The sequence below is a fragment of the Streptomyces sp. NPDC055254 genome, assembly GCF_053606025.1.
Genome location: NZ_JBSGQV010000006.1, coordinates 7024 through 64694 on the forward strand (window position 1 = coordinate 7024; position 57671 = coordinate 64694).

The 57671-nt window shown below is 73.1% G+C and carries 45 protein-coding genes, 10 tRNA genes, 1 other RNA gene and 1 pseudogene (1 of these 57 running past the window's edge); 25 read left to right on the plus strand and 32 right to left on the minus strand.

The genetic code is table 11. The features are described 5' to 3' along the window. The first annotated feature begins 255 nt into the window (after positions 1-255). Positions 256-2220, plus strand: coding sequence for a sigma-70 family RNA polymerase sigma factor (locus tag ACWFQ8_RS08370; protein WP_453785423.1), 1965 nt, complete (start codon positions 256-258; stop codon positions 2218-2220). Between the two features lie 201 nt (positions 2221-2421). On the opposite strand, the gene ACWFQ8_RS08375 is transcribed toward ACWFQ8_RS08370, so the two are convergent. Further along, entirely contained in the window at positions 2422-4668 is a 2247-nt protein-coding gene (locus ACWFQ8_RS08375) for an asparagine synthase-related protein (RefSeq protein ID WP_453785424.1), read from the minus strand. A gap of 631 nt (positions 4669-5299) precedes the next feature. Here ACWFQ8_RS08375 and ACWFQ8_RS08380 point away from each other — a divergent pair. From ACWFQ8_RS08380 to ACWFQ8_RS08395, 4 genes are all read left to right on the plus strand, one after another. Next, a complete protein-coding gene (locus tag ACWFQ8_RS08380; RefSeq protein WP_453785425.1) occupies positions 5300-6991 on the plus strand; it encodes a sporulation protein in 1692 nt (563 codons plus the stop codon). 27 nt (positions 6992-7018) lie between these two features. Continuing rightward, positions 7019-8251, plus strand: coding sequence for an L-2-hydroxyglutarate oxidase (gene lhgO / locus ACWFQ8_RS08385; RefSeq protein ID WP_453785426.1), 1233 nt, complete (start codon positions 7019-7021; stop codon positions 8249-8251). 160 nt (positions 8252-8411) lie between these two features. After that, on the plus strand, positions 8412-9158 hold the full coding sequence (gene trmB / locus ACWFQ8_RS08390; RefSeq protein WP_453785660.1) for a tRNA (guanosine(46)-N7)-methyltransferase TrmB: 747 nt from the start codon (positions 8412-8414) through the stop codon (positions 9156-9158). Between the two features lie 43 nt (positions 9159-9201). After that, positions 9202-10584, plus strand: a complete 1383-nt coding sequence (locus tag ACWFQ8_RS08395) for a PrsW family intramembrane metalloprotease (protein ID WP_453785427.1) — start codon at positions 9202-9204, stop codon at positions 10582-10584. A gap of 14 nt (positions 10585-10598) precedes the next feature. Here ACWFQ8_RS08395 and ACWFQ8_RS08400 read toward each other — a convergent pair whose 3' ends face one another. From ACWFQ8_RS08400 to ACWFQ8_RS08410, 3 genes are all read right to left on the minus strand, one after another. After that, positions 10599-11648: a M23 family metallopeptidase gene (locus tag ACWFQ8_RS08400; protein ID WP_453785428.1), complete on the minus strand. Its 1050-nt coding sequence runs from the start codon at positions 11646-11648 to the stop codon at positions 10599-10601. A 291-nt stretch (positions 11649-11939) separates the two neighbouring features. Then, a complete protein-coding gene (locus ACWFQ8_RS08405; protein WP_453785661.1) occupies positions 11940-13226 on the minus strand; it encodes a PP2C family protein-serine/threonine phosphatase in 1287 nt (428 codons plus the stop codon). 223 nt (positions 13227-13449) lie between these two features. Next, a tRNA-Met gene (locus ACWFQ8_RS08410) sits at positions 13450-13523 on the minus strand. 312 nt (positions 13524-13835) lie between these two features. Here ACWFQ8_RS08410 and ACWFQ8_RS08415 point away from each other — a divergent pair. Beyond that, positions 13836-15128: a hypothetical protein gene (locus ACWFQ8_RS08415; protein ID WP_453785429.1), complete on the plus strand. Its 1293-nt coding sequence runs from the start codon at positions 13836-13838 to the stop codon at positions 15126-15128. Positions 15129-15221: 93 nt separating this feature from the next. Here ACWFQ8_RS08415 and ACWFQ8_RS08420 read toward each other — a convergent pair. The 5 genes from ACWFQ8_RS08420 to ACWFQ8_RS08440 form a co-directional block, all read right to left on the minus strand. Next, positions 15222-15294, minus strand: a tRNA-Lys gene (locus ACWFQ8_RS08420). Between the two features lie 260 nt (positions 15295-15554). After that, positions 15555-17951, minus strand: coding sequence for a DEAD/DEAH box helicase (locus ACWFQ8_RS08425; protein ID WP_453785430.1), 2397 nt, complete (start codon positions 17949-17951; stop codon positions 15555-15557). A gap of 955 nt (positions 17952-18906) precedes the next feature. Further along, entirely contained in the window at positions 18907-19281 is a 375-nt protein-coding gene (gene crcB / locus ACWFQ8_RS08430) for a fluoride efflux transporter CrcB (protein ID WP_453785431.1), read from the minus strand. Further along, positions 19278-19766, minus strand: coding sequence for a FluC/FEX family fluoride channel (locus tag ACWFQ8_RS08435; RefSeq protein ID WP_453785432.1), 489 nt, complete (start codon positions 19764-19766; stop codon positions 19278-19280). Before ACWFQ8_RS08435 ends, crcB begins: the two co-directional genes overlap by 4 nt. After that, the gene (locus ACWFQ8_RS08440; RefSeq protein WP_030012899.1) at positions 19763-20113 is read right to left on the minus strand and encodes a metallopeptidase family protein; all 351 of its coding nucleotides are present in this window, start codon (positions 20111-20113) and stop codon (positions 19763-19765) included. Before ACWFQ8_RS08440 ends, ACWFQ8_RS08435 begins: the two co-directional genes overlap by 4 nt. A 104-nt stretch (positions 20114-20217) precedes the next feature. Between ACWFQ8_RS08440 and ACWFQ8_RS08445 the strand changes: the two genes are divergently transcribed. The 3 genes from ACWFQ8_RS08445 (at position 20218) to ACWFQ8_RS08455 (ending at position 20502) form a co-directional block, all read left to right on the plus strand. Then, positions 20218-20290, plus strand: a tRNA-Glu gene (locus ACWFQ8_RS08445). Positions 20291-20329: 39 nt separating this feature from the next. Beyond that, positions 20330-20403, plus strand: a tRNA-Asp gene (locus tag ACWFQ8_RS08450). Between the two features lie 22 nt (positions 20404-20425). Beyond that, positions 20426-20502 (plus strand) — tRNA-Phe (locus tag ACWFQ8_RS08455). A 36-nt stretch (positions 20503-20538) separates the two neighbouring features. Here the strand turns inward: ACWFQ8_RS08455 and ACWFQ8_RS08460 are convergent. From ACWFQ8_RS08460 to ACWFQ8_RS08470, 3 genes are all read right to left on the minus strand, one after another. Then, positions 20539-21447, minus strand: a complete 909-nt coding sequence (locus ACWFQ8_RS08460) for a cytochrome c biogenesis CcdA family protein (RefSeq protein WP_453785433.1) — start codon at positions 21445-21447, stop codon at positions 20539-20541. Beyond that, positions 21444-22193, minus strand: coding sequence for a DsbA family protein (locus ACWFQ8_RS08465; protein ID WP_453785434.1), 750 nt, complete (start codon positions 22191-22193; stop codon positions 21444-21446). The genes ACWFQ8_RS08460 and ACWFQ8_RS08465 overlap by 4 nt, the downstream gene beginning before the upstream one ends. A gap of 111 nt (positions 22194-22304) precedes the next feature. After that, entirely contained in the window at positions 22305-22787 is a 483-nt protein-coding gene (locus ACWFQ8_RS08470; RefSeq protein ID WP_453785435.1) for a hypothetical protein, read from the minus strand. A gap of 111 nt (positions 22788-22898) precedes the next feature. Here ACWFQ8_RS08470 and hrpA point away from each other — a divergent pair, with 111 nt between their 5' ends. Together hrpA and ACWFQ8_RS08480 are read left to right on the plus strand one after the other, a co-directional pair. Beyond that, positions 22899-26831: an ATP-dependent RNA helicase HrpA gene (gene hrpA / locus ACWFQ8_RS08475; RefSeq protein ID WP_453785436.1), complete on the plus strand. Its 3933-nt coding sequence runs from the start codon at positions 22899-22901 to the stop codon at positions 26829-26831. 68 nt (positions 26832-26899) lie between these two features. After that, positions 26900-26973, plus strand: a tRNA-Asp gene (locus tag ACWFQ8_RS08480). Between the two features lie 679 nt (positions 26974-27652). Here ACWFQ8_RS08480 and bldC read toward each other — a convergent pair. Both bldC and ACWFQ8_RS08490 read right to left on the minus strand, forming a co-directional pair. Then, complete coding sequence (gene bldC, locus ACWFQ8_RS08485; RefSeq protein ID WP_003949541.1) at positions 27653-27859, minus strand: developmental transcriptional regulator BldC; 207 nt, start codon at positions 27857-27859, stop codon at positions 27653-27655. Positions 27860-28416: 557 nt separating this feature from the next. Next, positions 28417-29271, minus strand: a complete 855-nt coding sequence (locus tag ACWFQ8_RS08490) for a hypothetical protein (protein ID WP_453785437.1) — start codon at positions 29269-29271, stop codon at positions 28417-28419. Between the two features lie 241 nt (positions 29272-29512). Here ACWFQ8_RS08490 and ACWFQ8_RS08495 point away from each other — a divergent pair, with 241 nt between their 5' ends. Together ACWFQ8_RS08495 and ACWFQ8_RS08500 are read left to right on the plus strand one after the other, a co-directional pair. Continuing rightward, complete coding sequence (locus ACWFQ8_RS08495; RefSeq protein ID WP_453785438.1) at positions 29513-30607, plus strand: Leu/Phe/Val dehydrogenase; 1095 nt, start codon at positions 29513-29515, stop codon at positions 30605-30607. A 290-nt stretch (positions 30608-30897) separates the two neighbouring features. Then, complete coding sequence (locus tag ACWFQ8_RS08500) at positions 30898-31161, plus strand: DUF3073 domain-containing protein (protein WP_453785439.1); 264 nt, start codon at positions 30898-30900, stop codon at positions 31159-31161. A gap of 83 nt (positions 31162-31244) precedes the next feature. On the opposite strand, the gene purM is transcribed toward ACWFQ8_RS08500, so the two are convergent. Both purM and purF read right to left on the minus strand, forming a co-directional pair. Further along, positions 31245-32315 carry a phosphoribosylformylglycinamidine cyclo-ligase gene (gene purM, locus ACWFQ8_RS08505; RefSeq protein ID WP_453785440.1) on the minus strand — a complete coding sequence of 357 codons (1071 nt, stop codon included), beginning with the start codon at positions 32313-32315 and terminating at the stop codon, positions 31245-31247. Between the two features lie 110 nt (positions 32316-32425). Continuing rightward, positions 32426-33943 (minus strand): amidophosphoribosyltransferase, encoded by a 1518-nt coding sequence (gene purF, locus ACWFQ8_RS08510; RefSeq protein ID WP_384540577.1) that lies wholly within the window; start codon positions 33941-33943, stop codon positions 32426-32428. 159 nt (positions 33944-34102) lie between these two features. Here purF and ACWFQ8_RS08515 point away from each other — a divergent pair, with 159 nt between their 5' ends. Beyond that, positions 34103-34198: a putative leader peptide gene (locus tag ACWFQ8_RS08515; RefSeq protein WP_351823933.1), complete on the plus strand. Its 96-nt coding sequence runs from the start codon at positions 34103-34105 to the stop codon at positions 34196-34198. A 177-nt stretch (positions 34199-34375) separates the two neighbouring features. Here the strand turns inward: ACWFQ8_RS08515 and ACWFQ8_RS08520 are convergent, their stop codons facing one another. The 7 genes from ACWFQ8_RS08520 to purS all read right to left on the minus strand — a co-directional run bounded on the left by ACWFQ8_RS08520 (position 34376) and on the right by purS (position 40782). Further along, positions 34376-35188, minus strand: coding sequence for an META domain-containing protein (locus tag ACWFQ8_RS08520; RefSeq protein WP_453785441.1), 813 nt, complete (start codon positions 35186-35188; stop codon positions 34376-34378). Positions 35189-35240: 52 nt separating this feature from the next. Next, positions 35241-36032: a sterol carrier family protein gene (locus ACWFQ8_RS08525; RefSeq protein ID WP_453785442.1), complete on the minus strand. Its 792-nt coding sequence runs from the start codon at positions 36030-36032 to the stop codon at positions 35241-35243. 106 nt (positions 36033-36138) lie between these two features. Continuing rightward, positions 36139-36957: a M23 family metallopeptidase gene (locus tag ACWFQ8_RS08530; protein WP_453785443.1), complete on the minus strand. Its 819-nt coding sequence runs from the start codon at positions 36955-36957 to the stop codon at positions 36139-36141. An 8-nt stretch (positions 36958-36965) separates the two neighbouring features. After that, on the minus strand, positions 36966-37490 hold the full coding sequence (locus tag ACWFQ8_RS08535) for an ArsR/SmtB family transcription factor (RefSeq protein ID WP_453785444.1): 525 nt from the start codon (positions 37488-37490) through the stop codon (positions 36966-36968). A gap of 111 nt (positions 37491-37601) precedes the next feature. Continuing rightward, a complete protein-coding gene (gene purL / locus ACWFQ8_RS08540; RefSeq protein WP_453785445.1) occupies positions 37602-39851 on the minus strand; it encodes a phosphoribosylformylglycinamidine synthase subunit PurL in 2250 nt (749 codons plus the stop codon). Continuing rightward, positions 39848-40528 (minus strand): phosphoribosylformylglycinamidine synthase subunit PurQ, encoded by a 681-nt coding sequence (purQ, locus tag ACWFQ8_RS08545; RefSeq protein ID WP_384540565.1) that lies wholly within the window; start codon positions 40526-40528, stop codon positions 39848-39850. The genes purL and purQ overlap by 4 nt, the downstream gene beginning before the upstream one ends. 2 nt (positions 40529-40530) lie before the next feature. After that, positions 40531-40782 (minus strand): phosphoribosylformylglycinamidine synthase subunit PurS, encoded by a 252-nt coding sequence (gene purS, locus ACWFQ8_RS08550; RefSeq protein ID WP_384540562.1) that lies wholly within the window; start codon positions 40780-40782, stop codon positions 40531-40533. 344 nt (positions 40783-41126) lie between these two features. On the opposite strand from purS, the gene ACWFQ8_RS08555 reads away from it, so the two are divergent. The 7 genes from ACWFQ8_RS08555 (at position 41127) to ACWFQ8_RS08585 (ending at position 43993) form a co-directional block, all read left to right on the plus strand. Beyond that, the gene (locus ACWFQ8_RS08555) at positions 41127-41444 is read left to right on the plus strand and encodes a histone-like nucleoid-structuring protein Lsr2 (protein ID WP_453785446.1); all 318 of its coding nucleotides are present in this window, start codon (positions 41127-41129) and stop codon (positions 41442-41444) included. Between the two features lie 87 nt (positions 41445-41531). Beyond that, positions 41532-41603, plus strand: a tRNA-Gly gene (locus ACWFQ8_RS08560). A gap of 69 nt (positions 41604-41672) precedes the next feature. Beyond that, positions 41673-41745, plus strand: a tRNA-Gly gene (locus ACWFQ8_RS08565). A 109-nt stretch (positions 41746-41854) separates the two neighbouring features. Then, positions 41855-42034, plus strand: a complete 180-nt coding sequence (locus ACWFQ8_RS08570; protein WP_453785447.1) for a hypothetical protein — start codon at positions 41855-41857, stop codon at positions 42032-42034. A 23-nt stretch (positions 42035-42057) separates the two neighbouring features. Further along, on the plus strand, positions 42058-43290 hold the full coding sequence (locus tag ACWFQ8_RS08575) for a sensor histidine kinase (protein ID WP_453785448.1): 1233 nt from the start codon (positions 42058-42060) through the stop codon (positions 43288-43290). Then, positions 43287-43898: a response regulator gene (locus ACWFQ8_RS08580; protein ID WP_453785449.1), complete on the plus strand. Its 612-nt coding sequence runs from the start codon at positions 43287-43289 to the stop codon at positions 43896-43898. Before ACWFQ8_RS08575 ends, ACWFQ8_RS08580 begins: the two co-directional genes overlap by 4 nt. Positions 43899-43920: 22 nt before the next feature. Beyond that, positions 43921-43993, plus strand: a tRNA-Gly gene (locus tag ACWFQ8_RS08585). A gap of 123 nt (positions 43994-44116) precedes the next feature. Here the strand turns inward: ACWFQ8_RS08585 and ACWFQ8_RS08590 are convergent. From ACWFQ8_RS08590 to ffs, 6 genes and pseudogenes are all read right to left on the minus strand, one after another. Further along, positions 44117-45019: pseudogene (locus ACWFQ8_RS08590) on the minus strand (phosphoribosylaminoimidazolesuccinocarboxamide synthase); the annotation flags it as partial. A gap of 76 nt (positions 45020-45095) precedes the next feature. Beyond that, positions 45096-46592, minus strand: coding sequence for a N,N-dimethylformamidase beta subunit family domain-containing protein (locus ACWFQ8_RS08595; protein WP_453785450.1), 1497 nt, complete (start codon positions 46590-46592; stop codon positions 45096-45098). 387 nt (positions 46593-46979) lie between these two features. Further along, positions 46980-49067 (minus strand): hypothetical protein, encoded by a 2088-nt coding sequence (locus ACWFQ8_RS08600; protein WP_453785662.1) that lies wholly within the window; start codon positions 49065-49067, stop codon positions 46980-46982. A 318-nt stretch (positions 49068-49385) separates the two neighbouring features. Next, positions 49386-50639, minus strand: a complete 1254-nt coding sequence (gene purD / locus ACWFQ8_RS08605) for a phosphoribosylamine--glycine ligase (RefSeq protein ID WP_453785451.1) — start codon at positions 50637-50639, stop codon at positions 49386-49388. Between the two features lie 60 nt (positions 50640-50699). After that, positions 50700-52934, minus strand: a complete 2235-nt coding sequence (locus tag ACWFQ8_RS08610; RefSeq protein ID WP_453785452.1) for a DNA polymerase III subunit gamma and tau — start codon at positions 52932-52934, stop codon at positions 50700-50702. A 66-nt stretch (positions 52935-53000) separates the two neighbouring features. Continuing rightward, positions 53001-53099, minus strand: an RNA gene (ffs, locus tag ACWFQ8_RS08615) — signal recognition particle sRNA small type. A gap of 152 nt (positions 53100-53251) precedes the next feature. Between ffs and ACWFQ8_RS08620 the strand changes: the two genes are divergently transcribed. Further along, a tRNA-Ser gene (locus tag ACWFQ8_RS08620) sits at positions 53252-53339 on the plus strand. 131 nt (positions 53340-53470) lie between these two features. Next, positions 53471-54364, plus strand: coding sequence for a phosphorothioated DNA-binding restriction endonuclease (locus ACWFQ8_RS08625; protein ID WP_453785453.1), 894 nt, complete (start codon positions 53471-53473; stop codon positions 54362-54364). 56 nt (positions 54365-54420) lie between these two features. Here the strand turns inward: ACWFQ8_RS08625 and ACWFQ8_RS08630 are convergent, their stop codons facing one another. Continuing rightward, complete coding sequence (locus tag ACWFQ8_RS08630) at positions 54421-54939, minus strand: hypothetical protein (protein ID WP_453785454.1); 519 nt, start codon at positions 54937-54939, stop codon at positions 54421-54423. Between the two features lie 323 nt (positions 54940-55262). Further along, on the minus strand, positions 55263-56075 hold the full coding sequence (locus ACWFQ8_RS08635; RefSeq protein ID WP_453785455.1) for a VOC family protein: 813 nt from the start codon (positions 56073-56075) through the stop codon (positions 55263-55265). Positions 56076-56205: 130 nt separating this feature from the next. Between ACWFQ8_RS08635 and ACWFQ8_RS08640 the strand changes: the two genes are divergently transcribed. After that, positions 56206-56850: an HhH-GPD-type base excision DNA repair protein gene (locus tag ACWFQ8_RS08640; protein ID WP_453785456.1), complete on the plus strand. Its 645-nt coding sequence runs from the start codon at positions 56206-56208 to the stop codon at positions 56848-56850. A 63-nt stretch (positions 56851-56913) separates the two neighbouring features. Beyond that, positions 56914-57387 (plus strand): cupin domain-containing protein, encoded by a 474-nt coding sequence (locus ACWFQ8_RS08645; protein WP_453785457.1) that lies wholly within the window; start codon positions 56914-56916, stop codon positions 57385-57387. On the opposite strand, the gene opcA is transcribed toward ACWFQ8_RS08645, so the two are convergent. Beyond that, positions 57336-57671, minus strand: partial view of a glucose-6-phosphate dehydrogenase assembly protein OpcA gene (opcA, locus tag ACWFQ8_RS08650; RefSeq protein ID WP_453785458.1) — the 3' end only. It continues 597 nt past the right edge of the window; the window shows 336 of its 933 coding nt (coding positions 598-933); the start codon falls outside the window, past its right edge; it ends in the stop codon at positions 57336-57338. The genes ACWFQ8_RS08645 and opcA overlap by 52 nt on opposite strands.

The window sequence follows — 57671 nt, forward strand, 5'->3', positions numbered from 1 at the left end:
CGCGGGGGGGGGGGGGGGGGGGGGGGGGGGGGGGGGGGGGGGGCGGGGGGGGGGGGCCCCCCCGGGGGGGGGGGGGGGGGGGGGGGGGGGCCGCCCCCCCCCCCCCCCCCCCCCCCCACGACCGGTCCGTAGCACGGCGGTTCGCCGAAGTGTGCCCGGACGGGTGGATGGCGCGCGGAGCGGGCAGGAGCGGGACCGCCGTGTGACACGCTGGATCGGTGTACCGGTCGAGTGTGTCCTGCGGGGGCTGCCGCGATGAGCGTTGACGGGCGGGAAGAGCCACTCGGTAATTCCGGCGAGGTCGGGGCGGGCAGTCCGCCCGCCCGGCAGGTTCCGGCCCAGCGCGAGCGGGGCGGGCGCCACGCCGCCGGCGGTATCGGCGGTGAGCTGCCGCCGTCCGACGGGGACTTGGTCGCCCGGATGCGGGGCGGCGACGACGCGGCGTACGAGGAGCTGTTCCGTCGGCACTCCGACGCCGTACGGCGCTACGCGCGGACCTGCTGCCGGGACGGACACACCGCCGACGACCTGACCGCCGAGGTGTTCGCGCGGACCCTGCAAGCGGTGCGCGGCGGGGCCGGGCCGGACCAGTCGGTGCGCGCCTACCTGCTGACCACCGTGCGCAGGGTCGCCGCCGCGTGGGCCCGAACGGCCCGGCGCGAGCAACTGGTCGAGGACTTCGCCGTCTTCGCGGAGCAGGCGGCCACGGCATCGGAGGGCGGCGGAGCGCTGTCCGGCCTGTCCGGGCAGCCGGGGGCCGACACGCTCGACCTGGGCGCGGACGTACGGGCGATGCACGAGGCGGAGCAGTCGCTGGCCATGCGGGCCTTCCGCAGCCTGCCCGAGCGGTGGCAGGCCGTGCTGTGGCACACCACCGTCGAGGAGTCGTCTCCCAGCGCGATCGCGCCGCTGTTCGGGCTGAGCGCCAACGCGACCGCGGTGCTCGCCGGTCGGGCCCGGGAGGGGCTCAAGCAGGCGTACTTGCAGGCCCATGTCAGCTCGGCGCTGAGCGAGGGCGGCGATTGCGCCCGGTACGCGGACCGGCTCGGCGCCTACGCGCGCGGCGGGCTGCGGACGCGGGCGGAGCGCGGGCTGCGCAAGCACCTGGAGGAGTGCGCGAAGTGCCGGCTGGCCGCCGGGGAGCTCAAGGACGTCAACGCGGGGATCCCCGCGCTGCTTCCGGTCGCGGTCATCGGGTGGATCGCCGCCGGGTACGCGGTCAAGGCGGCCGGAGTGGTCGCCGGAGGGGCCGTCGCCGCGGGGGGCGCGGGCGCCGCGGCGGCCGCGTCCGGCGGGGCGGGTGCCGCCGGAACGGCCGGGGCCGCGGGGGGCGCCGCCGGAGGCGCGGGATCGGGGGCCGGCGGGGCCGTGGTGTCCGAGGGGCTCGGGCTGCCCGCCAAGGCCGCCCTGGCGGCCGGCATCGCGGTGGCCACGGCCGCCGGGGTGGTGTTCGCGCTGGCCGGCGAGGACGCCGAACCGCGGGCCGGGGTGAAGCCGGCGCCCGGCGCCGCGGCGCCGGTGGTGCCGCAGGCGCCCGCACCGACCCCGGTCGCACCGACCCCGGTCGAGCCGAGTCCGGCGGACGAGGAGCCGCCGCCCGCGCGGGCCTTCGCACCGCCGCGCGCCACGCCGTCCGCGCCGCGCCCGACCTCCTCCGCTCCCGCGCCGCCGTCCTCGGCGCCGCCGCGGTCGGCTTCCCCTTCGCGCCCCGCCCCGCCTTCGCCGTCGCCCGGTCGGGAGAGGCCGGGCCCGACCCCGGTCAGACCGTCGCCGCCCCGGCCCGTGGACGGGTTCCGGCTGGCGGTGCTCGGGCAGTCGGCGTACGGGGACCACACCGGCCCGGAGGTGCAGACCTGGCGCAGCGGCTGGGTGTGGCAGCGGTGGGGGCTGAAGGTGGGCGACCGGCGGTTCGAGCACGGGATCACCGTGAGCTCCCGTTCCTCCGTGGAGATCGCCCTCAACCGGCAGTGCGCTTCCTTCTCGGCGCGGGCCGGGGTGGACGGGCTGTCGGTGTTCACCGACGGCTCGGTGCGGTTCTCCGTGTACGCGGACGGGGAGCGGCTGTGGCAGTCCGACGCCCTGGGGTACGGGGATCCGGCGGCGGCCGTACGGGTTCCGCTGACCGGGCGCCGAACGCTGCGGCTGGTGGTGGAGAAGGCCGGGAACGGGGGACTGCCGACGCTGGCGAGCTGGGCCGATGCGGTGATCGGCTGCCGCTGAGGGGTCGGTGCCGTCCCCGTCCCCGGCGGGGCTTCGGGGTCCGGAGCGGGGTCGACGGCCTGCCGGGGGGCTGCGGGGCAGGCCGGGGACGGGGGTGGTGCGGGGCGGGTCCCGGGCGGAGGTGGTCCGAGGCGGAGGTGGTGCGGGGCAAGTTCCGGGCGGTTCTTGGGGCCGGAGCCGGGCTGGGGCTCGATGCCCGGGTCAGGACAGCGCCGGGCGGTGGACGGGAACTCCCGTCGGTACCGCGCGGCGGCGGGCGGTGGAGGTGCCCGTCCAGCAGGTGCCGCGCCGGGCCAGGAGGCGCTGGAGCCACAGTTCCATGGAGACGAGTTCGGCCAGGCCGTCCAGCGGGACCGGGCGGCCGTCCGCCGCGTCGAGCAGGGCCTGCTGCACGACCCGGGCGTCGATCAGCCCGGCGTCGGCGAGGAGCGGCGCGGTGAAGAGGGACAGCAGCTCGGTCAGGGCCCCTCGCAACCCCAGCCGGACGGCGGTCTCGTTCGGAGTGTGGGCCGTGGCACCCCAGCCCGGCGGGAGTTCGCGTACGCCGGCCGAGGACAGGACGCTGCGCAGGATCGCGGCCCGCGCCCCGGGCTGGACGCGCAGGGATTCGGGGAGCGCGCGGGCGGCCCGTACGACCTGGTTGTCCAGGAACGGGGCGTGCAGGCGCTGGCTGCGGACCTCCACCGCCTGCTCGAAGACCCGGTGGTCGGCCGCGTGGCGGGCGAGCAGCGAGCGGGCGCGGGCCTCGCCGGGACGCAGCGACAGGGGCGGGCGGCCGGCGGCCGCGGTGAGGCGGATCGATACCTCCGCCAGCGCCTCCCCCGTCAGCCAGCCGGCGGCCGGACCGGGGCGGGACCAGGCCAGCGCGGCCAGCGAGGCGTCGACCGGTCCGTATCCGCGCTCGGCGAAGCCGCCCTCGCGCAGCCGGGCGGCGGCCGCCTCCATGCCCGCGCGGTACGAGGTACGGGCGAGGCGGCGGGCGGCGGAGTACACGGTGAGCGGGACCAGCAGGGACTGGCCTTCGGCCGAGGCCGAACGGGCCAGGGCGGCCACCGGGCGCAGCAGGTGGCGGCGGCGGCGGTCCATCAGGAGGTCGGCCATGCGGGCGGGGTGGGCGTCGAGGACCTGGCGGGCGCCGTGGCCGGTGAAGTGGTCGGCCGAACCGGCGGCCAGCCGGCGGCGCTCGCGGGCGGCGAAGACCAGGGAGGGGCCGGGTTCGTCGGTCAGCGGGCCGTCGAGATCGGCGTACGGCAGGGCCTCCTCGGAGGCGGCCACCACGACGTGGTGCAGCCGGGGATCGGCGGCGATGGCCCGGGCGCGTTCCAGTTCGGGCTCGCGGCCCTGCGGGGTGGCCAGGTCGTTGAAGGTGACGGCCAGCAGCCGGGCGCCGACCGGGCTCAGGACCGTGCCCGGAGCTCCGGGCAGGCCGGCCGCCAGCAGCGCCAGCGTCGCGGAGGCACTGCCTCCGGAGAGGTCGGCGCCGACCCCCGGGGCCGGGGCGCCGCGGGCGGCGCGCCGGTCGGCGGGGCCCATCCCGGGCACGGGGCCGGGATCGTACGGCGGCGGCGCGTCGGGAGCATGCCGGGGCGCCGTGAGCCGGGCGCGCACCGCGTCCACCAGTGCTTCGCGTACGCCCTCCACCGCGCGCTCGGGATCGGCCGCGGGCGCGGCCACGGCGAGGGAGGCGACGGGCTCGTAGCCGGTGATCTCGCGGGAGCCCTCGCGCAGGATCAGCGCGTGGCCGGGCGGGATGCGCCGGACGCCGGCGTACGGTGTGCCGTCGCCCAGTGCTTCCGGGCTGTCGGGGCAGGCCAGCACGGCGGCGAGGTGGCCGATGTCGAGCTGGGCCTCGATGAGGTCGGCGAGCGGGAGGGCGGCGGTGGCGTACGCGGTGCCGCTCGCCCAGGGCGTGTAGAACACGGGCCGGGCGCCCGCGAGGTCGCCGACGACGGTGATCCGGCGGCCGGCCTGGACGACGGCGGTGTAGCTGCCGGACCACTGGGTCAGGTGGCGCAGCGCCCCGCCGCGGGCGGCGTAGAGGGCCCGGCGCAGTTCGGCGTCGGTCGCTCCGCAGCAGCCGAGGACCGCGAGCCGGGTGAAGGGGTCCGCCGGGTCGGCGGTGAGCATGCGGATCTCGTCGGGGCGCCAGTCGCCGACGGCCCACAGGGGGTCGGGGTCGCCCCACAGCAGCTGGGCGCCGACGGGGTGGACGGTGCGCTCGGCGTCCTGGCCGGGATCGTCCGGGTGGGCGGCGTCCGCGATGCCGCCGCGCAGGGGGGAGCCGGGGGCGTAGGGGTCGTGGCCGTACGCGTCGGAGCCGTACCCGCCGGATCCGGGTCCGCCCTGGCCGGAGCTCTGCGCGAAGGCGTGCCCGGGGTCTCGGCCGGAGACGCGGCCGACCGTGCCGAAGCTCGCGGCGATACTGCTCCACCCCACCAACCAGCGCACCGCCGCCTCCCCAGCCTGTGGGCACATGACCGGGGCACGGGCAGCACGGACGGCGCTGAGGGCGCGGTCGGCGGGACCCCGGGTGGCTCGGGTCCATGCTGCCACGGGACAGGCGTGCGAGAGTGGTTAAAGGGGGCGCACATGCAAACGAACACGCCCCGACCACGCGGTATTTGGCGTTCCGTTCCTCCCGCCCCATAGGTCGCTTTCAGCCATTCTTCGGCCGTCCTGGGGGCCGATGCGTGCCACCGGCGCTCCCGTGGGCGGGCGCGGTCCGGGAGGCTGAATCCGCCCCCCGGACCGTTCCGCCACCCGCGGGGATTGAGGCAGCGGCATCCCCCGGCCCGCTCGATCCGCGCAGCGGGCCGACCCACGCACCGCACATCGAATCGCCGGGCCCCCGGGTCGGCCAGAGCGCACGGGCGGGCGCACGGCCACACGGACGGAGCACGCGATGACACGTGCGCCCCGGGGGCGGCCCCGAGCCCGACTGTGCAAACGGACAACAATCCCGCCATACGGAAGTCGGGGCCTTAACGCTTGGGAGGCGGGGAACTACGCTGGGTTTACGAAATGCCGGGCGCCTATGCCCCGGCGGCGTCTGCGTTCCGCGTGTGACGAGGGGTGGCGCATGTCCAGGGAGCTCCGCGAGCCCAATGAGAAGCTCGGCGCCGTCCTCGCCCTCGCGGGCATCAGCAACGCCGGGCTGGCCCGGCGGGTCAACGACCTCGGCGCGCAGCGCGGCCTGACGCTTCGGTACGACAAGACGTCGGTGGCGCGGTGGGTGTCGAAGGGGATGGTGCCGCAGGGCGCCGCCCCGCATCTGATCGCCGCCGCGATCGGCGCGAAGCTCGGGCGGCCGGTGCCGCTGCACGAGATCGGGCTGGCGGACGCGGATCCCGCGCCCGAGGTCGGCCTGGCCTTCCCGCGCGACGTGGGGGCGGCGGTCCGTTCGGCCACCGACCTCTACCGGCTCGACCTCGCCGGGCGGCGCGGCGGTGGCGGGATCTGGCAGTCGTTGGCGGGGTCCTTCTCCGTTTCCGCCTACGCCACGCCCGCCTCGCGCTGGCTGATATCTCCCGCCGACGGTTCGGTGGCGCGCGAGCCGGCGGGCACCGTGCAGCGGGCTCCGGCCCCGGCAGGGCAGCGGGTCCCGGCGCCCCAGAGCCCGACGACGAAGGGCTTAGCCTCGCTGGGCCCCGTCCCCCGGGTCCTTCCCGGGCCGGACGCGGCGCCGGCGGCGGGAGCCCGTACGCCGGGCACGGGCACGGGCACGGTCACAGGCACAGGCACAGGCACGGGCACGGCGGCGAGCCCGGCCGCGGGACCGGCGAGCGGCCCGACGGCACCGCCGTCCACCGTTGTCCCCGCCCGGCCGGGCCCCGAAACGCCGCACGAGCACGCGCAGCGCGTGGGCCACAGCGACGTGGCGAAGCTGCGCGAGGCCGCGGAGGACGCGCGCCGCTGGGACTCCAAGTACGGCGGCGGGGACTGGCGTTCGTCGATGGTCCCCGAGTGCCTGCGGGTGGACGCGGCGCCGCTGCTGCTCGGCTCGTACAGCGACGAGGTCGGCCGCGCCCTGTTCGGCGCGACCGCCGAACTGACCCGGCTCGCCGGGTGGATGGCCTTCGACACCGGCCAGCAGGAGGCCGCCCAGCGCTACTACATCCAGGCGCTGCGGCTCGCCCGCGCGGCTGCCGACGTGCCGCTCGGCGGGTACGTACTGGCCTCGATGTCCCTCCAGGCTACTTACCGCGACTTCCCGGACGAGGGCGTGGACCTCGCCCAGGCGGCCGTCGAGCGCAATCGGGGCCTGGCGACCGCCCGCACCATGAGCTTCTTCCGGCTCGTCGAGGCCCGGGCACACGCCAAGGCGGGCGATTCCGCGGCCGCCGGGGCGGCGCTGCGGGCCTCCGAGGGCTGGCTGGAGCGGTCCCGGGACGGCGACCCGGATCCGACCTGGCTCGGTTTCTACTCGTACGACCGTTTCGCGGCGGATGCGGCGGAATGCTACCGGGACCTCAAACTCCCCCGGCAGGTGCGGCGCTTCACCGAGCAGGCCCTGTCGCGCCCCACCGAGGAGTACGTGCGCTCGCACGGGCTGCGGCTGGTGGTGAGCGCGGTCGCCGAGCTGGAGTCGGGCAACCTCGACGCGGCGTGCGCTGCGGGCACCCGGGCGGTGGAGGTCGCGGGGCGGATCTCCTCGGCGCGGACGACCGAGTACGTACGGGACCTGCTGCACCGCCTGGAACCGTACGGGGACGAGCCGCGCGTGGCGGAGCTGCGCGAGCGGGCCCGCCCCCTGCTGGTGGCTCCGGCGTAACCCCGTGGCCTCTCTGTCGGTGGCGGGGTGCAGTATGCAGGGGTGGGAGGTGTCGGCGTGGGCGGTGGCGTGGACTGCGATGTGCTGGTGATCGGCGGCGGGATCGTCGGCCTGTCGACGGCGCACGCGCTGTCGCGCCTGGCTCCGGGGACCCGGGTGATCGTCCTGGAGAAGGAGAGCGGCCCGGCCCGCCACCAGACCGGCCGCAACAGCGGGGTGATCCACAGCGGGATCTACTACCGGCCGGGGTCGCTGAAAGCCCGTTTCGCGGTGCGCGGCGCCGCGGAGATGGTCAAGTTCTGCACGGAGCACGGGATCGCGCACGAGGTGACGGGCAAGCTGATCGTCGCCACCGAGCGCTCCGAGCTGCCCCGGCTGCACGCCCTGGTCCAGCGCGGCCGGGAGAACGGCATCCCCGTGCGCGAGCTCGGTCCGGCCCAGATCTCGGAGTACGAGCCCGAGGTGCGCGGGTTGGCCGCCATCCACGTCGGCACCACCGGGATCGTCGACTACGGCACGGTCACCGCCCAGCTCGCGGAGTCCTCGGGCGCGGAGATCGTCTACGGCGGCGCGGTGGACCTGATCTCCCGGCGCCCCTCGGCGGTGGCGGTCCGCACCGCGTCCGGGCTGGTCGTCAGGGCGCGGGTCCTGGTGAACTGCGCAGGGCTCCAGTGCGACCGGATCGCCCGCCTGGCCGGGGACGACCCGGGGATGCGGATCATCCCGTTCCGCGGCGAGTACTACGACCTGGCCCGGCCCGAACTGGTCCGCGGCCTGGTCTACCCGGTCCCGGACCCGGCGTTCCCCTTCCTGGGCGTCCACCTGACCCGGGGCATCGGCGGCGGGGTCCACGTCGGCCCCAACGCGGTCCCCGCGCTGGCCCGCGAGGGCTACGACTGGGCCACGGTCCGCCCCCGGGACATCGCCTCCGAGCTGGCCTGGCCGGGATCCTGGCGGATGGCCGCACGGCACTGGCGGTACGGGGCGGGGGAGATCCACCGCTCGCTGTCGCGGCAGGCCTTCACCCGGGCGGTACGGCGCCTGCTGCCGGCCGTCACCGCCGCCGACCTGCGGCCCGCCGCGGCCGGGGTCCGGGCGCAGGCGGTCCTGCGGGACGGGACCCTGGTGGACGACTTCCTGATCCGGGAGGCCCACCGGACGGTGCACGTCCTGAACGCCCCGTCGCCGGCGGCGACCGCCTCCCTGCCGATCGGACGGGAGATCGCCTCCCGAGCCCTGCGCACCCTCGGCTCCACCTGACCGGCCCGCGGATCCGGAGGCCGCCCCTGACCTCCGCCGGGCGTCCCGCCGCAGGCCGGGGCAGTCGGTGCCGTCGTAGAATCAGCGCATTGTGTCTGAGTCCCTGAACCCCCAGCCGCCCCGCCTTCCGGATGCCGCCGCGCCGGAGGCGAACGCGTACGTGCCGCCCAAGTGGCGGACCGAACCCCGCTTCCCCGACGGTCCCTCGCCGGACCCGGCCGGCTCGCACCACGAGCGGCGGATCCGCAGCTTCCAGCCCCGGCGCAGCCGGGTCACCACCGGTCAGGGCGAGGCCCTCAAGCGGCTGTGGGGCACCTGGGGTCTGGACATCGACGGTCACCACGTCATCGACCTCAAGGCCCTCTTCGACGGCCTCCCCGTCGTCCTGGAGATCGGCTTCGGCATGGGCGAGGCCACCGCCCAGATGGCCGCCGACGACCCGGGCACCGGAATCCTCGCCGTCGACGTCCACACCCCCGGCCAGGGCAATCTGCTCGCCCTCGCCGAACGCGGCGGACTGGACAACGTCCGGGTGGCGAACGGCGACGCGATCATCCTGCTCCGCGAGATGCTGCCGCCCGCCTCGCTGGCCGGCATCCGCGTGTACTTCCCGGACCCCTGGCCCAAGGCCCGCCACCACAAGCGGCGGCTGATCCAGCCCGAGTTCCTCACCCTGGCCGCCACCCGCCTGGCCCCCGGGGCCGTGCTGCACTGCGCGACCGACTGGGAGCCGTACGCCGAGCAGATGCTCGAAGTCCTCACCGCCCACCCCGACTTCGAGAACACGCGGCCCGACGGCGGCTACGCGCCGCGCCCCGACTTCCGGCCGCTGACCCGCTTCGAGGGCCAGGGGCTGGACAAGGGCCACGTCGTACACGACTTGCTCTTCCGCCGCACGGAGAACTGACAACGTCACCGCGCGTGTCAGACCGGCTCGGTAGGGTCATCATGTGTTCCGAGCGCTGCCCCGCGTGCTCGCACGCCCGTCGGGCGCGGTCCGTACGTGCGTGCTCGTCGCCCTGCTCGCCGTCACCGGTGTCGCGATCCTCGAACTCGTGCGGGAGCAGACCGGCACTCCCGGTTTCCTCGTCGGTCTCGGCCTGGCCCTGCTGCCGGTGGCGCCGCTCATGGCGGCCTTCCGGTGGCTGGGCCGGGCCGCGCCCTGCCCGTGGGCGCAGTTGTGGTTCTGCTTCGGCTGGGGCGCCTGCACGGCGGCGCTGATCGCCATACTGGCCAACAGCTTCGCCACCGAGTGGATAGCCGCGGCCACCGCGGACCCCTCGAACGCGGACCAGCTCGGTTCGGTCGCGATCGCCCCCGTGGTCGAGGAGAGTGCCAAGGCCGCGGCGCTGCTGCTGGTGTGCGTGTTCCGAAGGGACCACTTCACCGGCCCCGCCGACGGCTTGGTGGTGGCCGGCTTCACCGCCACCGGCTTCGCCTTCACCGAGAACATCCTCTACCTCGGCAACGCCTTCGGCGAGGACCTCGCGGAGGGCACGGGCGTCCTGGATTCCCTGACGGCCGCGACCTTCTTCGTGCGGATCGTGCTGTCGCCGTTCGCCCACCCGCTGTTCACGGTGCTCACCGGCCTCGGCTTCGGGGCGGCCGTGCTCAGCGCCCGCCGTACCGGGCGGATCGGCCTGCCGGTGCTCGGGCTGGCGCTCGCCATGGGCATGCACGCGCTGTGGAACAGCGCCTCGCGGTTCGGTGAGTACGGGTTCTACGTGGTCTACGGCAGCGTGATGGTCCCGGCGTTCGGGCTGCTGGTGTGGTCGGCGGTGTGGATACGGCGCCGTCGGCTGCGGACCGTCGCCGGGGAACTGGCGGTGTACGCGGCCGCCGGCTGGCTCGGACCGGCCGAGGTCCCTGCCCTGGCGTCCGTGCCGGCCCGTTCGCTGGCCCGCGCACTGGCCCGGCGCAGCGGCGGCCGGGCGGCGGCCCGGGCGGTGGCCCGCTACGAGGCGGACGCCGCCGCCCTGGCGCTGCTGCGGAACCGGGCCCGGCGCGGCGGATCGCGACGGGTGCCCGATTTCGCCGGACGGGAACGGGAGTTGCTGCGCCGGCTCTGGCTGCGCCGGGCGACGGCGGGTCCCGCGCTGGCCCGGGCCGCCGTCATGGAGGACCTGCTCCCCCCGTGGTTCGACCCGCTGGACCGGCCGGCGCTGCCGTCCGCGGCCGGCGCACTGGCCGGCGTACCGGCTCCCCGGAAGCACACGGAGAGGGCGGAGCGCCCGGAGGGCACGGAGGTCACGGACCCCCCGGGCCCGGCGGACCCTTCTCACCCGGCGGACCTCGACCGCTCCCCGGCCCGCCACCCCGCCCTCAGGGCCTGAGGACGGGCCGGGCGTCAGACGCTGAGCCCCTTGGAGTTGAGCCAGGCCATCGGGTCCATCGTCGAGCCGCCCTTGCGCACTTCGAGGTGGAGGTGGGGCCCGGTCACGTTGCCGGTGGCGCCGACGCGCCCGATGGTGTCGCCCGCGCCGACCGGCCCGGAGGTCACCGACATCGAGGACAGGTGGCAGTACCAGATCTCCGTACCGTCCTCCAGTTCCAGCACGATCCGGTAGCCGTACGCACCGGACCACCCGGCGGAGGTGATCTTCCCGGCGGCGACGGCCTTGACCGGGGTGCCGGTCGGGGCGGCGAAGTCGAGGCCGGTGTGGCTCCCGGAGGACCACATGGAGCCGGAGGCGCCGTAGCGGGAGGTGAGGGTGTAGGCGGAGGTCGGCAGGAAGTACTTCCCGGCCGAGGCGGCCGCGCGCTCCCGCGCCGCCTCGGCCTCGGCGGCCTTGCGGGCCTCCTCGGCCTCCTGCGCCTCCTTCGCCGCGGCTTCCGCCGCCGCTGCCTCGGCCGCCTTGCGCGCCGCCTCCTGCTTCGCCTTGGCCTCTTGCGCGGCGGCCTCCCGCGCGGCCCGCTCGGTCTCTTCCCGGACCGCCGCGTCGGCGGCCTCCTGCTGGGACTCGGCCTGCTGGAGGATCCGGCTGCGCAGTACCTCGCCGGCGTCGGCGCGCCGGTCCGACTGCTGCGGAATGATTCCGCTCCGGGCGCCCGTCGCGGCCGTCCCGCCGGAGCCTCCGTCGTCCTGGAGCGCTCTGCCCCCGGCCCCTTCGCCGCCGCCCGTGAAGTCGCCGGACATCAGGTCGGGCAGGGAGGGCATGGATATCGCGACCTGCGGCCGGTCCTGGGCGGTGGCGATACCGCTCGCGCCGACCGCCGCGATGACGCCGACGCCGAGCACGGTCGAGCTGCGGGCAAGTCCCCCGCGCTGCTTGGCCACCCGGTGCTTGCCGCGGACCGGACGAACCGAGTCCTCGGTGGGGTTCCACTCGCCCCAGGCGCCCGCGGTCGGCGGTTCCTGGATCTCGGTGCCTTCAGGGGCAGGCAAGTTGGAGGCCACCGGGGCACACTCCTCATTGACGCGCACGCACACGGCGCCGTCTCTGGCGACGGCTGGGACGACCGCGCTGCGTTATCGAAAGGTAATAGACACGGGGGAGTGATTCCAAGCTGTTGCGATTGATCGTTAACACCAATCGGCCACGCCCTGATGAGTCATGGCCTGGACTTTTCTCGTAGAACCCGACCAACTCGGGCAAAAATTAAGCGACACCCTTACTTCTTCGGCCACGCAGGCCTATTGACGACCTGTCATTACTCTTGCACAGCGCACCCTTTCGCTCACCCACCGTCACAGGCCGTCGGTGCGGCGCACCATCGGCACCGTCAGCCGGCGCTCCGGCCGGCCCTGCCCCGGCCGGCCCTGCCCCGGCCGGCCCACCGCGAGGAGCGCCATGTCGTCCGCGGCTCCCCCGCCCGTGTGCCGGCGCACGTCGCCGCTGAGGGCGCCGAGCAGCGCCTGCGGCCCGGGGAAGATCCGCCCGCGCAGCCGGGTCGCCGGATCGTAGAAGGTGCCCCGCACGTCCCGGGCCTCGGTCAGCCCGTCCGTGTACAGCAGCAGCGTGGCCCCCGCCGGAAAGTCCCACTCCTCGACCCGGTCCGGCCAGCCGCCCAGCTCCGCCATGCCCAGCGGAAGGGCCGGCTGCGCCGGGGCGAGCACCGCCAGCCCGCCGTCCGCGTGCAGCAGCAGCGGCTCCGGGTGGCCCCGGTTGAGCAGCCGCAGCAGGTCGCCCCGCGGCGGGACCTCGCCGAGCACGCACGTCGTGAACCCCTCCACGGCGTCCAGGCTGTCGCGCCGCATGCCCTCCCGGGCCAGCGCGCGCTCCAGCCGCTGCGCCACCCCCTCCAGCGTCGGCTCGGTGTCCGCGGCCTCCCGGAAGGCGCCGAGCACCACCGCGACGGCCTCCACCGCCCCGAGCCCCTTGCCCCGTACGTCGCCCACCGCCAGCCGGACCCCGAACGGGGTCTCCTGGACCGCGTACAGGTCCCCGCCGATGAAGGCGTCGGCCTGGGCGGCCTCGTAGCGGGCGGAGACCCGCAGGCCCCCGATCCGCTCGGCGGGCGTCGGCAGCACCGCCCGTTGCGCGGCCTCGGCGATGCCGCGGGCGGAGGCGAGCCGCTCCCCGCTGCGCCGCACGACCCGGTTGATCAGCAGGGCCAGGGCGGAGACGGTCATCACCGTGGTCAACTCGGTCAGCGCCTCCGCCTTCGCACTGGTGCCGTGCAGGACGTGCAGCAGGAACACCGTGAGCGAGGCCAGCGCGCCGGTCAGGGCCGTGGCGCGGAAGGAGAACTGCGGGGCGGCGATGAGCGGGGCGGCCGAGAAGAACGGGGATCCGGTGAAGCTGGGTGGCGTCACCAGGTCGAAGACCAGGCCGAGACCGATCAGTGCGGCCGGCAGCCGCCGGACCACGTGCCGCGCCACCGCGCTTCCGGCGCCGGCCGTACGCCCGTTGCCGTCCGTGCGCCCGTTGCCGTCCCCACGCCCATTGCCGTCCCCACGCCCATTGCCGTCCGTACGCCGGTTGCCGTCCGTACGCCCGCCGCCCGCGGGCCCGTTGCCGCCCTGCCGCCCCAGCCCCGCCACGCCGCTCTCCTGCCGCCCGGTCCCTCCCACGGATGCGCATCCGCCGCTTCGCCCCTCAAGGCTGACGGAACGGGCCGCCCCGGGGCGACCCGGCAACGGCCGATCGGGTGACGGCGCGTGAGGTGGGCCCGTGGAGGGCGAGTGCCCAGCCGTGAGGGAGGCGGAGCACGACGAAGGCCCGGTTCCTCAAGAGGAACCGGGCCTTCGTACTGAGTAGCGGGGGCAGGATTTGAACCTACGACCTCTGGGTTATGAGCCCAGCGAGCTACCGAGCTGCTCCACCCCGCGTCGGTAAACACAACTGTACGCCATCCGGACGGAAGCCCCCGCCAATGAGCCGCCCCACCCCACCCCGAGAGCACATCACACCAGGTCAGAGCCACAAAAACCGGACCGAAGCCAGCCCGTTCCGCCCCCGTGGCAACCATGATCGTCTCTGTTGCGCGGCGGTGACACCGCGGGAATCATTCCGGGATCACCCACGGGCGATGATTCACCTGTCGCCGCAGCCGGGGGAACACGAACCGGCGGGCGCCACCATCCGCACCGACCGGCCCGGCGCTCTGCCGTTGCCCTTGTGATTCCTGGGGGGAGTCCACCATGTCCGTTCGCACCGCAGCCGCCGTCGCAGTCGTCGCCGGCGTCGTCACCACTCTGCTTCCGCTGTCGGCCACCAGCGCGGCCGCCGCGCCGGCCACCGACGGCCACGCGTTCCTGCGTACGGAGATGAGCACCCCCGTCCCGAACGGGCCGCTGACCCGCGGCGGCGCCACCCAGACCTTCGACCTGACGGTGAACAACCCCACGGACCGGGCCCTCACCTACAAGCCGTGGATGCTCGTGGACACGACCGGTCCGAGCCCGCTGGAGGAGAAGGACATCGTCTACGAGGTCGACGCGGTGAACGCGCCGGCGACGACGTACTCGGTCGGCGGGCAGGACGGCGGGTGGCAGGGCCACTTCTACCCGGCGCAGGCCGCCGACGAGGACCAGCGGGGCTTCGACATCCCCGCCAAGGGCAAGATGTCCTGGAAGATCACTGTCGGCCTCGGTGCGAACTACCCGACGAACAACGGCGACTTCAGCTTCACCGCCGGCAGCTACAACAACTCGGTCGCCCCCGACGGCGACGACTCCCACGTCTTCGAGGTCGGCCCGCGGATCAAGGCGGGCACCCTGAAGACCTGGTTCACCCAGGGCCCCGGCGACATGGGCGGCCAGGAGCGCCGCGCCTACCAGAACCTGAACTGGCAGGCCACGGGCGACGGCGCGTTCGACAAGCCGCTCGCGCCCACCGTGACCGTGTCGCACCCGGGCACGGAGGACGCCGACTTCCGCGTCCAGGGCAACTTCGACGGCAGCTGGCGCGACCTTCCCCTCGACGACGGCCGCGTACGGCTGCCCGAGATCCCTGGGGGCTTCGGCGCGGCCAAGGGGGTCCGGACCGCGGAACTGCGCGTCTCCCTCGGCAACAAGACGCAGTTGAAGAAGAGGACGACCGTCACGCTGACCGCCGACGTCTCCCTCGCCCACGGCAACACCTGGCCGATCGTCACCGAGGACGTCAGCTTCCCGCTGGTCCCCTCCGCCGACCCGGAGCCGTCCACCGCGCCGTCCACCCCGCCGTCCACCGCCCCGACCTCCCCCTCGGCGGCGGCGACCACGAAGGCCCCGTCCGTCCCGGCCGTGCGCCCGGCCGCGGCCACCTCCTCGGCCGCCGCCGCGGGCACCGCGCCGGCGGGGACCACCAACGGTTCGGCCAGCGGTTCCCTCGCCTCGACGGGCTCCGACTCGGCCACGGGACGGTACGCCGTCCTCGGAGCGGCCCTGGTCGTGATCGGCGCGGCGGCCGCCTGGATCGGCTCCCGCCGCCGCCGCGGCGCGACCGCCTGATCCGTCCCGCAACGGCGAAGGGCCCCACCCGATTCCTCGGGTGGGGCCCTTCGTGTGCAGGCCAGGAGGGTCACCCCCGCCGGCTGCGAGCGGTAGGCCATGTCGGACTCGAACCGACAACCAACGGATTAAAAGTCCGCTGCTCTGCCAATTGAGCTAATGGCCCTCCATGCGCTCACCCCAGAGCATAGCCGCAGAGCGCCCGTCAGCCGATCGGGTATCGGCCGAGCGGCCTGTCGGCGTGTGATCGGGGGACCGTCAGATCTCGGCCATCGGTGGCAGACACCCCGTACGGAGCCCGGAACCCCGCCGTCGGCCCGGTAACTCACGCGGCGTCAGCTTCCCGGCCACGGAGTGGGGCGCATGCGGAAGGGCCCCCGCGACCGGAGTCGCGGGGGCCCTTCCGATGGTGCGGTTCAGCCGGGATCAGCCGTTGCGCTTCCAGCGCGGCTTGTCGTCACGACGGCCGCCGAAGGAACCGGTGGAACCGGAGCCCGACGGGCGGTGGTCGTCGCGGCGGCCGTACGGACGGTCGCCGGCGCCGGCGCCGGCGGGGCGGAAGCCACCGGAGGGTCGGTCGTCGCGACGGAAGCCACCGGACGGACGGTCGCCACCGGAGGGGCGGTCGTCGCGACGGAAGCCGCCGGACGGACGGTCGCCACCGGAGCGGAAGCCACCGGAGGGACGGTCGTCGCGGTTGAAGCCACCGGAGGGGCGGTCGTCACGGCGGAAGCCACCGGACGGACGGTCGCCACCGCGGTCGTCGCGGTTGAAGCCACCGGAGGGGCGGTCGTCGCGACGGAAGCCGCCGGACGGACGGTCGCCACCCGAGCGGAAACCACCGGACGGACGGTCGCCACCGCGGTCGTCACGGTTGAAGCCACCCGACGGGCGGTCGTCGCGACGGAAGCCACCGGACGGACGGTCGCCACCCGAGCGGAAACCACCGGACGGACGGTCGTCGCGACGGAAGCCACCGGACGGACGGTCGCCACCCGAGCGGAAACCACCGGACGGACGGTCGCCACCGCGGTCGTCACGGTTGAAGCCACCGGACGGACGGCCGCCGCGGTCGCCGCGGTCGTCACGGCGGAAGCCGCCGCGGTCACCACCGCGGTCGCCACCGCGGTTGTCGCGACGCTCGAAGTTGCCCCGGTCGTCGCGCTGGGCGCGCTGCTCCTCGCGGCGCTCCTGCGCGGCCAGTTCGGCGGCAGCGGCAGCGGCGGCAGCCGCGACCTCGGCCTCGGCGGCTTCGGCCACCTCGGCGACAGCGGCCTCCGGGTCCTCGCCGCGCTCACGGGCGGAGCGGGCGACCAGGCGGTCGGCCTCCTCGCGGAGCTCGACGGCACGGCGCGACAGGCGCTCCAGCTGCTTGGTGAGCTCGGCGACCTCGCGCTCGGCCTGCTTGGCGGCGTTGTTCGCGGAGTCGGCCTGGACCTCGGTCAGCGAACGCGCACCGGTGATCTCGGCGACCTCCGGGTCGAAGGCGCCGACGCCCTGGACGATGTGGCGCGTGGCGTCGACGCCCGCGTCCTCCATCAGGCGGAAGATCTGGCGGCGCTGGTGCGGCAGGGCGAGGGAGACCACGACACCCGACTTGCCGGCACGGGCGGTACGGCCCGAGCGGTGCAGGTAGTCCTTGTGGTCACCGGCCGGGTCCACGTTCAGGACCAGGTCGATGCCGTCGACGTGGATGCCTCGGGCGGCGACGTCGGTGGCGACGAGCGCGTTGACGTAGCCCTCCTTGAAGTCCGCGAGGACGCGGGTACGGGCGCCCTGGGTCATGCCGCCGTGCAGCGCGTCGGCCTTCACGCCGGACTCGACGAGCTGCTCGGCGATGCGGTCGGCGCCCAGCTGGGTGCGGACGAAGATGATCGTGCGGCCCTTGCGGGCGGCGATGGCGGCCGTGACCGGCGCCTTGTCCTTCGGCTTCACGACGAGGACGTGGTGCGTCATGGTCGTGACGTTGCCCTGCGCGCTGTCGACCTCGTGCGTGACCGGGTTGGTCAGGTAGCGCTTGACCAGGGTGCCGATCTCGTTCTCCATGGTGGCGGAGAAGAGCATGCGCTGGCCGCCGCCGGGGATCTGGTCGAGCAGCTCGGTGACCTCGGGCAGGAAGCCCAGGTCGGACATCTGGTCGGCCTCGTCGAGGACCGCGACCTGGACGTTCGCCAGGGAGCAGGCGCCGCGGTTGATGATGTCGCGCAGACGGCCCGGGGTGGCGACGAGGACGTCGACACCGCGCTCCAGGGCGAAGATCTGGTTGCTCATGGAGGTACCGCCGCAGACGACCTTCATCTTCAGGCCGAGGACGTCGCCGTAGGGCTGGAGGGCGTCCGCGACCTGCATCGCGAGCTCACGCGTCGGCGTCAGGATGATGGCGCGGGGCTTCTTCTTCTCGGTGTGCCCGCCGGCCAGGGAGGCCAGGGTCGGGAGACCGAAGGAGAGGGTCTTGCCGGAGCCGGTGCGACCGCGGCCGAGGATGTCCTTGCCGGCCAGGGCGTCCGGGATGGTCGCGGCCTGGATCGGGAAGGGGGCGGTGACGCCGTTCTGCGCGAGCTTGCGCACGATGCCCTCGGGCAGACCCAGGTCGCCGAAGGTCAGCGTGGGCTCGGCGTCGTCGTCCGCGGCGGCGTCCGCGTCGAAGTCGGGGGCGGAGTCCTCGAAGGACTCGTCGGTGTTCACGTCGGCCTCAAGGGCCTCGATGATCTCGTCGGCCTCTGCGGCCTCGATGGCCTCGGTGACCACGAGGGCCTCGGCGTCGACGATCTCGTTGGAGTCGTTCTCGGGCATGACGGAACGGTCAGAACTGGAAATGGACATGCGAAATGCGAAACCTTCCGGAGTCTCGGCACGCGCCCAAACTCCGTGAATCGCAAATCGACCGCCTCAATGCGGTCAGCCACGGCTAGGGAGAGTACGCGCCACGCGGCGCTCTTCGGATTCGGCGCCGGGCAATGGGATCAAACGATCTATAACCATACGCACCCTCCCCCGGGTCTGGCAAGTCGCTCTCGGAAGAACCTTCTGACCTGCGAAGATGCCGCGCACCACGGGCGAGGGCGAGGGCGGAGGAGGGCCCGGGCGAGCGCCCCGGCCTAGGGCTGCGGCTCCGGTTGGGTGGTCGGTTCGGGCTGCGGGCTGACCGGCGGCGGCGTGGGTTCCGTCACAGGTGGGATCGTGACGGTCGGCTGCGGATCCGGCGGCGGGGAATGGTGCCCGCCACCCGGGCCGGCCGCACCGCCGGAGCTCCCGGATCCGCCCGCGCCCGACCCGCCGGAGGGGGGTACCTGGTGGCCCTGGCCGCCGGCGCCGCCGGCAGGTCCCGCCGAGGGCGAGGGGGCCCCGGGCCGTGGGCTCGGCTCTCCCGGGCTGGGGGTCGCCCCGGTCGCGCCGGAGGCCCTGCCGTCCTCCTTCGGCCTGCCGTCCTGGGTCCCCGTACCGTCCTTGGCGCCCTGCCCGCTGCCGTGCAGGCCGGAGCCCCGCCCGGAGCCGGCGCCCTTGCCCGCGGCGGCGCCCCCGGGACCGACCGTGGAGGAGGCACCGGGCTTCGCCGCGTCTTCGCCGACACTTATGCAGCCCGCCGCGGCCGCGACCGTGAGCACGGTGACGGCCACGCGGAGGGAAGCGGACAATTGGCGCACGAGGGCACCTCCGGGAGCCTGGGGGACGAGCGTTCCGCATGAGCGGGTCAATGTGCCCAACTCTCTTGGGCCCGTGAGGGACACGCCCCCGCGCGGAACCGCTCGCCGGGCCGGCCCGGGGCCGCCGCGCGTACTCAGCCGGCCGACTGCCGCGCCACCTGCCACCCGAGGTGCACGGCGCCCAGCCCGACCAGCACCGATACGGCGACGTTCGCCGCCGCGAGGAAGGTCCGGCCGGTCTCGGCCAGTCGGAGCGTCTCGTAGGAGAACGTCGAGTACGTGCTCAGGGCCCCGCACAGCCCGGTGCCCAGCAGCAGGTCCAGCCGCGAGGAGGAGGCCCCGGCCAGCGCCGCCCCGCCGAGCGCCCCGAGCAGCAGGCACGCCACCGTGTTGACGACGAGGGTGCCCCAGGGGAAGACGGAGTCGTGCCGCGCCTGCACGGCGCGGTCCGTCAGGTAGCGCAGCGGCGCCCCGACGACCGCGCCCGCCACCACGAGCAGCCAGTTCACGGCCCCGCGCTCCCCGCCCGGCCGCTTCGGACCGCCCGGCGGGTCACCGAGGCCGCCGCCCACACCGCTCCCAGCGCCGCCACCGCGGTGAGGCCGGCGTAACCGAGCGCGGTCCCCGCCTCGCCCTCGTCCAGGAGCCGCGAGGAGTCCACGGCATAGGTGGAGAAGGTGGTGAAGCCGCCCAGTATCCCGACCCCGGCGAAGGGCCGCACCAGCGGGTGCGCGAGCCGACCGCCGGCACCGATCAGCACCATGAGGACGCCGATCAGCGCGCAGCCGGAGGTGTTGATCCAGAAGGTCGCCCACGGGAAGGCCCCGGGGCCGGCCGGCCACAGCAGGGAGATCCCGTACCGCGCCGAGGCCCCGACGGCTCCGCCCGCCGCGACCGCCGTGAGCACCCGGGCCCGGGGCTCGGCGTACTGGGCCGGGACGTGCAGGTCGACGTCGGGGTCGATGGCCTCGCCGCCGGGGACCGGCCGGGTCACCCGTAGCCCAGGGCGTGCAGGCGTTCGTCGTCGATCCCGAAGTGGTGGGCGATCTCGTGCACCACGGTGACCTCCGTCTCCGCGACCACGCTCTCCCGGTCCTCGCACATCCGCAACGTGGGGTTGCGGTAGATGGTGATCCGGTCGGGCAGCACTCCGGCGTACCACTCGCCCCGGTCGGTGAGCGGGGTCCCTTCGTACAGACCGAGCAGCTCGGGGTCGTCGGCGGGAGGCTCGTCCTCGACGAACACCGCCACGTTGTCCATCAGCCGCGTGAGCTCCGGCGGGATGCGGTCCAGGGCCTCTGCGACGAGCTCTTCGAACTCCTCGCGCGTCATCTCCAGCACCTGGCCATTGTCGCCCTGGAGGAAACCGTTTTGGCGATAGCTGCCGGGATCCCATATGCTTCTCACGTCCCCGACGCGCTGGAAAGCGCCCAGGCGGGCCTTTAGCCCTCATCGTCTAGTGGCCCAGGACGCCGCCCTTTCAAGGCGGTAGCACGGGTTCGAATCCCGTTGGGGGTACGCATTACCGTGTGCAAGACTTGGTCTCGCACACTGCAAGGTCCTGTGGAGCAGTTGGTTAGCTCGCCACCCTGTCAAGGTGGAGGTCGCGGGTTCAAGTCCCGTCAGGATCGCTGAGGCCGGAAACGGTTTCGTGGCTGGGTAGCTCAGTTGGTACGAGCGATCGCCTGAAAAGCGATAGGTCGCCGGTTCGACCCCGGCCCCAGCCACCACAGGAAGGCCCCGTCCATCGGACGGGGCCTTCCGCGTTACTCCGTGGTCTGCGGCGTCTCCGTGGTCTCCGTGGTCTTCGTGGTCTTCGTGGTCTTCGTGGTCCGCACGGCCCCGGCGGACCGGGTCGCACGCGTCGCGCGGCGCCGGTGCAGCAGCCCGAAGGCCACCGCGCCCCCGGCGACCGGCCCGAGCAGCGCCCAGTCCGGGACGGCTGCGGCCAGCGCGTTCACCCGCTGCTCCACCGCGAACGAGTCGTCCACGTCCAGCAGCCCGGGCAGTGCGCTCGCCCCGTCGTAGACGAGGAACAGCACCCCCAGGGTGATGAAGAACAGCCCGGACAGCAGCGACGTGGTGTGCAGCTCGAAGCGGCCCAGCGTGAAGGCCCGGCCGCGCAGCAGGCGCCGCCGGCCCAGCTCGAACCGTTCCCACAGCAGGGCCAGCAGGAACAGCGGTACGGCCATCCCGAGCGCGTACACCGCCAGCAGCAGCCCGCCGTAGACCGGGCTGCCGCTGACGGCCGCCACCGTCAGGACGCTGCCCAGGATCGGACCGGCGCAGAAGCCGGCCAGCCCGTAGACCGCGCCGAGGGCGTACACCGACAGGGCGGTGGTCGGCCGGATCCGGCCGGACAGCTCCGCGATCCGGCGCGGGGCGAAGCCCAGGCCCAGGATCTGGGCGAGCCCCAGCGCGATGATCACCCACCCGCCCGCGAGGACGAGCTGGTCGCGGTTGCCGTGGAAGAACCGACCGGCGTACGAACCGGCCGCGCCCAGCGGTACGAGGGTGCTGGCGAGGCCCGCGTAGAAGATCCCGGTTCGGGCCAGCAGCCGGGAGGCGGAATCGATCGAGTACGCGAAGAAGGCCGGCAGCAGCAGCGCGCCGCACGGGCTGAGCAGGGCGAGCAGGCCGCCCAGCAGGGCGGCCAGGTAGCCGATGTCGGTCATTCCCCGACCGCCGCCGCGGCCCGGGCGATGGCGGCCGTGAAGGCCTCGGCCGGCTGCGCCCCGGCGATCGGCTGCCCGTTGACCAGGAAGGACGGAGTGGAGGTCACCCCGATGCGGTAGCCCTCCTCCCGGTCCTTGCGCAGGGCCGCGGCGGCCTCCTCGCCGGCCAGGTCGGCCTTGAAGCGCTCCAGGTCGGGGACTCCGGCCTCCCGGGCCAGCTCCAGCAGGCGCGCCTCGCCGAAGCCCTTCTCCTTGGCGCCCTCGGCGTACGCGGCCGCGTGGAACTGCGGGAACCGGTCCTGCCGGCCGGCCGCCCAGGCTGCCTTGGCGGCGGCCTCGGAGTCGGCGCCGAAGATCGGGAAGTTGCGCCACTCGATGCGCAGGGTGCCGTCCTCGACGTACTTCTTCACCAGTGCGGGCTCGGTGTCCCGCGCGAACTTGCCGCAGTAGCCGCACGAGAAGTCGGAGTACTCGATGAGGACGACGGGCGCGTCCGCGCGGCCGAGGGCGAGCTTGTCGCCGGCCTCGCGGCGGGCCAGGGCCTTGAGTGCGGCGGCGGGGTCGGTACGGGGCGTGGCGGCGACGGGGCCGGATCCGGCGGCGCGGCCGGAGTCCTTGTCGGCGGGTGCGGTGGCCTGCCAGGAGACGAGCCCGAGGGTGACGGCGGCGACGGCGACGCCGGCCGCGATCAGCAGCGGCTTGCGGGAGGAGGAAGAAGAGGGAGAGGAAGAAGGGGAGGGCGACATGCGGGTACGTGCTCCAGTGGATGCGCGGGGCGGTCGTGCTGTCGGGGCGGTCCTCGCGGATCGGCGCGCGGTGCCGGTGGCACCGGCGCGGCGTGATCCGCCGGTCGCCTCCTAGACCCGCAGCACGGACAGCTCCACCGGGCCCGGCGCCGACCGGTCGGGGCCGCGTAGGGGGACCCGTACGGGCGTCGTCCCGCGCGGCCGGGCGCCGTCGGGGTCCGGCCGCGCCGCCGGGACCTGCGCGTGGTCGGACCCGGGGCGCGGCGGGACGGCGGGGGCGCCGTCGCGGCCCGGCCCGCCGGGCGCGCAGACGGGCCCTTCGTCCCGGGCGGCGGCGAAGACGGTCCCGGACCCCGAGTCCACGGCCGCCCGGCCCGGGCCGGAGGTCGGGACGGCCGCCACCGCCGGGCCGGCCGTCGGCCCGGCCGCCAAGGCCACCGCCGGACCGGCCGTCGGCCCAACCGCCAAGGCCCCCGCCACCACCGACCCGCCCGCCGGACCGCCCGCCGGGGCCGCCGCCGCGGGTCCCGCGCAGGCCAGCAGGACCGCCAGTACGGCGGCCAGCAGGCACCGGACGCGGCGCGGGCGGGACATGGTGGGCGGCCTCTCACTCGGACAGTCGGGGGAGTCGTCCCGAAATGGTACGGGTCCGCCCGACAAATGCGTTCGCCACCCGGAGGGCCCAGGTGAGATCCTCGATCAGGTATGTCTACTTCCTTCGCCGCCCTGCAGACGCTTCTCGGTGAGATCTCCCTCCGTGACGCGCACCGCCTCGGCCGCCGCCTCGAAGGCGCCCGCCGTATCCGCAAGCCCGAGGCCAAGCAGGCCGTGCTCGACGAGATCGCCGCGGAGGCCGCCCAGGCCGCCGCGCGACTGGCCGGCCGTGCCTCGCGGATGCCGGAGGTCACGTATCCCGAGAACCTGCCCGTCAGCCAGAAGAAGGACGAGATCGCCGAGGCGATACGCGACCACCAGGTCGTGATCGTCGCGGGCGAGACCGGCTCCGGCAAGACCACCCAGATCCCCAAGATCTGCATGGAGCTGGGGCGCGGCGTCCGGGGCATGATCGGCCACACCCAGCCCCGCCGGATCGCGGCCCGCACGGTCGCGGAGCGCATCGCCGAGGAGCTGAAGTCCGAGATCGGCCGGACGGTCGGCTGGAAGGTCCGCTTCACCGACCAGGTGGACCAGGACGCGACCTTCGTGAAGCTGATGACCGACGGCATCCTGCTCGCCGAGATCCAGACGGACCGCGAGCTGCGCGCGTACGACACGATCATCATCGACGAGGCCCACGAGCGGTCCCTGAACATCGACTTCCTGCTCGGCTACCTCGCCACCCTGCTCCCCAAGCGCCCCGACCTCAAGGTGATCATCACCTCGGCGACCATCGACCCGGAGCGCTTCTCCCGCCACTTCGGGGACGCCCCGATCGTCGAGGTCAGCGGCCGCACGTATCCCGTGGAGGTGCGGTACCGCCCGCTCCTGGAGGAGGACGACGAGGACGCGGCGGACAGCGACCGGGACCAGATCACCGCGATCTGCGAGGCCGTGGACGAGCTCCAGTCCGAGGGGCCGGGCGACATCCTCGTCTTCCTCTCTGGCGAGCGGGAGATCCGTGACACCGCGGACGCGCTGAACAAGAAGAACCTGCGCCTCACCGAGGTCCTCCCCCTCTACGCGCGCCTCTCGCACGCCGAGCAGCACCGCGTCTTCCAGCAGCACACCGGGCGCCGCGTCGTCCTCGCGACCAACGTCGCCGAGACCTCCCTGACCGTCCCGGGCATCAAGTACGTGATCGACCCGGGCACCGCCCGGATCTCCCGCTACAGCCACCGCACCAAGGTCCAGCGGCTGCCCATCGAGCGGATCTCGCAGGCCAGCGCCAACCAGCGCAAGGGCCGCTGCGGTCGTACCAGCGACGGCATCTGCATCCGGCTCTACTCCGAGGACGACTTCCTCTCCCGGCCGGAGTTCACCGACGCCGAGATCCTGCGCACCAACCTGGCCTCCGTGATCCTCCAGATGACGGCGGCGGGACTCGGCGAGATCGAGAAGTTCCCCTTCATCGACCCGCCGGACCACCGCAACATCCGCGACGGCGTGCAGCTGCTGCAGGAGCTCGGCGCGCTCGACCCGGCGGAGAAGGACCCGCGCAAGCGGCTCACCCCGATGGGCCGGCAGCTCTCCCAGCTGCCCGTGGACCCGCGCCTGGCGCGCATGGTGGTCGAGGCCGACAAGAACAACTGCGTCCGCGAGGTCATGGTCATCGCGGCGGCCCTGTCGATCCAGGACCCCCGCGAACGCCCTTCGGACAAGCAGACGCAGGCCGACCAGAACCACGCCCGCTTCAAGGACGAGACGAGCGACTTCCTCTCGTTCCTGAACATGTGGCGCTACGTCCGGGAGCAGCAGAAGGAGCGCGGCTCCTCCGCGTTCCGCCGGATGTGCAAGCAGGAGTACCTGAACTTCCTGCGGATCCGCGAGTGGCAGGACATCTACTCGCAGCTGCGCACGGTCGCCAAGACCATGGGCTTCCACGTCAACGAGGCCGACGCGGCCGAGCAGCACGTGCATGTCTCGCTGCTGGCCGGCCTGCTGTCGCACATCGGGTTGAAGGACACCGACAAGAACGAGTACCTCGGTGCCCGCGGCGCGAAGTTCGCGGTCTTCCCCGGTTCGGCGCTCTTCAAGAAGCAGCCGAAGTTCGTCATGTCGGCGGAGCTCGTGGAGACCTCGCGGCTGTGGGCGCGGGTGAACGCCAAGGTCGAGCCCGAGTGGGTGGAGCCGCTGGCGCAGCACCTGATCAAGCGCACGTACAGCGAGCCGCACTGGGAGAAGGACCAGGCCGCCGTGATGGCGTACGAGAAGGTCACGCTGTACGGCGTGCCGATCGTCGCCCAGCGGAAGATCAACTACGGCCGGATCGACGCCGAGGTGTCGCGCGAGCTGTTCATCCGCAACGCGCTGGTCGAGGGCGACTGGCGCACGCACCACAAGTTCTACGCCGACAACCGCAAGCTCCTCACCGAGGTGGAGGAGCTGGAGAACCGGGCCCGCCGGCGCGACATCGTGGTGGACGACGAGACCCTCTTCGACTTCTACGACCAGAAGATCCCCGAGCACGTGGTCTCGGGGGCGCACTTCGACTCCTGGTGGAAGCACAAGAAGCGCGAGGAGCCGGAACTCCTCGACTTCGAGCGCGAGATGCTGCTCACCGAGAAGGCGGCCGGGGTCACCAAGGCCGACTACCCGGACACCTGGCGGCAGGGGGAGCTGAAGTTCCGGGTGACCTACCAGTTCGAGCCGGGCGCGGACGCGGACGGCGTGACCGTGCACATCCCGCTCCACGTGCTGAACCAGGTCACCGACGAGGGCTTCGACTGGCAGATCCCGGGTCTGCGGGAGGAGGTCGTCACCGAGCTGATCCGCTCGCTGCCGAAGCCGATCCGCCGGCACTACGTGCCCGCGCCCAACTTCGCGACCCGCTTCCTGGACACGGCCGTGCCCTTGCAGGAGCCGCTGCCCGTGACGCTGGCGCGCGAGCTCCGGCGGATGGTCGGGGTGCCGGTGTCGGCCGAGGACTTCGACCTGTCCCGGATCCCGGACCACCTGAAGATCACCTTCCGGATCGTCGACGAGCGCCGCAAGAACCTCGCCGAGGACAAGGACCTGGAGTCGCTGCGGCTGCGGCTCAAGCCCAAGGCCCGCCAAGCCCTCTCCCAGGCCGCCGCGGCCACCGCCGAGCGGGCGGGCGGGGAGTCCGTGGAGCGCGGCGGGCTGACCGACTGGACCATCGGCACGCTGACCCGGGTGTTCGAGACCCGGCGCGCGGGCCAGCCCGTGAAGGCGTACCCGGCGCTGGTGGACGAGGGGACGACCGTCTCCGTACGGCTCTTCGACACCGAGGCCGAGCAGCAGCGGGCGATGTGGCTGGGCACGCGGAAGCTGATCCTGCTGAACATCCCGGTGAACCCGGCGAAGTTCGCCTCGGACCACCTGAGCAACCAGCAGAAGCTGGCCCTGTCCCGGAATCCGCACGGCTCCGTCCAGGCGCTGTTCGACGACTGCGCGACCGCGGCGGCCGACAAGCTGATCGCGGACCACGGCGGTCCCGCGTGGGACGAGGCGGGCTTCCGCAAGCTCTTCGAGGCCGTGCGCGCGGACCTGGTGGACACCACCGTGCGGGCGGTCGGCCAGGTGCAGCAGGTCCTGGCCGCCTGGCAGGCCTGCGAGCGCAGGGTGAAGGCCACCAGCAGCCTGGCGCTGGTGGCCAACGTCCAGGACGTGCGGACGCAGCTGGCGGCGCTCGTGCCGGCCGGCTTCGTGACCCTCGCCGGGCTGCGCCGACTGCCGGACCTGATGCGCTACCTGGTGGCGGCCGACCGGCGGCTCCAGCAGATGCCCACGGGCGTCCAGCGGGACACCACGCGCATGCAGAAGGTCCACGAGATGCAGGACGAGTACGCCTGGCTGCTGGAGCAGTTGCCGAAGGGGCGGCCCGTGCCGTCCGAGGTGACCGACATCCGCTGGATGATCGAGGAGCTGCGGGTCAGCTACTTCGCGCACGCGCTCGGTACGGCGTATCCGGTCTCCGACAAGCGCATCGTGAAGGCGGTGGACGCGGCGGCCCCGTGATCGGTTCGACCGCACCCCCTGAGCTGCTGTACAGTCTGATTCGCGGCCAAGCAATCGGTCGCAATCGAGGACCTGTGGAGCAGTTGGTTAGCTCGCCACCCTGTCAAGGTGGAGGTCGCGGGTTCAAGTCCCGTCAGGTTCGCAGTGACGTCAGGGCCCGTATCCCTCTGGGGATACGGGCCCTGACGCGTTGACGGGTGACGTTCCGCCAGTCGCCGGGCCCAGCTGTCGGGCCCCGCCGTCCGGCCCAGTCGTCGGTCGCGCGACCGGCGCCCCGCGCGCACGTAGGCCCCGCCGGGCGCTTGCCCGGGGTCCACACGACCGCACGCGGCCTCGTGGCGCCCTGCGCGGCTCCCCGCAGGGCAGGAGGGCCCGTACGGACCCCCTCCGCCGCCTCCCTCGCGTCCCGGCCGCCCCCGCGCCCCCGCGCCCCCGGCGGCATCCCGACTTCCTTCCGGAATCCCCCGTTCGCGTGATGCGCCGCGCGACACGGGTCCCCATTACGGGGTGCATCGGCGCATGTACAAGAGTGATCATCTGTGACGGGAGTCACCGCACGAGTTTTTGGGACTCACTCTTTTATCGCATCCCTACGCACTCTCGATTTTATATGTGCCATTGCACCTACCTCTGGAAGGGCACTCCAGAGACTCGGAAACGCCGCGACCCGGACATAAAAAAGATCGCGCTGGACCCGGCGGAGTCCAGCGCGATCGAACGACTGCGAACCTGTGGGGCAGGTTCGGTCGCATGAAGCCTTGTGGGTTTCATCGGATTGGGGGACCCGATATCGACCCGTTAATGCGGGGTGCTGCGGAACCTCAGGCCTCGCTGCGCTGCTGCGGAATTCCCGCAAGCAGTGCGCGGACCTCAGCCTCGCGGTAACGGCGGTGTCCACCCAGGGTGCGGATGGACGTGAGCTTGCCAGCCTTGGCCCAGCGGGTGACCGTCTTCGGGTCCACGCGGAACATCGTGGCAACCTCAGCCGGGGTCAGCAGCGGCTCGGCATCAGGGGTGCGAGCGGTCATGAGCGGCCTCCTCGGGAGAACCGAACCATCTCGGTTCTTTCCTCTAAATTCTGCACCTTGGCCCGCGTTGCCCGAAATGGACATACGCGGGCCGAGTCGGTTATAGGACGAACGGCTTGTCCTCGGCACTACAACTACACCATCCGTCCAGCCCGAAGGGCCAAACCGACGGAATTGCCCTCCGAGGTGTTCATCAGCGGCGGAAGCCGATGGACCGTCCCATAACGGACAGTCACCCCACTGTGACGATCAGTCACAGAGCGATCAGGAGTCGTCAGACCCCCCGTAGAGTGCAATGCTGAGCATTCCGCCCTTAGTTGGGCGGAAGGAACCCTCCCCGGACTCCTTGTCCTATTTTGGCACGAGGGTAGGGGAAGGGCGCAAGGGTGTAGTTAGTGCGGTCCGTCACGCTTGGGCCAATGGCCCGTATCGGGACGTAGGTCCTGGCACTAGGTCCCAAATGCCACGATCAAGCCTCTGATCAGCCACTTATGGCCGATCGACCGATACGCCACGGTACGTACCGACGCCACGAGGGCCCCGGGGCCCCTCCGCGCCTAATTCGCGAAGAGCCGCTCCCGGACCGCCCTCCAGCGCTCCGCCAGCTCCTCGTACGCCTCCGCCGCCCCCTCCCGGTCCCCCGCCCGCAGCGCCGCGATGCCCGCCGCCAGGTCCCCGGCCGAGCGGTCGGCCGCGAGCCGGTCCGCCGGCAGCGCGTGCAGCAGGCCCCCGTAATCCAGTTCGACCATCGACCTCGGGTGGAACTCCTCCAGCCAGCTGCCGACCTCCACCAGGCCGTCGGCGAGCATCCCGTAGCCCTCCGCCTCGCGCAGGGTCCGCAGCGCCCGCGCCAGCCGCCGCCGCGCCTGCACCATCGGCGTCCGGTAGCGCAGCAGCTCGCCCGGCAGGTACTCCCGCTCCTCGTCGGCGACCAGGACGAACCAGCGCAGCGGCACCTGCCACACCCCGGTACGGATCCACGGGCGCGCGTCCGGGTTCCGCTCGCGCCAGCACTCGTACTCCTCCACCGCCCGTCGCCGCGCCGACGGCGGCAGCGCGGCGTCCAGAACCGGCAGCGGGAACCACTCGACCAGCTCCTGGAGCGCGAGCCAGCCGCGCAGCCGGGTGCGCCAGGGGCAGACCAGCAGCACGCCGTCGACCTCGGCGGTGAACGCGTCCGCGCTCTCCTGCGCCGGCACCCCCACCACGGGGACCCGCACCAAGTCCACCAGCGACCGGCGCAGTTCGTCCTGGGCCGTCGGGGTCGTCCCGCGCCGGGCGTAGTCGGCCCAGTGCGTGCGCTCCGGCTCGGGAAAGGCCGTCAGCGGCTCGTAGACGCGCAGGTAGGACGCGTAGGGCACGGCCGGCGCGGAGCGCGCGGCGGGCAGCAGGGGATCGGTGGATTCGCTCACGCCCTCGTACTCCCCCCTTTCGGGCACTCCTTCACCTCCCGGGCGCCGCGGCCCCGGGCCGGGAGGTCGCGGGAGACGCCGCGAAGCCGTGCTCCGGGCCCGCGCGTACTCCGGGAGGGTTTCGATCCGCGGACGGGCCCCCTACGCGCGGGCCGCAGGTCTTACGCTGCTCCCAGCGCGCCCGCCCCCACCCGCAGGGCCGGCGCCATTCCGCCGCATCTCTCCCATGGGAGTCACCACCGTGACCGAAATGACCGACGGCGTCCTGCACACCCTGTTCCGCACGGAGCAGGGCGGCCACGAGCAAGTCGTGCTGTGCCAGGACCGAGCCACGGGCCTCAAGGCCGTCATCGCGATCCACTCCACCGCTCTGGGCCCCGCCCTCGGCGGTACGCGCTTCCACGCGTACGCCTCGGACGAGGAGGCCGTCACCGACGCGCTGAACCTCTCCCGCGGCATGTCCTACAAGAACGCCCTCGCCGGTCTCGACCTGGGCGGCGGCAAGGCCGTGATCATCGGCGACCCCGACGTCCTCAAGAGCGAGGAACTGCTGCTGGCCTACGGCCGGTTCGTGGAGTCCCTCGGCGGCCGCTACGTGACGGCCTGCGACGTCGGCACCTACGTCTCGGACATGGACGTCGTGGCCCGCGAGACCCGCTGGGCGACCGGCCGCTCGCCCGAGAACGGCGGCGCCGGCGACTCCTCGGTGCTCACCGCGTTCGGCGTCTTCCAGGGCATGCGCGCCAGCGCCCAGCACCTGTGGGGCGACCCGACGCTGCGCGGCCGCAAGGTCGCCGTGGCGGGCGTGGGCAAGGTCGGCCACTACCTGGTCGAGCACCTGGTGGCGGACGGCGCCGAGGTCCTGATCACCGATGTGCGGGAGGACTCCGTACGCCGCGTCCTGGACCGCCACCCCGGCAAGGTCACCGCGGTCGCCGACACCGACGCCCTGATCCGCACCCGGGGCCTGGACGTCTACGCCCCCTGCGCGCTCGGCGGCGCCCTGAACGACGACTCCGTGGCCGCGCTCACCGCCTCCGTGGTCTGCGGTGCGGCGAACAACCAGCTCGCCCACCTCGGAGTCGAGAAGGACCTGTCGGACCGCGGCATCCTCTACGCGCCCGACTACGTGGTGAACGCGGGCGGGGTGATCCAGGTGGCCGACGAGCTGAACGGCTTCGACTTCGACCGCTGCAAGGCGAAGGCGTCGGAGATCTTCGACACCACGCTCGCCATATTCGCACGTGCGAAGGCGGACGGGATCCCGCCGGCCGCCGCGGCCGACCGGATCGCCGAGCAGCGCATGGCGGAGGCCCGCGTCGCCCTCGCGGTCTAGGCGCCTCCGGGCCGCCGGGTGCGGCCCGCCGGGGATGCGGCGAGACGGAACTCACTGCTCTTCGGCGGGTCGCCCGCCAGGAAAGGGTTAATATCGCAGCTGACCAGCGAGGACGGGGTGCCTTGCTGGTACTGCACCGGGGCGCGTCATGCGGGCGGCGTACCGTAGGGCCGCGGAAGCAGGTACCGTTAAACCCCTACGGACGGTCTCTCCACGGAGAGCCCGCTCCGAACCATGAACGCGTGTCAGACTCTGGGGCCGTCGAGCCCCGTCACCGAGGGGGTCGAGCCATGGGGCGCGGCCGGGCCAAGGCCAAGCAGACAAAGGTCGCCCGCCAGCTGAAGTACAACAGCGGCGGGACTGACCTCTCGCGTCTGGCCAATGAGCTGGGCGCATCGCCGACGGAGCCGCTGCCTGTCAGCGAGCCGGTCGAGGTCGATGACGATCTGGATGACGACGACGACCCGTACGCCAAGTACGCGGATCTGTACAACAGCGATGACGACGACGAGGACGAAGAGTCCGGTCCGTCGGCTCACCGTCGCGGTGCTTGACGCCCCACAGCGTCCGCACAACAGCAGGCCAACACACTGAAACCCGGTCCGGGGCATGGCCCCCGACCGGGTTTCAGTGCTGCTCAGCTCGCGTAGGAACCGGTCAGGGTCGCGCCCTCGGTGTGGGCGCCCCGGTCGACGATCTCGCCGGCGACCCAGGCGTCGACGCCCCGGTCGGCCAGGGTCGTCAGGGCCACGTCCACCGACTGCGCGGGCACGACGGCCATCATGCCGACCCCCATGTTCAGGGTCTTCTCAAGCTCCAGCCGCTCCACCCGGCCGGCCGTGCCGACCAGGTCGAAGATCGCGCCGGGGGCCCAGGTCGAACGGTCGACCGAGGCGTGCAGGTGGTCCGGGATCACCCGGGCCAGATTGGCCGCGAGGCCGCCGCCGGTGATGTGCGAGTAGGCGTGCACCTCGGCCGTACGGGTGAGCGCCAGGCAGTCCAGGGAGTAGATCTTGGTGGGCTCCAGGAGCTCCTCGCCGAGGGTGCGCCCGAGCTCCGCGATCTCCTGCTCCAGAGCCATCCCGGCCCGGTCGAAGAGGACGTGCCGGACCAGCGAGTACCCGTTCGAGTGAAGGCCGGACGAAGCCATCGCGATGACGGCGTCACCCGTACGGATGCGATCCGCCCCGAGCAGCCGGTCGTACTCGACGACGCCGGTGCCGGCGCCCGCGACGTCGAAGTCGTCCGGGCCCAGCAGGCCGGGGTGCTCGGCGGTCTCGCCGCCGACCAGGGCGCACCCGGCGAGGACGCAGCCCTCGGCGATGCCCTTGACGATGGCGGCCACCCGGTCGGGGTGGACCTTGCCGACGCAGATGTAGTCGGTCATGAAGAGGGGCTCGGCGCCGCAGACGACGATGTCGTCCATGACCATCGCGACCAGGTCGTGGCCGATGGTGTCGTACACGCCGAGGCGGCGGGCGATGTCCACCTTGGTGCCGACGCCGTCGGTGGCGGAGGCGAGCAGCGGGCGCTCGTAGCGCTTGAGGGCGGAGGCGTCGAAGAGGCCGGCGAAGCCGCCGAGGCCGCCGAGGACCTCGGGGCGCTGCGTCTTCTTCACCCACTCCTTCATCAGCTCGACGGCGCGGTCTCCCGCTTCGATGTCCACGCCTGCGGCTGCGTAGCTGGCACCGGTGGTCTTCTCTGTCATGACAGGAGAGAGCTTTCGTGTCGTTACTGCGGTTGGTGCGGGGCCCTGGGAAAAGCTTGAAAGACAGGGCCCCGCGCAGGTTGAGCGGGTGCGGACCGACCGGGATCCGGCTACGGGCGGCGGAGCGCGTCGGCGGCGTCCGTGCCGCCGGCCAGCTCGGTCTCCAGCAGCTGCTTGCCGAGGAGCTGCGGGTCCGGGAGCTCCATCGGGTACTCGCCGTCGAAGCAGGCACGGCAGAGGTTGGGCTTCTGGATGGTGGTCGCCTCGACCATCGCGTCGAGCGAGATGTACGAGAGCGAGTCCGCGCCCAGCGACGTGGCGATCTCGTCGACCGTCATGCCGTTGGCGATCAGCTCCGCCCGGGTGGCGAAGTCGATGCCGAAGAAGCAGGGCCACTTCACCGGCGGCGAGGAGATCCGGATGTGGACCTCCGCCGCGCCGGCCTCGCGGAGCATCTTGACCAGGGCGCGCTGGGTGTTGCCGCGGACGATCGAGTCGTCGACGACCACCAGGCGCTTGCCCCTGATGACTTCCTTGAGGGGGTTGAGCTTCAGGCGGATGCCGAGCTGGCGGATCGTCTGCGAGGGCTGGATGAAGGTCCGGCCCACGTAGGCGTTCTTGACCAGGCCCGAGCCGTACGGGATACCGCTGGCCTCGGCGTAGCCGACGGCGGCGGGCGTGCCGGACTCCGGCGTCGGTATCACCAGGTCGGCGTCGACCGGGGCTTCCTTGGCCAGGCGCCGGCCCATCTCGACACGCGAGAGGTAGACGTTCCGGCCGGCGATGTCGGTGTCCGGGCGCGCCAGGTACACGTACTCGAAGACACAACCCTTGGGCTTCGCTTCCGCGAATCGAGAGGTGCGCAGACCGTTCTCGTCGATCGCGATGAGCTCGCCCGGCTCGACCTCGCGGACGAAGCTGGCGCCGCAGATGTCGAGTGCGGCGGTCTCACTGGCGACCACCCAGCCGCGCTCCAGGCGGCCGAGGACCAGCGGGCGGATGCCCTGCGGGTCACGGGCGGTGTAGAGGGTCCCCTCGTCCATGAAGACGAGCGAGAAGGCGCCCTTGACCTGAGGCAGGACCTTGGCGGCCGACTCCTCGATGGTCAGGGGCTTGCCCTCGTCGTCGGTCTGGCCGGCGAGGAGGGCGGTGACGAGGTCGGTGTCGTTGGTGGCCGCCACCTGGGTGGCACGGCCGTCCTGACGGGGGAGGTCGGCGACCATCTCGGCAAGCTCGGCGGTGTTCACCAGGTTGCCGTTGTGACCCAGGGCGATGGAGCCGTGGGCGGTCGCGCGGAAGGTGGGCTGCGCGTTCTCCCAGACGGAGGCTCCGGTGGTCGAGTAGCGGGCGTGACCGACCGCGATATGACCTTGGAGCGAGCCGAGAGAGGTTTCGTCGAAGACTTGGGAAACGAGGCCCATGTCCTTGAAGACGAGGATCTGGGAACCGTTGCTCACAGCGATTCCCGCGGACTCTTGTCCGCGGTGCTGCAGCGCATACAGTCCGAAGTAGGTGAGCTTGGCGACCTCTTCACCCGGAGCCCAGACACCGAAGACGCCGCAAGCGTCCTGGGGGCCTTTCTCACCGGGGAGCAGGTCGTGGTTGAGTCGTCCATCACCACGAGGCACGCTTCCGAGTGTAGGCGAGATCGACCACTGGTCCGAATTGGGGACCCTCCGCGAAAATCACAGTGCGGACAGTCGGGTAACCCCTGCGGAGGGTGACCGTCTCGATATCCGGAATGCCCTGGTTGACAGGGGCTGTGGCTTCGTACAGGCTTCCGCACCATGCAGCCCCTCGGTGACCGAGCCGTCACCCTCGTCGAGCGCCGACACGTGGACCTGGTCCGTGTCGCGAGCGCCATCTGTCGTAGCTGCGCGTAGTTACACGCCTCGCACGCCTTTTCCGGCTCTTCCTTTCCCTTTTCTTTTCCCCGCCCCGTGGCAGCCCGGCTGGCGGAGCTGCGGGCGGCCTGGGAGCGGACGAACGAGGGCCTGCTCCCGTACCCGAACTGACCGGCGGCCCGGGCCGGGGCGGTGGCCCGGCCCGGGCGGCGGGGGTCATTCCACGGCGGAGGCCGCCTTCGCGGTCAGGCCGGTGCCGTCGGGGGCGGTCAGCGTCAGGGTCCGGCCCTCGATCTTCCAGGCGAGCGGTCCGGCGGCGAACAGCCGGGTCAGCGTCCGCTCCACCTCGCCGGCCCCGCCCTCGCAGGCCATCCGGGTCGAGGTGAGCGGCCCGAAGCCGATCGAGGGGCCGTCGACGGTGGCCTTGCCGCTGAACCGGTTGCAGCCGAGGTTCCCGGAGGCGGTGGAGTCGGCGGCGAGGGTGAACCGCGCCCGGCCGGCCGCGTCGGCGGGTACGGAGGACACGCTCTCGCCGCTGACCAGGGAGTCGACGGTCCACTCGGTCGCGGTGAGCGGTGCGTCGGGGACGGGGAGCCGGGTGGTGAGGGCGATGGTGCTCCCGTCGGCGGTCTTCAGGGTCAGCCGGTCGGGTCCCCGGTCGAGGGCCAGCCGGCCCTGGAACAGCTGGGCGAAGGCGTTCTCGAAGTCCTGGTTCTCGCAGGCCATCGCGGTGGTCGCACCGGGGGTGACGGTCAGCGCGGACGTCCCGTCGGGGACCGCCGAGGCCGTGAAGGAGTTGCAGCCGTAGTTGCCCGTGGCCCGGCCGTCCGCGAAGTCGACGCGGGCGGCGGGGGGCGCGTGCAGGGTCCGTCCCCCGGTGGTCAGGGACTCGACGGTCCAGGACCCCGACGCGCCGGGGGCGGGGCCGCTCCCGCTCCCGGCCGGGGCGCCGCAGGCGGCGAGGGTGAGGAGGAGGGCCAGGCCCACGGGGACGTGGCCTCGGACGCGGACGTTCCGGAAGGTACGCATGCCCCTGGGACGGAGCGGCGGCCGGGGCGGTTCCGCCCGGGTCCCGGGCGGCTCAGCTCATCAGCGGGAGCAGGCCCGACAGGTCGGCCCGCTCGCCGCCGGCCCGCACCCGGGCCGCGTCGAGGGCCTCCGCCCAGGTCGTCCGGCCGGTCGCGAGCCGGATCCAGGTCAGCGGGTCGGTCTCCACGACGTTGGGCGGGGTGCCCCGGGTGTGGCGGGGGCCCTCGATGCACTGGACGACCGCGAAGGGCGGCACCCGTACCTCGACGGACCCGCCGGGGGCCTTGAGCGCGAGGGAGTCGGCGAGCAGCCGGGTGCAGGCGGCGAGCGCCTGCCGGTCGACGGGGACGTCGAGGCCGGTGACCCGGTTCAGGTCGTCGGTGTGGACCACCAGTTCCACGGTGCGGGTGACCAGGAAGTCGGCCAGGGTCATGGGGCCGATCCACAGGTCCAGGACGCGCCCGCCCGGGTGCGCCGCGAGCGCCGCGGCCAGCCGGGCGCCCGCCCGGTCGTAGAGCTCGGGCAGCGGGGCGCCGCCCAGGGTCTCCCGGGCGGCGTCGGCGATCTTCCCTGCGAGCGCCGCGGTGGCGAAGGGCCATTGGGCCGGGGTCAGTTCGGCGGCTGCCGCCGGGGGCCGCTCCAGGCCGCCGGCCAGCGAGTCCGCGATCCAGGCGACGTGCGCGGCGAGGTCGGCCACGCTCCACTCCCCGAGGCCGCTCGGCCGCGCCAGCTGCTCCGGGGTCAACTCGCGTACGGCGTCCGCGACATGTCCGAACTGGGCGGTGACCGCGGCGCGGATCTTCGCCTGGTCGTACGTGCGCGGGTTCTTCCTGGTGGGCGGCATGCCCCGACCCTACTCGCGGCCCCGCGCCGGGCGCGGCCGTCGGACCCGCGCCGACCGCCGCCGTCGCCCCGCGCCGACCGCCGCCGCCGTAGGCCCGTACGCCGGCTCAGACCTTCACGTCCGCCTCGAACACCTCACCGCCGCGCGGGACGCCCACGCCGCGCCAGGTGAACGGCAGCCCCCGGGCGGTGTCCGGGTCGGGGCCGTCCATGAGCTGGAAGTGCAGGTGCGGCTCGGTGGAGTTCCCGGAGTTGCCGCACCGCCCCAGGAGCGTGCCCGCCGTGACGCGGTCGCCCGGCCGGACCGCCGCGGAGCCCCGGCGCAGATGGGCGTAGGCCGCGTACCGGCCCTCCCCGAGGTCAAGGACCACGTGGTTGCCCAGGACGCAGCCGGCCCCGGCCAGGTCACGGAAGCCGCCCGCGATCAGCATCTGGTAGAGCGCGGCCGGCCAGGAGTTGCGGCTCGCGTGGTCGCGCCAGCGGTCGCTCACCCGGACCACGGTCGCGTCGGCGACGGCGTACACGGGGGCGCCGAAGGCCGGGAAGTCGGAGCTCGGGCGGACCAGCGGCCAGAACGCGGCGAACGCGGGGCGTTCGCGGCCGGAGCCGGGCGCCGGCTGGGCCGCGAGGTCGATCGCGCAGGCCTGGCCGAGGCGGTGCGTGCCGTGGCTGGGGACCTTGTCGGCCGGACTGTTGCGGACCGTCCAGAGACCGCGCACCGGCGGCTCGACCTCGATCGGCGGCTCGCCGGTGCGGGGGCGCCGGGCGGCCATGACACCGGCGGCGATGTGGAACAGCGCGCCGGCCCCTGCGCACAGCAGGAACCACGCCGTGCCGAAGGGCAGTCCGACCGCGAGGTCGACGCCGATCAGGACGAACGCGAGGATCACGAGCAGCCGGTAGAGCACGTGCAGCGACTTGAGCATGATCCACCTCATGGGGTAGCGGCCGACAGCAGGACCAGGAGCGGGACCACGCGCCCGCCGGGGACCTCGTGACGGCCCCGGCCGGTGGTGTGCAGCCAGCCGGCCGCGGCCAGGTGCCGCAGGTGGTGGTAGACCTGCCCGCTGGTGCCGACCCCGTCGAGCCCGGTCAGCTCGGCGGCGGTCCGCCGGCCGGCGAGGATCTCGCGCAGCAGCCGCAGCCGTACGGGATGGCCGAGGGCGGCCAGTGAATCGGCGACGCGCCCGCCGTCCGCCCCCGGGTCGAGCAGGTCCTCGGTGACGGCGCCCTGCTGCCACTCGTACCGCTCCCCGGTGGGCAGGGCGACGGCGCCCGTGAACAGGACCCCGCCCTGGTCCGCACCGAGGCCGGGCAGCCGTGACTTCCAGCCCTCCAGGGCCCAGAAGTCGCCTTCGACGACCTCGGTCCCTGCTGCGGGCGGGCCGGCGCCGGCGCCGGCCGCCTCCAGGGCGGCCAGTCGGCGTTCCAGCTCCGCGACACGTTCCTCCAACTCCATGCCACGAAGTTACGTCATTACGTAATCCCGCACAAGCAGGCGTACGGGAACGTCCGAGCCCCCGACCGGAAGACCGGTCGGGGGCTCGGACTGCGGGAGCGGAACGGACGATCAGGCCAGCAGCGCCGGGATCGTCGCCTCGTGGGCCTCGCGGAGCTCGGCCAGCGGGAGGGTGAACTCGCCCTGGATCTCGATCTCCTCGCCGTCCACCACACCGATGCGGGCGGCCGGCAGGCCCCGCGCACCGCACATGTCGGTGAAGCGGAGCTCCTCACTGCGCGGGACGGCCACGACGGCGCGGCCCGCGGACTCGGAGAACAGGAACGTGAAGGCGTCCAGGCCCTCCGGCACCACGATCCGCGCACCGTTGCCGCCGCGCAGACACGACTCGGTCAGCGCCTGGATCACGCCGCCGTCGGACAGGTCGTGCGCGGCGTCGATCATGCCGTCGCGCGACGCGGAGATCAGGATCTCGCCGAGCAGCTTCTCGCGGCCCAGGTCCACCTTCGGCGGCAGCCCGCCGAGGTGGTCGTGGACGACCTGCGACCAGGCGGAGCCGCCGAACTCCTCGGCCGTGTCGCCCAGCAGGTACAGCAGCTGGCCGGCCTCCGCGAAGGCCATCGGCGTACGGCGGTTGACGTCGTCGATCACACCGAGGACCGCCACGACCGGGGTCGGGTGGATCGCGATGTCGCCGGTCTGGTTGTAGAGCGAGACGTTCCCGCCCGTGACCGGGGTGCCCAGCTCGAAGCAGCCGTCGGCGAGACCGCGGGTGGCCTCGGCGAACTGCCACATGACGTCCGGGTCCTCGGGCGAACCGAAGTTCAGGCAGTCGGAGATGGCCAGCGGCTTGGCACCGGTCGCGGCGACGTTGCGGTACGCCTCCGCCAGCGCCAGCTGCGCGCCCGCGTACGGGTCGAGCTTGGCGAAGCGGCCGTTGCCGTCGGTGGCCATGGCCACGCCGAGGTTGGACTCCTCGTCGATGCGGACCATGCCCGCGTCCTCGGGCTGCGACAGCACCGTGTTGCCCTGTACGAAGCGGTCGTACTGGTCGGTGACCCAGGACTTCGACGCCTGGTTCGGCGACGAGACCAGGGCCAGGACCTGCGCGCGCAGCTCCTCGGAGGTCTGCGGGCGGGGCAGCTTGCCGGCGTCGTCGGCCTGCAGCGCGTCCTGCCAGGAGGGGCGCGCGTACGGGCGGTTGTAGACGGGGCCCTCGTGGGCGACGGTGCCCGGGGGCACGTCCACGATCTGCTCGCCGTGCCAGAAGATCTCCAGGCGCTCGCCGTCGGTCACCTCACCGATGACGGTGGCGATGACGTCCCACTTCTCGCAGATCTCCATGAAGCGCTCGACGTACTGCGGCTCCACGATCGCGCACATGCGCTCCTGCGACTCGCTCATGAGGATCTCCTCGGGCGAGAGCGTCGCGTCACGCAGCGGAACGGTGTCCAGCTCGACGCGCATGCCGCCGGAACCGGCCGAGGCCAGCTCGCTCGTGGCGCAGGAGAGCCCGGCGCCGCCGAGGTCCTGGATGCCCGCGACCAGCTTCTCCTTGAAGATCTCCAGGGTGCACTCGATGAGGAGCTTCTCCTGGAAGGGGTCGCCGACCTGGACGGCGGGGCGCTTGGTGGGCTTCGTGTCGTCGAAGGTCTCGGACGCGAGGACCGAGACGCCGCCGATGCCGTCGCCGCCCGTGCGGGCGCCGTAGAGGATCACCTTGTTGCCGGGGCCCGAGGCCTTGGCGAGGTGGATGTCCTCGTGCTTCATGACACCGATGCAGCCGGCGTTCACGAGGGGGTTGCCCTGGTAGCAGGCGTCGAAGACGACCTCGCCGCCGATGTTGGGCAGGCCCAGGCAGTTGCCGTAGCCGCCGATGCCCGCGACCACGCCCGGCAGCACGCGCCGCGTGTCGGGGTGGTCGGCCGCGCCGAAGCGCAGCGGGTCGACGACCGCGACCGGACGGGCACCCATGGCGAGGATGTCGCGCACGATGCCGCCGATGCCGGTGGCCGCGCCCTGGTAGGGCTCGATGTACGAGGGGTGGTTGTGCGACTCGACCTTGAAGGTCACCGCGTAGCCCTGGCCGACGTCGACGACACCGGCGTTCTCGCCGATGCCGACGAGCATGGCGTCGTTCGGGGGGACCTTCTCGCCGAACTGCCGCAGGTGGACCTTGCTGCTCTTGTACGAGCAGTGCTCGGACCACATGACCGAGTACATGGCGAGCTCGGCGCCGGTGGGACGGCGGCCCAGGATCTCCCGGATGCGCGCGTACTCGTCCTCCTTGAGGCCGAGTTCCCTCCAGGGCTGCGAGGCGTCGGGGGTTTCGGTGGCGTTCTTGACGGTGTCGAGGCTCATGCGCTGACCAGCTTCTTCAGGACCGACGTGAAGAACGGGAGGCCGTCGGTGCGGCCCGTCCCGACCAGCGGCTCGACCGCGTGCTCGGGGTGGGGCATGAGCCCGACGACGTTGCCCGCGGCGTTGGTGATGCCGGCGATGTCGCGCAGCGAACCGTTGGGGTTCACGTCCACGTACCGGAAGGCCACTCGGCCTTCGGCCTCCAGTTCGTCGAGCGTGCGCTCGTCGGCGGTGTAGCGGCCGTCCATGTTCTTGAGCGGTACGGAGATCTCCTGGCCGGCGGTGTAGTCGCCGGTCCACGCGCTCTCCGCGTTCTCCACCCGCAGCTTCTGGTCGCGGCAGATGAAGTGCAGGTGGTTGTTGCGGAGCATCGCCCCCGGCAGCAGGTGGGCCTCGGTGAGGACCTGGAAGCCGTTGCAGATGCCGAGGACGGGCATGCCGCCCTTGGCCTGCTCGATGACGGTCTCCATCACCGGCGAGAACCGGGAGATGGCCCCGGCGCGCAGGTAGTCCCCGTAGGAGAAGCCGCCCGCCAGGACGACCGCGTCGACCTGGTGCAGGTCCTTGTCGCGGTGCCACAGCGAGACCGGCTCGGCCCCCGCGAGGCGGACGGCGCGCAGCGAGTCACGGTCGTCGAGCGTCCCGGGGAAGGTGACGACTCCGATGCGAGTGGTCACCGTCAGGCCTCGACCTTCACGGTGAAGTCTTCGATGACGGTGTTGGCGAGGAAGGTCTCGGCCATCTTGTGGATGCTGTCGAGGGCGGCCTGGTCGACCGGTCCCTCCACTTCCAGTTCGAAACGCTTCCCCTGGCGGACGTCGGCGATGCCCTCGAAGCCCAGGCGCGGCAGTGCACGCTGCACCGCCTGGCCCTGAGGGTCGAGGATCTCCGGCTTGAGCATGACGTCGACTACGACGCGTGCCACTGGCACTCCCGTGTGGTGGTTGGTGCGAAGGCGGTTCCCTCAGCGTACCCGGCGAAAATTTCTACGCGGGTAGATATCCTTCGGACATGATCGCCGCCCCGTTTCGGCTTCACCAACGCTTCGCAAAATCCGCCGGAAAATCACTCATCCGGCATTGCGGGGAGACACGCGGAGATAATTAACTGGGCTTCGCAATGCATTGGGAATCGGGGTACAAAGGAATCACCCGAAGCCGGTGGCATTTTTCGCTCCGCAACGGGGGCAGAAAGATGCATTGCTCCGAAACATCCACACAGGCGACATCACCCCACGTCAGCAGGGGCCGATGACGCACGAAGGGACCGATATCCGTGGCGCAGCGCGTAGTAGTCACGCTCTCCGACGACATCGATGGCGGAGAAGCGGCGGAGACGGTCGTGTTCGCTCTGGACGGTAAGTCGTACGAGATCGACCTCAATGTCGCCAACGCAAAGAAACTGCGGAAGGGACTGGCCCCCTTCGTGGCCGCCGGGCGCCGCAAGTCGCGCTCCGGCAAGGTCTTCAAGCACACGTCCATCGCCCCCGACCCCGCGGTCGTCCGGGCCTGGGCCCGTTCCAACCAGTTCGAGGTGCCGCCGCGGGGCCGCATCCCCAAGAAGATCTACGAGGCCTACAACGCCGCTCACTGAGAGCCGATTTGCCATCCACCCCCATGGTTCCGCTAGTGTGTGGATCACGCCGAGGGGCGAGGCCGCAGGCCGAAGCCCTGACGTCGTGCGGGTGTAGTTCAGTAGCAGAACATCCTCCTTCCAGGAGGAAGGCGCAGTGTGCGATCCCTGTCACCCGCTCCGCATCACCTTCCCGGCCACTCCTGTGGATCGGGTAGAGTGATGAGCGCATTGCCGAGCGCAGTGCATGCGGACGTAGCTCAGTTGGTAGAGCACCACCTTGCCAAGGTGGATGTCGCGAGTTCGAGTCTCGTCGTCCGCTCTGCAGTGAAGAAGGCCCCGGTCCTTGCGACCGGGGCCTTCTTCGTGTTCCCCCCGCGTCCGCCGCGCGGTCGACGGGCGAGGACTCCTGACACATGTCATGGGGGACCGTGACAGCACGCACTGCCGGGCCGGCCGGACCGCCGCGAGGCTGGATCCAGGACAGCCCCGTGCGCGGCGCCGCCGTGGAGGGCGGGACCCTGCTGGTGCGCGCACTCGGCGCGCCGGCCTGGATCATGATCACGGCGTGTGCTGTCCAGCGGTCGTTCCGCCGGGAACCGCGCCGCTGAGCGAGAGGGACGGGGGCAGGGCGGTGTCGAGACTGACCGGCTGGTGGAGGAACCGCAGCAGCGCGGGAAAGATCGAGCTGTACACGCGCTGGTCGTTCCACCTGTTCGTGGCGCTGGAGGCCCTCGCGGTGCTGTTCGGGGTGGTTCCGGCGAGGGTCGGCGCGGCGGTGGCGACGGCCCTGGCGCCGCTCCTGCTGGCGCTGCTCGCACTGACCGGAGTGCTGTACTCCCGGGCGTTTGACTGGGTGGCCGGGCGCCGGCGGCAGCCCGTGCGGCTGATGGTGGCGCTGCCGGTACTGACGGCCGCGTGCTGCCTGCTCGTCCTCTTCCTGCATTCGGCGGGGGTCGTGGAGGACCCCGGGTTCGGCCCCGGTGTCGTGGTGAACACGGTGGCCTTCGGCTGCGGAGCGGTGGCGCTGGCCCTGGAGCGGGTCCGGCACATGGTGCTCCTCCCGCCCGCCGCGACGGCCCTCGCGGTCGCCGCGGTCCTGGTGACGGGAGGCACCGCCTTCGAGGCGGGAGGCTATACCGTCGGTGTCCTGGTGGCCTCCTCCTTCCTCACCCTGACCTGCGGTTTCTCCTCCTGGCTGCTGAAGACCGTGTACGAGCTCGACCGGGCCCGCGAAGTACAGGCACAGCTGGCCGTCGCCGAGGAGCGGCTACGGTTCGGCCGCGACCTGCACGACGTGATGGGCCGCAACCTCGCGGTGATCGCTCTCAAGAGCGAACTCGCCGTCCAGTTGGCCCGGCGCGAACGGCCCGAGGCGGTGGAGCAGATGATCGAGGTCCAGCGGATCGCGCGGGAGTCCCAGCGGGAGGTCCGCGACGTCGTGCGCGGCTACCGGGAGGCGGACCTCGCGGTGGAACTGGCGGGCGCCCGCGGCGTGCTGAGCGCGGCCGGAATGGACTGCCGGGTCGAGTTCGAGGCGCCGGCGCGTCCGCTGCCGTCCGAGGTCCAGTCGGCGCTCGGCTGGGTGGTGCGCGAGGCCACCACCAACGTCCTGCGGCACGGGGACGCGCAGACATGCCTGATCCGGCTGACCGCGCCGGAGACCGGTGACGTGACGCTGGTGGTGGAGAACGACGGGGTGCCCGCGACACCCGCGGGACCGCCCGGCTCGGGGCTGGTGGGGCTGCGCGAGCGGCTCGCGGCCCTGGACGGGACCCTGCGGGCAGGACCGGTGGACGGCGGCCGGTTCCGGCTGCGCGCCGACATACCGGGCGCACAACTGCGACGACTGGAGGTGCGGGCGTGAGCCCCGTACGCGTACTGCTCGCCGATGACGAGCACCTGATCCGCGGTGCGCTGGCCGCACTGCTCGGCCTGGAGGACGACCTGCTGGTGGTCGCCGAGGCCGCCTCGGGGCCGGAGGCCCTGGCCATGGCGCGGGCGCACCGGCCGGACGTGGCGGTACTGGACCTGCAAATGCCGGGGGCCGACGGTGTGAGCGTCGCCACATCGCTGCGGGCCGAACTCCCCGGCTGCCGGATAATGATCGTGACGAGCCACGGCCGCCCCGGGCACCTGAAGCGGGCCCTGGCCGCGGGGGTGCGGGCCTTCGCACCCAAGACTGTCTCCGCGCAGCGGCTGGCCGAGCTGATCCGGACCGTGCACGCCGGAGGACGTTACGTCGACCCGGAGTTGGCGGCCGACGCGATCAGCGCGGGGGACTCGCCGCTGACGGCCCGTGAGGCGGAGGTGCTGGAACTCGCTGCGGACGGCGCCCCGGTCGCGGAGATCGCGGAGCGGGCCTCGCTGTCGCAGGGCACGGTACGGAACTACCTCTCCTCGGCGGCGACGAAGCTGGGGGCCGAGAACCGCCACACGGCAGTGCGTCTCGCACGGCAGCGGGGTTGGGTATAGTAGGTCTCGCGTTACGGCGCATGCGGACATAGCTCAGTTGGTAGAGCACCACCTTGCCAAGGTGGATGTCGCGCGTTCGAGTCGCGTTGTCCGCTCCGTATGAAGAAGGCCCCGGTCCTTGCGACCGGGGCCTTCTTCGTGTCTCAGGCCTCCGTGGCGCCGGTGCCGGGGGCGCTGGTGCCGGGGGCGCCGGTGCCGTCGGCGATGCCGGTCGTCGCCGTCCAGGTCTGGCCGGTGAGCCGCTCGTACGCCTCGACGTACTTGGCGCGGGTCTGCTCGACGACCTCGCGCGGCAGCGCGGGCGGCGGGAGTTCGCCCTTGCGGTCCCAGCCGGAGGCCGGGGAGGTCAGCCAGTCGCGGACGAACTGCTTGTCGAAGGACGGCTGCGCGCGGCCCGGCTCCCACTGGTCGGCCGGCCAGAAGCGGGAGGAGTCCGGGGTCAGGACCTCGTCGGCGGCGATCAGGACACCGCTCTCGGGGTCGAAGCCGAACTCGAACTTGGTGTCCGCGAGGATCAGTCCGCGCTCGCGGGCGATGTCGCGGGCCCGCGCGTAGACGGCCAGGGTGGTCTGGCGCAGCAGCGCCGCCGTCTCGGCGCCGGCGGTGCGGGCGACCTCCTCGTAGGAGACGTTCTCGTCGTGCTCGCCGACCTCCGCCTTGGCGGCCGGGGTGAAGATCGGGGCGGGCAGCTCGGAGCCGTCCACGAGCCCCTCGGGGAGGGCCAGTCCGCAGACGGTACGGGTGAGCTCGTACTCGGCGAGGCCGGAACCGGTGAGGTAGCCGCGGGCCACGCACTCCACCGGGACCATGTCGAGGTTGCGGCAGACCAGCGTGCGGCCCGCCCAGTCGGCGGGGGCGCCGGCGGGCAGGTCGGTGGAGAGGACGTGGTTCGGGACCAGGTCCGCGAGCTGGTCGAACCACCAGAGGGACAGCTGCGTCAGGACGCGGCCCTTGTCCGGGATCTCGGTGGGGAGCACCCAGTCGTAGGCGGAGATCCGGTCGCTGGCGACCATGACCAGATTGCCGTCCTGGTCCCGGTAGAGCTCGCGCACCTTGCCGGTGTGGAGGTGGACGAGGCCCGGCACCTGGACCGGCTCGGGCTTTTCTACGAATCCGGACACGGTCTCTCCCTGTGGTTCCGACTGAGCGCACTCCGATTCTCGCGCACCGCCGGACCCGCTCGTGGCCAGGGGTGCGTCAGTCGCGCTTGCAGATCCGGTCGAGGAGATTGGCGGTGGCCCGCTGGACCCGCTCGTCGACGTGGCCGGGGCGGTCGAGGGCGGGGGACCAGGCGAAGGTGCCGGAGGCGAACACGAGGGCGCCGCTGGGGGCCCGGTAGAGGGAGGTCTCCTGGTGCCGGCGGTGGCCCTCGCTGTCGGCGTACGGGCTGTGCGCGAGCAGGATGCGGTCCTGGTGCTCGGGCAGCTGGGTGCGGGGGAAGTACCGGTCGGCCTCGCCCGCGACCAGGCCGGGGAGTTCGTCGTTCTCGCCGGCGCCGGTGGAGTCCCACAACCAGTGCGTGGCATTGCGCACGATCAGGGGAGCCGGTTCGGGGACCCGTCCCGCGTACTGGATGCCGAGCAGCTGCTGCTCGGGGCGGTCGACCTCGCGCCACAGGCTGGGGCGGCCCGGACCGCGGCGTTTTCGGCAGGTCAAGAGCCGGTCGTCGGTCCCGGAGGGCGACGGGGAGAGTTCGACCTGCCAGTACATGGTGTTGGCGGAGAGGAAGACGAGCGAGGTGCCGTGGCCGCGGGCGCGCTCGACGGTGCGGCGCATGGGGGCCGACCAGTACTCGTCGTGGCCGGGGAAGACCAGGCCCCGGTAGCGGGTGGGGTCGACGCGGCCGGCGTGCAGGTCGCGGGTGTCGGCGTAGGCGAGGTCGTAGCCGTAGCGCTCGGCCCAGCGGATGAAGTCGTAGGCGTGGCCGACGTGCAGGGGCAGGCCGGCGCCGGCGTAGGGGCGGTCGAAGGAGACGGTGATGGCCGCGTCCTGCTCGCCGAGCAGCCGGCCCTGCTCGTCCCACGCGTGGTAGAGGCTGGCGCCGGTGCGGCCGTCCTCGGGGTAGAGGTTGTAGGCCTGCCAGGTGAGGTCGGGGAGCAGGAGCAGGAGGTCGGCGGGGTGGTCGTCGCGGACCGTGAAGGGGATGTGGGAGCGGTAGCCGTCGGCGGTGGTGAGGACGGCCACGTACGCGCCGACGCTCCAGTACGACGGGACCTGGAGGCGCCAGGACATCCACCAGTGGTGGCAGGAGACGGTGCGGTCGGCGGTGAGGGGGGGCGGCTGGACGATGCCGGACAGGCGGGGGCTGGTGGTGATCTTGGAGGCTCCGTCGCCGCCGTAGTGGCCGATCCGGTAGACGTCGACGGAGAACTGCTGGGGCGGGTCGACGGTGATGTGGAAGTCGATGGCCTCGCCGGGGGTGACGGCGCCGGTGGAGGTGAAGCCCTTGATCTGGCGGTGCACGTCGTCGGCGGTACGGGGGCCGCCGTTGCCCCCGTCGGTCCGGGCGCGGGGGATCCGGTCGGAGCCCGCCGCCGCGGCCGCCGGATCCACGTACCAGGGGACGACCTGGCCGGTGTCGTCGAAGTAGAGCTCGCTGCCCCGGAACCAGGGCAGGGGGCCCTGCCCGAACGGGTCGGTCACCGCGTGCGCGAGCGCCCCTGACTCCCAACGCCGGATCTGGTCCGCACCCATGACGGCTCCCCTCCCTCGCTCCCCCGAACGGACAATTCCGCGCCGGTGCACTCTCCCGGCCACCGGACCGCGACCGGTCCCAGCACATCACATAACGCACGCAGTCCGTCACCGTTCGTCGCGAATTGACGTGACCGGAACATCCCCACCCCCTCCCCCGCACGAACCCCACCCCTCCGGAGGCCGGGGGGACGGAGGCCCGGAGGGCCGGGGCCCGGAAGGGCCGGGGCCCGGAAGGGCCGGGGCCCGGAGCTGAGCCCACCGGCACGGTGTGCCCCGGGCAGGGCGCCCGGCGGGCGGAGGCGCGGGAGCAGGAGAGCCCGGGCCGGCGAGGAGTCCGCCGCCCTGACTCGCCGCATGGCCCGGTACGGGCCGGGGCCGGGCGGGTCAGGCCAGCCGGACCGGCTTTTCCGGGCGGACGCCGATTTCCGCGAGCCAGTCCCGCAGCGGCGCGGGGTCGCCGTCCTCCACCAGGCACAGCACGTGCGACGCCAGGTCCGAGCGACGCTCGCCCCCGACCAGGAGGACCGGCCCGTCGAGCCAGTCCAGGCCCGGGGCGGCGCCGGCCGAGTCCACGGCCGCGCAGCACACCATCGCCGTCACGTGATCGGCCAGCAGGTCCCGCCCGCTGCGCGGCGGCTGGAGCGGGAACAGGGGCACGGCGTCCGCGCCGCGCGCCTTTCCGGCCCCGGCGGCCGTGCCACCGGCCCGCTCCTCGCGGGCCACGTCGCCGCTGAGTCGTCCGGCGAGCGACTCGCCGGCCGTACCGGTGCCGGAGGGATCGGTGAGGTAGCCCAGCACCCGCTCCAGCGTCGGCCCTGCGAAGCCGTCCGAGCCGTGCGCCTCCCCAGCCGGGTCCCGTCCTGCCTTTTCGACGTCGTACCCCGGCGCCCGGGCCGCTCCGCTGCCCGCCGGACCGGCGGAGCCCGCCGGGTCCCGCTGTGCGGCGCGGCCGGCGAGCGCCGCCGCCCCCAGCCCGCCCACCGCGGCCTGCGCACCCCTGGCCGCGGATCCGGAGACCGCCGACCCGGCCATCCGGCCGCTCGTGCCCGGCCCGGCAGACCCCGCCGACCCGGCCATCGGGCCGCTCGTTCCTGTCGTACCCGTAGCGGCCCCTGAGCCGACCAGGGCTGCCGTAGCCGGCGAGGCGGCCGTGGTCGACGGAGCGACCGAAGTCGTCGCGGCCGTCGCGCCGCCCGAGGCCGTCGCCGCCGGTGCGGCACGATCCGGCAGGACGGCCGAGGCGGCCGTGGCCGCGGGGGCCACAAGGCCTTCACGCGGCGGTGTCGAGGGTGTCCTCGTCGGGGAACCCGGGGAATCCGGGGAATCCGGGGAGACGGCGAGGGCGTCCAGGGCGGCCTGGAGGCGGGCCGCCTCCGTACGCCACTTGCGGTCCACGACCTCCTCCGGGTACGCGTCCCAGTCCACCGGCGACCAGTCCGGTCCGGTCTCGGCCGGACCGCCGTGGAACAGCCGCGCCGCCAACAGCGAGGCGGCCTCGTCGATCGCACCCGGCCGCTCCAGCAGGTCGCACGCGGGGCGCTCGCCGAGCCTCGGCGTGAACCCCTCGGCCAACCGGTCGCGCCGGGACAGCTCGGTCAGCGCGGACACCACCCCGGCATCGAGGCGGGCCGGCCAGCGGCCCATCCGCCAGGCGGGCAGCGCGACCCGGGTCAGCAGCCGGTCCCAGCCCGCGTACGCGAGCCCGACCTGCTCCTGGGCGACGATGCGCAGCCCGTAGTCCACACCCTGTGCACGGTCCGAGGCGGCCGCGGCCACCCCTCGCTCCATCTCGGCGGCGTCCACCCGGCACAGCCGCAGCAGCAGCCGCGCCGTCCCGGCGATCCAGCCCAGGCCGCGGCGTCCGCCCACGTCCACGGCGGCGTCCAGGCCACGTACGAAGCCGCGCGCGTCGGCTATGTCCGGATGGGCGGAAGGGCCCGTACCGGCGACGACCGGCGCGAGGACCGCCCGCAGCTCCGCCACCCGCATCCACCACAGGAACGGCGATCCGATCACCAGCACGGGAGCGGCTCCCGGCTCGGACTCCGGGCCGGTGGATATCGCGGCTCGCCGGTGGGCCGTGTGCGTGCGGTCCTCCAGCCAGCTGTCGCAGTCCGGCGTGAGGGCTATCGCGGACGGCGCGGGCACGTCCATGCGGTCGGCCAGGTCCCGCACCAGGCGGTAGAGATCGGGAGCGGCGGCCTCCGACAGCGGCACCGTCGGTGTCACGGCGGGGCTCGCCCGCAGCACCACGGCGGCGAAGACCCCGCCGACGAGCAGCACGAGCGCGGCGACCGCGCAGACCACGAGCGTCACCGTGGGCCAGGGGTCACCGGCCAACCGGTCCGTCGCCCGGGCGGCCACCAGCACCACCGCGAGGGCGGCGGGCAGCAGTGCGACGGCCAAGGCCCTGCTGCGCACGCGCAGCACGGCCAAGGCGCGGGAACGTGCGGACGGCACGCCCACTTCCATGATCGAACCGGTTCCGGACACGGCCGGACCTCACCCCCTCTGCCCTGCGGCGGCTTTGCTCACTCCCCCACTGTGACACCCGCCACTGACATCGCAATGCCGGTGGGCCAAGTGCCGGAATGCTTGCGCCGCACCCTAGTTGGGGCACGCCCGGACGTCAGGCGGACCGGGCGACGATCACCCGATGGAATGGCTTTGGGTAAAGGTGGGTGCGTTCGAACGCGGCCGGATGCACTCGCCCGCCCCCGCGCCCGGACACGCCCGCGGGCCCGGGCGCACCTCGTGCGCACCGGGCCCGCGGACCTGCCGAACCGCGTTTCAGCGCCCCTCGGCCGCCTTCGCCGCGATGTCCGTGCGGTGCTGGGAGCCGTCGAGGCGGATGCGCGCGACCGCCTTGTACGCCCTCGCGCGGGCCTGCGCCAGATCGGAACCGGTCGCCGTCACCGACAGCACGCGGCCCCCAGCGCTGACGACGGCGTCGCCCTCGCGCCGCGTCCCCGCGTGCAGGACGTACGCGTCGGGCGCGTCCTCGGCGGCGATTTCGGCCAGGCCCTCGATCGGGTCCCCGGTGCGCGGGGTCTCGGGGTAGTTGTGCGAGGCGATGACCACGGTGACGGCCGCGTCCTCGCGCCAGCTGAGCGGCGGCAGGGCGTCCAGGGTGCCGTTGGCGGCGTTCAGCAGCACGCCCGCGAGCGGGGTGCGCAGCCGGGCCAGGACCACCTGGGTCTCCGGGTCGCCGAAGCGGGCGTTGAATTCGATGACCCGGGTACCGCGGCCAGTGATCGCGAGGCCGGCGTAGAGCAGACCGGAGAACGGGGTGCCCCGGTGGCGGAGTTCGTCGACGGTCGGCTGGAGCACCAGCTCCATGACCTCGTCGACCAGCTTCGGGTCGGCCCACGGGAGCGGGGAGTACGCGCCCATGCCGCCGGTGTTGGGGCCCTCGTCGCCGTCCAGGGCCCGCTTGAAGTCCTGGGCGGGCTGGAGCGGCAGCACGGTGACGCCGTCGGTGATGGCGAAGAGGGACACCTCGGGGCCGTCGAGGTACTCCTCGATGACCACGCGGTCGCAGCCGAGCGCGTGGGCGCGGGCGGCGGCCCGGTCCTCGGTGACCACGACGCCCTTGCCGGCGGCGAGGCCGTCGTCCTTGACCACGTACGGGGCACCGAAGGCGTCGAGGGCGGCGTCCACCTCTTCCGGGGTGGCACAGACGTAGCTGCGCGCGGTCGGGACCCCGGCCGCGGCCATCACGTCCTTGGCGAAGGCCTTGGAGCCTTCGAGCTGCGCCGCCTCGGCGGACGGGCCGAAGACGGGGATGCCGGCCGCGCGGACGGCATCGGCGACACCCGCGACGAGCGGGGCCTCCGGGCCGACGACGACCAGGCCGGCGCCGAGTGAGGTGGCGAGGGCCGCGACGGCCCCGCCGTCGAGGGGGTCGACCGGCCGGAGCTCCGCCACCTCGGCGATACCGGCGTTGCCGGGAGCGCAGTACAGCGCGGAGACGTCGGGGTCGAGGGACAGAGAGCGGCACAGGGCGTGTTCGCGGGCGCCGCCGCCGATGACGAGGACCTTCACGCTGCTCAGCCTAGCCCGCGCCGCGGGAACGCCTTCGTGCGGCCACCCAACTACCGGCGCCTACTCATTCGTATATTCCTCCACAACCGTGGCACCGAGCTCGCGCACGATGAGTTCGTGTCCGGTCAGGGCGCTGTCGACCAGGTCGGGATCGTCCTCCTGCGGCACGTCGTCCTCGGGCGCGACCGGCGGGGGCGCCTGCTGTACGGGAGGCTGCGGGGCGGGAGCCGACTGCTGGGACTGCTGCGACTGGTACTGCGGGGCGGGCGCCGGGGGCGGCGGGTTGTGGGCGGGCGCGGGCGGGGCCGCGTACGAGGAGTGCTGGAGCGGGGCCGGCGCGCCGCTCCCGCCACCGATCACGGCGTCGATCTTCCAGTTGACCTGGAACTGCTCGGCCAGGACCGCCTTCAACACGTCCTCGCTGCCGCTGCTCGCGAAGTTGTCGCGCGCGCCGACGTTGGGGAAGCCGAGCTGGAGGGTGGTGCCGTCGAAGCCCGTGACCTGGGCGTTCTGGCTGAGCAGGATCCAGGTGAAGCGGCGGCGGTTCTTGACCGCCTCCAGGACCGCGGGCCACATCGCCTGCACCTGCCCGGCGCCCGCGGCCATGCCCGGCGAGGGCGCGGCCGGGGCGGCGGCGGGCGGAGCCGAGGCGGGGGCGGGCGCCGGGGCGGCGGACGCCGGGACGCCCTGGCCGGGCGCCGTAGCGCTGGGCCAGGCGCCGGCGGCCGGACCGGCGGGGGCCGGTGCGGGGGCTGCGGCGGCGGGGGGTGCGGTTGACGCGGCGGCGGCACCGGGCAGGGCGCCCGCGGCCCCGCCGCCGGGCTGGGCGGCTCCGGGCCAGGCGCCGGGTGCCGGGGACTGTGCGGCGGGCGGGGTCTGGGGGGCCTGGGGGGCGGGCTGCGCGGCGGGCGGAGCGGTTCGGGCGGCGGGCTCGGCCGCCACGGGAGCGGCGGCCGGAGCGGCCGGCTCCGGCACCGCGGCCCGGACCGGCTGCGGGGCGGCCTCCGGCTCGGGAGCCCGTACGGCCGCGCGCGCGGCGGCCATGCCCCCGCCCGGGCCGGCGGGCGCCATGCCGTGCGCCTCCGGACCGGGTACGTACCCCATGACCGGCGCGGCGGCCGGGGCCCGCCCCGCCACCCCGCTCCGCTCCAGCCGGTCGAGCCGGGCCTGGAAGGACCGTTCGTCGTCGAAGGCGGCCGGCAGCAGCACGCGGGCGCAGATCAGCTCCAGCTGCAACCTCGGCGAGGTCGCGCCCCGCATCTCGGTGAGCCCGGTGTTGACCAGGTCGGCGGCGCGCGACAGCTCGGCGGCCCCGAACACGGACGCCTGGGCCTGCATCCGCTCCACGACGTCGGCGGGGGCGTCGATCAGCCCCTTCTCCCCGGCGTCGGGCACGGCGGCCAGGATGACCAGGTCCCGCAGCCGCTCCAACAGGTCGGCCACGAAGCGGCGGGGGTCGTTGCCGCCCTCGACCACGCGGTCGACGATCTCGAAGGCGGCGGCGCCGTCCCCGGCGGCGAAGGCGTCGACGACGGAGTCGAGCAGCGAGCCGTCGGTGTAGCCGAGCAGCGAGGTGGCCATGGCATACGTCACACCGTCGTCGGCGGCGCCGGCGAGCAGCTGGTCCATGACGGACATGGAGTCACGCACGGAGCCGGCCCCGGCGCGCACGACGAGCGGCAGCACGCCGTCCTCCACCCTGGCGCCCTCGCGGCCGCAGACCTCGCCGAGGTACTCGCGCAGGGTGCCGGGCGGCACCAGCCGGAAGGGGTAGTGGTGGGTGCGGGAGCGGATGGTGCCGATCACCTTCTCCGGCTCCGTGGTGGCGAAGATGAACTTGAGGTGCTCCGGCGGCTCCTCGACCACCTTCAGCAGGGCGTTGAAGCCCGCCGAGGTGACCATGTGGGCCTCGTCGATGATGTAGATCTTGTAGCGGCTGGAGGCCGGCCCGAAGAAGGCCTTCTCCCGCAGGTCACGGGCGTCGTCCACACCACCGTGCGAGGCGGCGTCGATCTCGATGACGTCGATCGAGCCCGGCCCGTTCCTGGCCAGGTCGCGGCAGGACTGGCACTCGCCGCAGGGCGTCGGAGTGGGACCCTGCTCACAGTTCAGGCAGCGGGCCAGGATGCGCGCGCTGGTGGTCTTCCCGCATCCGCGCGGCCCGCTGAACAGGTACGCGTGATTGACCCGGTTGTTGCGCAGGGCCTGCATCAGCGGGGCAGTGACATGCTCCTGCCCGATGACCTCGGCGAACGACTCGGGGCGGTAGCGGCGGTACAGCGCAAGGGACGACACGTATACGAGGTTATCCGGGCCCACCGACATCAGCGGCCCGCCGGCGCCCGCGGGCCCCGGCCCGGAACGCAAAGCGCCCCCCACGCACCCGCCAGAGCCCACTTACCCTTGCTGCCTTCCGGCCCTGGGGGAGTTGGGTGAGATAGCGCCACGTGAGGGGCTGGCCCCACCCTAGCGGATGGAAGCCCCCGGAATCGAACCGGACCCCCACCCCACCTCCAGGGGACCCCCTCCCGCGGACCGCCCGGACCCCGACCTGGGCACCGCCCGACGATCACGTTCGCGAGCACCCCTCAACGTCTTGTATTGTTTGCGGCGGAGGATTCGCCTAGTGGCCTAGGGCGCACGCTTGGAAAGCGTGTTGGGGGCAACCCCTCACGAGTTCGAATCTCGTATCCTCCGCCAGTGCCTCACCGGGCACTTGAAGGCCCCGACCGGGAAACCGGCCGGGGCCTTCTGCGTTCCGTGGTCCTGCGTTCCAGCGCCTTCGCATGTACGGATCCGTGTTCGACGGGGCGCCACTACGATCACCGGTCATGGACTGGCTGGAGCGCACCGCGAAGCTGAGGCAGTGGACGAGGAGCGGGACGCGCGCTCCGCACAAGCCGCTGCTGTTCCTCTACGCACTCAGCCGGTTCCAGCAGGATGCCCACGGCGAGCTGCGGTACAGCGCCGTGGAGGAAGACCTGAAGCGGCTGCTGTCCGAGTACGGTCCGCCCCACAAGACCACCCCCGCGTACCCGTTCCACCACCTGGTGAGCGATGAAGTGTGGGAAGTGCGCACCGACAGCGGACGGGGCAGCCCGGGCAGCGGAGTGCGGGAACTGCGGGCATCGGGAGCAGCGGGGCGGCTGGCGCCGGAATTGCGAGCGGCGCTGCGGCGGGAGCCGTCGCTGCTCGGCCGGATGGCGCGGACACTGCTCGACCTGAACTTCCCTCCCTCACTCCACGACGAACTCTGCGGAGCCGTCGGCCTGGAACTGGAGCCGGCAGAGACCGGGCAGGTCTCGACGGTGCGGAGGCAGCGTGACCGGCGCATGCGGGAGCTGGTACTCGCGGCGTACGAGTACCAGTGCGCCTTCTGCGGCTACGACGGCAGGCTCGGCGCGGTGGCGGTCGGGCTGGAGGCCGCCCACGTGCGGTGGTGGGCGTTCGGGGGCCCTGACGTCGTCGACAACGGGCTGTGCCTCTGCTCGCTGCACCACAGGCTCTTCGACAAGGGCGTCCTCGGCGTCGGCGACGGACACCGCATTCTGGTCTCGCAGCGCTTCGTCGGGCGCGGCCCCGCCGCCCGCGAATACGTCACGGCGCTCGCCGGCCGACCGCTCATCGGCCCGCAAGCGGGCGTCCACCCCGTCGCGGCGACCCACCGCTCCTGGCACACCAGCCAGGTCTTCCACGGCTCCCCACGCCCCGCCACCACCGCCTGACCCGCGATGGCCCGCCGCATTCCCCGTCTTCCGGTCCGCCCGTCTTCCGGTCCGGGTCAGTGCCCGATGGCTGCCTTCGCCACCACGATGAGCAGCACGAACACCAGGTTGACCACACCCTCGATGATCGCCTGGGTACGGGACGCACCCGCGTTCAGGGCCCCGAACAGGGCCCAGGAGAACTGCTGCGCTCCCGCGACCGACAGGGCGAGCCACGCCGCGCCGCTCGGCCCCAGCCCGAGGAGTGGGCTCACCACCAGGGCCGCCGCCGGCAGCACGGCCGCCTCGATGATGGGCAACTCGCTCCGTCCGGCCCGTCGGACCTCGGCCCATCCGACGGGCCTGCCGACCAGTCGTTCGCCGGCGAGGCTCGCGTAGACATGGGCCGCCCAGAAGACAACGCCGGTCACCAGGAGCATCACGATGAGCTCGACCCGCGGGAAGTCACCGACCGAACCGGCCGTGGCGATCACCGAAGCCGCGAGGAGCGACCCGTAGACGGCTCCCGCGTGGTCGGACCGCGATGCCGTCTGCGTGTGGTCGGATCGGCGGGGCCATCGGAGAAGGCGGTGCACCCGCCCAACATATCGACCGCGTCCCGCCCTCGGCCGCACCACACGCGGATGTGCGCTTCCCCTGCCGACCCGGTCCTGCGGCGACTGCTCCGGCGCCGGCCGGCCGGCCGTCGGCTGATCGATTCTGCGGTGAACACGATCCGGCATTCGGGTGATCGTCGCCGCCGGACTCTGGCGGGACCCCGGCCGGGGCCGGGGACACTGTCCCTCGTACGCCCGTCGCAGGCCCGTACCGCTCGTCGTGCACCGCTGCGCCGTGGCGCCCCGCACCCCCGTGCCCCTGCCGTGAACCACCGGCAGGGGCACGGGCACGTCCTGCGGGCTCAGCCGAATCGCGGCATCTCCCCGACCGTCGTCGTCAGGTCGATCACCGCGAAGGCCGCCCCCTGCGGGTCCGTCACCCCCGCGAAGCGTCCGAACGGGCTGTCCATCGGGCCGATGTGCAGCTTCCCGCCGTGCTTGCGCGTCTTCGCGACCGCCTCGTCGCAGTCCGGGACGGCGAAGTAGACCTGGATGTACGACGGCACCTCGGGCGGGAAGTCGTCGCCCATCTTCATCCGGCCGAGCACCGGATTCTCCCCGCCTCCCAGGGTGAAGACCTTGAAGTCCATGTCGGCGGCCGCGGGGTCGTCGCCCGCGTCCATCTGCTGGGTGCCGTACGGGAAGACCTCCGCCAGGAACGCGTCCGGCTTGTCCGGCTCCCTGCTGAAGACCTCGGCCCAGGCGTACGCCCCGGACTCGCCCATCTTCTCGAAGCCCTTGTGGTCACCCGGCTGCCAGACCCCGAAGACCGCGCCGCCGGGCTCCTTGCCGAGCAGCATCGAACCGAAGCTGCCGACCTGCATCGGCCCCATGAGCAGCTCGCCGCCGGCCGCCTCGATCTTCTCCGCGGTGGCCGTCACGTCGGACGAGGCGAAGTACAGGCACCACTGGGAGGGCGCGTCGACCCCCGGCATCGGCGGGACGACGGCCGCGACGGCCTTGCCGTCCGAGTAGGCCTGCGTGTAGTTGCCGTACTCGCTGCTCTCCTCGCCGAAGGTCCAACCCAGCACGTCCGCGTAGAACGTCTTGGCGCCCTCCACGTCGGTGAACATCGCGTCCACCCAGCACGGGGCGCCTTCCGAGAACTCAGCCATGATCGATCGACTCCTGTGTCGTTGTCGTGTGCGCATGCCTGTTCCAGCCGTACCTCCTCACGCTAGGCGCGGCCTCTGACAACCGCGCGCCAACCGCGCGCGCGGGGCACCCCCGGGGGACGCTGGAGGCATGGACGACAAGACCGGCGTCACCATCAGGCTGGCGCAGCAGCCGGAAGCGGACGCCCTTCTCGGCAGGAGCCCGCTCGCGGCGCTCGTGGGCATGCTGCTGGACCAGCAGGTGCCGATGGAGTGGGCGTTCTCGGGGCCCTGGACGATCGCCCGGCGGCTCGGTGGCGACGACCTGGACGCGCACGCCGTCGCCGCCTACGACCCGGAGGCCTTCGCCGCCCTGCTCTCCGAGAAGCCGGCGGTGCACCGCTACCCGGGCTCGATGGCGAAGCGGGTGCAGCAGCTGTGCGCGTACCTGGTGGAGCACTACGACGGGGACGCCGCGGCGGTCTGGGCGGACGCGCGGACGGGGGCGGAACTGCTCGAACGGCTCAAGGCGCTGCCGGGCTTCGGGGAGCAGAAGGCGCAGATCTTCCTCGCGTTGCTGGGCAAGCGGTTCGGAGTGCGCCCGAAAGGCTGGCGGGAGGCCGCGGGCGGGTACGGGCCGGCGAACGTCTACCGCTCGGCGGCGGACATCACCGGCCCGGAGTCCCTGGCCAAGGTGCGGGCGCACAAGCAGGAGATGAAGGCCGCCGCCAAGGTGGCGAAGGCGGCGAAGGCGGGCGGCGAAGGCCCGGAGGCGGCGGGAGGCGATCGGAATTGACCGGCCCGGCAGCCTGTGGATTGGCCCCTGTGACCGGTCGGTCCCGGTCGTAGATTGGGGGACATGAACGAGATCGCGACCCGCGCCGCCACCGCCGAAGCCATCCAGGACGCCCCGGGCAGCCTCATCACGCTGCTCACGGACACCCCCGAACTCACCTGCAACACCGCCACCTTCGACGCGGGCGCGGCCGGCGCCCCGGTGCACTTCCACACCAGGGCGACCGAGTTCTTCCACGTCACCGCCGGGCTGCTCGACGTACTGGTCGGCGACGAGATCCACACCCTCGGCGCCGGTGACTTCATCGCCGTCCCGCCGGGCGTCAAGCACGCCTTCGCCCCCGCCGCCGGGCACACCGCCTCCGTCTTCGTCGGCTTCACCCCCGGCATGGACCGCTTCGACTACTACCGGCTACTGGGCCGGGTCAACGCGGGCGAGGCCACCGTGCAGGACATCAAGGACAGCTCGGCGACCTACGACAACCACTACGCGCAGAGCCCCGTCTGGAGCGGCCGCCGCCGCAGCGCGGAGCCGTAGACCACGTCCGCGTCCAGACGGCGCAGTTCCTCCGCGATCAGCTCGGCGCCACTGCGGATCTTCAACGCCACCCTGCGGTCGGGGCTGCCCGGCAGGCTCAGGGTCGCCAGCGCGCCCCGGGGCCGGTCCACCCGGACCTCCCCGCCCGGGCTCCGCAGACCGACCCGGGTGATCACGGGGCCTTCGCTCGCCACCCGGTCGACCCGGACCCCCAGCCGATCCTCCAGCCAGCGCGCCAGCAACTCGGCGCTCGCGTTGTCCGGTTCGCTCTCGACCGCCGCACC

Coding starts and splice junctions, on each gene's coding strand:
- ACWFQ8_RS08470 (WP_453785435.1), bottom strand. CDS start 22,787: ATGTCCCGCCCGCGCCGCGTCCGGTGCCTGCTGGCCGCCGTACTGGCG.
- ACWFQ8_RS08525 (WP_453785442.1), bottom strand. CDS start 36,032: ATGCCGCCCACCAGGAAGAACCCGCGCACGTACGACCAGGCGAAGATC.
- ACWFQ8_RS08520 (WP_453785441.1), bottom strand. CDS start 35,188: ATGCGTACCTTCCGGAACGTCCGCGTCCGAGGCCACGTCCCCGTGGGC.
- ACWFQ8_RS08625 (WP_453785453.1), top strand. CDS start 53,471: ATGGACTGGCTGGAGCGCACCGCGAAGCTGAGGCAGTGGACGAGGAGC.
- ACWFQ8_RS08460 (WP_453785433.1), bottom strand. CDS start 21,447: ATGACCGACATCGGCTACCTGGCCGCCCTGCTGGGCGGCCTGCTCGCC.
- purM (WP_453785440.1), bottom strand. CDS start 32,315: ATGACAGAGAAGACCACCGGTGCCAGCTACGCAGCCGCAGGCGTGGAC.
- ACWFQ8_RS08515 (WP_351823933.1), top strand. CDS start 34,103: ATGCAGCCCCTCGGTGACCGAGCCGTCACCCTCGTCGAGCGCCGACAC.
- ACWFQ8_RS08645 (WP_453785457.1), top strand. CDS start 56,914: ATGAACGAGATCGCGACCCGCGCCGCCACCGCCGAAGCCATCCAGGAC.
- ACWFQ8_RS08635 (WP_453785455.1), bottom strand. CDS start 56,075: ATGGCTGAGTTCTCGGAAGGCGCCCCGTGCTGGGTGGACGCGATGTTC.
- ACWFQ8_RS08380 (WP_453785425.1), top strand. CDS start 5,300: ATGTCCAGGGAGCTCCGCGAGCCCAATGAGAAGCTCGGCGCCGTCCTC.
- ACWFQ8_RS08600 (WP_453785662.1), bottom strand. CDS start 49,067: ATGGAAGTGGGCGTGCCGTCCGCACGTTCCCGCGCCTTGGCCGTGCTG.
- ACWFQ8_RS08535 (WP_453785444.1), bottom strand. CDS start 37,490: ATGGAGTTGGAGGAACGTGTCGCGGAGCTGGAACGCCGACTGGCCGCC.
- bldC (WP_003949541.1), bottom strand. CDS start 27,859: ATGACCGCTCGCACCCCTGATGCCGAGCCGCTGCTGACCCCGGCTGAG.
- ACWFQ8_RS08530 (WP_453785443.1), bottom strand. CDS start 36,957: ATGCTCAAGTCGCTGCACGTGCTCTACCGGCTGCTCGTGATCCTCGCG.
- purL (WP_453785445.1), bottom strand. CDS start 39,851: ATGAGCCTCGACACCGTCAAGAACGCCACCGAAACCCCCGACGCCTCG.
- ACWFQ8_RS08425 (WP_453785430.1), bottom strand. CDS start 17,951: ATGTCCATTTCCAGTTCTGACCGTTCCGTCATGCCCGAGAACGACTCC.
- ACWFQ8_RS08500 (WP_453785439.1), top strand. CDS start 30,898: ATGGGGCGCGGCCGGGCCAAGGCCAAGCAGACAAAGGTCGCCCGCCAG.
- ACWFQ8_RS08370 (WP_453785423.1), top strand. CDS start 256: ATGAGCGTTGACGGGCGGGAAGAGCCACTCGGTAATTCCGGCGAGGTC.
- ACWFQ8_RS08640 (WP_453785456.1), top strand. CDS start 56,206: ATGGACGACAAGACCGGCGTCACCATCAGGCTGGCGCAGCAGCCGGAA.
- ACWFQ8_RS08595 (WP_453785450.1), bottom strand. CDS start 46,592: ATGGGTGCGGACCAGATCCGGCGTTGGGAGTCAGGGGCGCTCGCGCAC.
- ACWFQ8_RS08465 (WP_453785434.1), bottom strand. CDS start 22,193: ATGTCGCCCTCCCCTTCTTCCTCTCCCTCTTCTTCCTCCTCCCGCAAG.
- hrpA (WP_453785436.1), top strand. CDS start 22,899: ATGTCTACTTCCTTCGCCGCCCTGCAGACGCTTCTCGGTGAGATCTCC.
- ACWFQ8_RS08415 (WP_453785429.1), top strand. CDS start 13,836: ATGTCCGTTCGCACCGCAGCCGCCGTCGCAGTCGTCGCCGGCGTCGTC.